We start from the raw sequence: 44,019 nt of genomic DNA on the forward strand, positions 1-44,019 counted from the left end.
GGGTATTAGCTGGTCAAGGATGGCGATCATACCTCAGAAGCCGCGCCACGCCTCGCTCATATGAGGGGATGGTTAAGTGTTATGAGCCTGTTCTTATCGGCCGAAATTGAACTCTTTGTATCCCGGTCAGCTATTTAAAGTTAGTGCCTAAATCAGTGGTTATCCATATGTGTATCGCGCCCTTATGGCGCCAGAAAACGATCCGGCCGATTGGTAAAGATTCCATCGACCCCCATCCTGGCGAGCGTTTCATAATCCTCAGGGTAATCAACGGTATAAACCAGCACCCTTAACCCGCGTCGATGGGCATCTTCAACCAGTGTCGGGTCAACGAAATCCACGTCGCAGTTGAGTGACCAGGCTCCCAGCTCGTCGGCAAACTGCGCCAGGTTGAGCGGCAGATTGGCGGTCAAGGCGCCGAGCCGGATATCGGGCCGCAAGGCGGCAAGTCGGGCCAGCTCAGGGTGATGGAAGGAGGAGACCACCCACTGGCCAGGAGTAAAGCAAAGCTCGGCCTCTGCCCGTCGGGTCAGGGTTGCCACCGCGTCGGCGGTATGAGCGCCCTTGAGCTCGATATGCAGCTCGCAGCGTCCGGCGATGATCTCCATCACCTGCCACAGGGTCGGGATCAGCTCTCCCTCACCGGCATCGAGCTGCTCCAGATAGGAGCGCGACTGCTCGGTTAATACTCCCTTACCGTTGGTGCAGCGCTCCAGCCGCCGGTCGTGAAAGACCCACAACTCGCCATCGGCCGCCTGTACGTCGATCTCGATGGCTGGCGCTCCCAGCTCCAGCGCTTTGGCCATCGCCTTGAGGGTGTTCTCCGGTGCCAGACCGCTGGCGCCACGGTGGGCAATAATCTGCATGTTCTGCTCCTTATACCTCGCGGGTCAGCCGCGGCTCAGGTGAATGTCGATCTGTTGATGGGGCAGGGTAAGTCCCTGCTGCTGCATCTTCTCCAGCACCAGCGAGTGAACCTCGTGGGTGATGGGCATCCGGTGATCCATGTTGTTGACGTAGAGGCGGATCTCGTAGATCAGCGCAGAGTCGGTAAATTCGATCAGGAACACCTCGGGCGTCGGCGTCTCCAGCACCAGGGTCGATGCCTGGATGGACTCTTCCAGAATACGCTGTACCAGTTTCGGATCCCGGGTCAGGCCGATGCGGATCCGCAGTTTGACCCGGGTGATGGCGTCGGAGAGCGACCAGTTGATGAACTGCTCGGTGATGAAGGCCTTGTTGGGCACGATGATCTCCTTGCGATCCCAATCCACGATAGTCGTCGCCCGGGTTTTTATCTTGGTGACGGTGCCGGTGAGATCGCGGATGGTGACGGTATCACCGAGCCGGATCGGCTTTTCAAACAGGATGATGAGGCCGGAGACAAAGTTGGCGAAGATCTCCTGCAGACCGAAACCCAGCCCCACCGAGAGGGCGGCGACCAGCCACTGGGTCTTCGACCAGTCGATGCCAAGCATGGAGAAACCGGTGAGGGCGCCGATCAGGATCACCAGATACTTGCTGGTGGTGGTGAGGGCAAAGCCGGTTCCGGGGGAGAGGCTCAGATGTTGCAGCAGGGTCAGCTCCATCAGCCCCGGCAGGTTGCGGGCAGTCACCACGGTCAGGATAAAGACGAAGGCGGTCAGCATCAGATCCTGCAAGGTGATGGCCGAGAGCTGCTCGATACCGCCAATCTTGTTGCTCACCTGCCACACCTCGATATTGCTGAGGAAGCTGAACGCTGAGTTGAGATCAGACCATTGCACCACCACCAGCATGGTGAAGCCCAGCATCAACAGGGTGCGCACCAGCCCCAGCGACTGGGCGCTGATGGTATCGAGATCCAGCTCGGTCTCTTCCACTACATCGGGGATCTCCGAACTCAGCTCCTCCTGATTGTCGTCACGACCACGCTGGGCCAGGATTTCGGCCCGTTTGCTCTTGGCGCGCTCGAAGGCGAGACGGCGGCGCTGGATCAGCATCCAGCGTCTGGCCAGATAGTAGACCAGCAGGCAGCCCAGCCCCATCAGCAGGCTCAGCTCCAGCTGGCGCAGCAGGATGCGCGAGGTATAGAAGTAGCCAAACAGGGCACCGATCACCGCCAGCAGTGGTGCCAGCATCAGGCTGTTCCAGATGAAGTGGTGCAGCAGGTGGGGCTTGGTCATGTCGCTCTGGCCCCAGGTGAGCGGCAGCCGCTCCCGGTTGAGGCGGGCAAAAAAGAGCAGCAGCCAGAGGGCGCCGATCATGAAGGCCATCCGGCCGAGGGAGTCGTAGAAGGCGTGCTCCTGATAGCTGTTGGCCATCCCCTGTAAGAAGAAGCTCGGGATCAGCACCAGCAGCAGGGTGCGGAACTGGTTCCAAACCTGCTGCACCCGCTCTCTCGGCCAGCGGAAGTGGTGAGTCAGGATCCCCCGCTCTAGTGTCAGATGGCGGGCCATCACCAGCGCCAGCAGCAGAAACCAGATCTCGCCAAGGCCACGCGCCACCGCCACCGCAAACGGGTATTGCCAGGCCCCTTCGAGCAGGCCGCGCACCATCAGCACCATGGCGGGCAAGGGGAGCGAGGCGAGCAGGGAGCGCAGCAGCAAGCGGCTGGTGAGGCTGAATTTGTCCTGGGTCACCTTGCCGATCCGCGGCGCACTATGGTCGCAATACTGGTTCAGGTGACGGACCAGTTTGAACCAGCTCCAGGCCAGCACCAGCAGACCAATGCCGGCCAGAGTGAGGCTCAGCGGGTTGTTCTCGGCGATGGCATAGGGCAGTTGCAGCCAGTTGTCCGGGTTGAAGGCCAGCGTCAGCGCGGCAGGAATGCCGAGCATCACCTGTGGGGTAAAGGGGCGCACATCCGGCATCCAGAACAGGTGGCTGGCACTGATCTCGCGGATCTCGTCGATCTTGCTGTTCTGGCGGCTGTAGAGCAGCTTGAGCCGGGTCTGCTCCTGGATCAGGGTGTCGGAGGCGTCGTTGAGCCGGGTCAGCAGCTGGCGCCGGGCCTTGAGCAGGTTGTCGAGCACCGACAATTGCGGGCGATCCAGCGTCACCTCCTCTTCTGCCAGCAGCTTGTCGCGCAACAGACGGGTATCCTTGAGCCCATCCTGCTCGCTCTCGTACTGGTACTTGGCCATGCGGGCGTTGACGATGGCGGACTCCAGCTTGTCGAGGGGGAACAGGGGGGGCAGATCGGAGAGTTTGCTGCGCAGGTTCTCGCCATAGGCATTACTGATCTGCAACCACTCCAGCTGTTCGCGCACCGAGTTGACCAGCTCATTCAGTTCAAACAGATTCTTGTCGACACTGCGCTGCTCGTCCTGCACCCGCTCAATCTGATCCTCCAGCGTGCCGAGCTGGATCGAGAGCGCCTGATTCTGCTGTTGCTGTTCCAGCAGCAGCGGCATGTCAGTGGTGAGCTGTTTGCGCAGCCGCTCGCTCTCCTCCAGCGCCTGCTCGGTCTTCTCCCGTCGCAGCTGGTTCTGCTGGGTCAGCAGGCTGGCTTGCCACTCATCCTCGTCGGCGATGGCCAGATTGAGCTCCTGCAGTTTCAGTTTGCCGAGATCGTTGCGCTGCTGGGCCGAGAGCTGCTCCAGCTCCAGCATCTGGATCCGGTCGGACAGACTCTGCTCCTTCATTCTGGTCAGCAGCAACTGGGCCTCCTGCTGGCGATCCGATTCGCTGCTGAAGCTCAGCCGCTCCAGCTGGCTGCGGGTCAGTTGCAGCTGTTTGCGCAGATCATCCACCCGCAGGTGATACTCTTGCCCGGTGCTTTCCAGCTGGTTGAGGCTGTCCATCACCCCCTGCCGCTCCTTGCGCAGGTTGAGCTGGCGGTTGCTGCTCAGGCCAATGGCCTGACGCAGCGCCTCCTCCTTGAGGCTCGTCAGCGGCGGGCGATCGGCGGGCTGATAGTTGTGCAGGCTCTCCTTGAGGCGCGCCGACTCCTTGGGGTAATCGATGAGGATCTGCTGATAGGCCTTGCTCTGCTCCCGGTAGCGCTCGGCCTCTCTGGCAAATTGCAGCGCCTGCTGGTAGCTCTCCCGCAGTTTCTGGTTTTCCGGGGTGTCGCTCTTGGGCACGCTCTGTAGCAATGCTTCGATTTGGTCAATGGCATCGTCGGCGCGCGCGGCTGGTGGCAACAAGATAAGGGAGAGCAGCAAGAGGGTGAGCAGGCGTTGCAACATGAGGCTCGTTTCCGTTCAGAAGAGGTGGCCCTAGCCTAAAACAGGGTAGGGAGGCCGGTAAAGCAGTCCATATTAATGATTCATAACACAAATAACAGGAAGTCATGCTGCCGTTTCGCTATGATCCCGGCCGCTCTCTCTCCACCGGGTTGAATATGTCAGCTGTTGATCTGGGCACAGCCCCGCTATCTCGCCTTTTCTGGCGTTACGTAACCCCGACCGTGGCCGCCATGCTGATCACCGGCATCTATGTCACCATCGATGGCATCTTCGTTGGCCATGTGCTGGGTCAGGATGGCATGGCCGGTCTGATGCTGGCCTACCCCATCTGCGCCGTGCTCTATGCGGTGGGGGCGCTGATCGGCATGGGGGCCTCATCGCTGGTCTCCTTCTATCTGGGCCAGGGCAACCCAGCCAAAGCTCGCCATATCGTCGGCAATGCGCTGGTGATGGTGTTGCTGACATCGCTGTTGCTCAGCGTTATCGGGATCCGCTATGGCGAGCCGATGCTGGCCTGGATGGGGGCTGAGGGGGAGATCTTCACCGCCGGGCTCGCCTACCTGCAGGCCTACGCCTGGCTCGGCGTCTTTGCGGTGCTGTCGATGGCGTTCAGCTCGCTGCTGCGCAACGATGGTCGCCCCGGCTTTGTCACCATCATCATGGTGGTCGGGGGGCTGCTCAATGTGCTGCTCGACTATCTGCTGATGGTGGTGTTCCCGTTCGGGCTGGCCGGGGTGGCGACGGCCACCATGCTCTCCCAGGCCGTGACGGGCATCGCCTGCCTGTGGCACTTCTTCACGCCGCGTAGCCAACTGCGGATAAGCTGGGACACCCTGCGCCCCGATCTGCGGTTGATGGGCGAGACAGTGCGCCTCGGGGTATCGAGTTTTTTGATGTACCTCTACCTCTCGGTGGTACTGGCGCTGCACAACAAGGCGCTGCTGGCGGTGGGCACGTCGCTGCATGTGGCCGCCTACGGGGTGATCAGCTACACCGAGGCCTTCTTCTATCTGGTGTTCGAGGGGATCGCCATGGGTATCCAGCCCATCGCCAGCTTCAACGCGGGTGCCGGTCACTGGCAGCGGGTGCTGCGGGTGCGCAACCTGGCGCTCGGGGTGACGCTGGGGATCGCCCTGTGCGCCATGATCCCGCTCTATCTGTGGCCGGAGGCGGCGGTTTATCTGTTTGCCGGTGACAATGCCACCCTGCTGCCGGTGGCAAGCCTCGGGATCTGGCTCTACTTCTGGGGGCTGCCGATGGAGGGCTTGCTGCTGGTGGGGGCTACCTATTTTCAGGCCATCAACCGGGCTCGCATCGCCTCCCTGCTCACCGGCGGCAAACTGGTGCTGATCGGCGGTTTCTTGTGGGGATTCTCGACCTTGTGGGGCGTGCCCGGGGTCTGGCTGGCATTGCCAACCTGCAGTTCCTTGCTGGTGCTGGTGATGTGGCGGGCGATGCGTCGGGAGTCTGGCGCCCATGCACAGGCATGATAGACAATCAGGTTCGACGTGCAGATAGCAGACAGGCAGCCATGGGCTGCCTGTCTTGTTAACGGACTTTTTGTTAACGGTCGGTGCCGACTCAGGGCTTGAAGGCCCCGATAAAGATGGCGGGATCGACCCGGGTATCGTTGAGGCTGACGTTCCAGTGCATATGGGGGCCGGTGGCGCGACCGGTCGAACCGACTCGCCCGACGATGCCGCCGCGCGGCAGGCTTTGACCCAGCTTCACATCGATCTTCGACATGTGGCAGAACATGCTGATGAGCCCCTGACCGTGGTCGACAAAGACGGTATTGCCGTTGAAGAAGTAGTCGCCAATCAGGATCACCTTGCCAGCGGCGGGGGACTTGATCGGGGTGCCGGCGCCGACGGCGAAGTCGAGGCCGGAGTGGGGGTTGCGCTCCTCGCCATTGAAGAAGCGACGCAGGCCAAACGGGCTGGAGAGGGGGCCGTTGACCGGCTTGTCGAACATCAGGTTGCTCGGCTGGTTGGGGCTGAAGGTCTGGTAGGCGCGGGTCTGCTCCGCCAGCTCGCGGTTGATGCGGGTCATATCCTCGGCGAGCGGATTGACCTGACGGCTGTTCTTGAGCTTGATGTGTTGCTCGCGGTAGTGCTTGGGGGTGACGGTGAAGCCGAGAGTGCGGCCATCTCCGGTAGTCAGTTGCTGGGCCCCAAGCGGGTTTTTGAGAGAGATGCCGACGATAGCTATCCACTGATTGTCTTCACGCACCACCAGCACAGGCTTGTCGTGATAGCGGGCCGTGGGTGCAGTGACAGACGCGCCAAGAGGGATCACCGCAACGCCACCCGGCACCGGATGGTTGAGCAGGCGACTGATAAACCCTTCGGCCAGGGCTGACTGGCTGGCCAGTAACAACAACAGACAACAAACGACTCTCATGACGATACCACGCGATGTTAAAACGCCCGGGATGGCAGGATGACACTCCATTACCCGGCACTGTGGCGCTCGGGGGAGGGGGCAGATTGTGCCTCGTTATGGTCGGGGCAGCCAGAGGTGGGACGTGGCTGACGCCCCTTTTGTGCATCGCTGCGTCAGGTTTTATGTCGTGATGGGGCCGCATCGCCATTGAGTCGCCCCCGCCCTGGCTCTAGAATCGGCTTCCGGCACTGATGCCACCGACACTCCGAGGAGACGATATGAACGGATTACCCCCTTTGCGCACCACACCTGCCCGGCACACGACAGGTCGTGGCTGGGTCTGGGTTCGCAGCGGGTTCGATATCTTCAACAAGGGGATGGGGATCAGCGTGGCCATGGTGCTGGTCTGGTTTATGGTGGGCATGCTGTTGGAGCAACTGCCGGCGGGTGGCCTTATCTCCCAACTGCTCTACATGGTGTGGGGGGCGGGTTGGGTGGCGGTCGCCGCTCGGGGTTATCGGGGCGAGCCGCTGCAGTTCACCGATCTTTTTGCCGGTTTTCGCCACAAGTTGACCCCGCTGATGCTCGGTGGTCTGCTGGTGTTGCTGCTGTTCAGCCTGATCGGCCTCGTCTGTCTCGGTCTGCTCTCCATGTGGGGACTGCTCCCGCTACTGACTCAGGATCCCGAGAGCATGGTGGTCTCTGCCAGCCAGTTGCAGCAACTGCTGCTGGTATTGCTGGTGGGGATGCTGCTCATCGTTCCCGTGCTGATGGGGGTCACCTTTGCACCGGCGCTCATCTATTTCCACGATATCGGCATCATCCAGGCGGTACGGCTGAGCTTCGCTGGCTGCTGGCGCAATATGTGGCCCTTCTTCTGGTGGGGGCTGCTCTCAGCCATGTTGCTGCTGTTTGGCGCGGCGCTGCTGCTGGTGGGTCTGCTGGTGGTGATCCCGGCGCTCAACTACTCCATCTATGTGGCTTATCGGGATATTTTCCTCGACGAGAGTGCGCAGCAGGAAGCGCCGCACTCAGAACCATTCGGTTTTGAAGCCTGATCAACGGATGAAGATAAAGAAGGGGCCCGCAGCGGCCCCTTCTTCATTTTCGGCTGTGAGGAGGACTCACCTCCTGCCAGACGGGATCGGCCGCCATGCGGGCCAGCAGAAAGTCGAGGAAGCTGCGCAGCAGCGGTGACATCTGTTTGCGGGTGGCATAGACCCCGTAGATCCCGAGTCGCTTCGGTTGCCAGTCGGTCAGCAGGGGCACCAGCTCTCCCCGCTCCAGATAGGGCTGGGCCGAGTAGAGCGGCTGCAGGCTGATCCCGGTGCCGCCGAGCGTCGCCTCCAGCAGCAGGTTGGAGATATTGGCGCTCAGGTTACCGCTGACCGGCACCGACTCGGGGCCATCCGGGCCATTGAACTCCCACAGGCTTTTGCCGAAGTAGGTGTAGGTGAGGCAGTTGTGCAGCGCCAGATCCTGCACCTTGTGCGGCATCGGATGACGGGCCAGATAGGCCGGGCTGGCACAGACCACCGAGTGGCAGGTGCCGAGACGACGAGCCACCAGATTGGGGTCGAGGTCGTTGGTGATGCGCACCGCCAGATCGATCCGCTCCTCCACCAGATTGACGGTTCTGTCGAGCAACAGGATGTCGATGGCCGTTCCCGGGTATTGCGCCAGATAGTCGTTGGCCGCCCCGACCAGCAGCGCTTCAGACAGGGAGTAGCTGCTGGTGATCCGCAGTTGCCCCTTGGGGGCGTCATCGCTCTTCACGGCAATCTGTTCCATCTCCTCGCCGAGCGCCAGCATGGTACGGGCCCGGTTCAGTGCCTCTTCTCCCGGCCCGGTCAGGCTCAGACGGCGGGTGGTGCGGTGCAGCAGGCGGGCGCCCATCCAGCTCTCCAGTTCGGCCAGATAGCGCGACACCATGGCGCGCGACATATCCAGTTTCTCCCCGGCGCCGCTCAGACTCCCCTGCTCGACAACGCTGACGAAGACCCGCAATGCGGTCAGTCGATCCATCTATGACTCTCAATATGTTCGATATATGCAACAGTGATGCGCTTTTTACGCTGTATTTGCAACTTAGTCGATCCAATACACTCTGTCCATCAAATGAACCCCCGAATACTTAATGAGGAATAGATGATGAACAACACCCTGATCCGTAACCTGACTCTGGCGACCACCCTGCTGAGTGGCGCTGCCCTGGCCGCCCCCCTGAGCGTGACCGTCTACAACCCTGGCGAGAAGGCGATCTTCCCGGTCTCCTCCTCACTGGTGACCGGTGACAAGGAGGCCATCCTGATCGATGCCCAGTTCGACGTGCAAAATGGTCAGGCGCTGGTGGACATGATCAAGAAGAGCGGCAAGAAGCTGACCACTGTCTATATCAGTGCCGGTGATCCCGACTTCTACTTCGGTCTGGAGCCGGTCATGGCTGCGTTCCCGGATGTCAAAGTGCTGGCCGACCAGCATGTGGTTGACCATATCAACCAGACCAAGGATGCCAAGCTGAGCTACTGGAGTCCGATCCTGGGCAAGGGCGCACCGAAGAGCCTGACCGTGCCGCAAGTGATGACTGCCAGCCACCTGACGCTGGATGGCGAGAAGATTGAAATCAAAGAGATGAACACCCCGAATGCCTACCTCTGGGCCCCTTCCATCAAGACGGCTTTTGGTGGTGTGCCGGTTTATCACGGGGTGCATGTCTGGATGGCGGATAGCCAGACCAAAGCGGCCCGCAGCAACTGGGTCAAGGCGCTGGACAACCTGCTGGCCCTGAAACCCGAGCGCGTGGTGCCGGGTCACTTCCTGGGGACTGCTCCCAAAGGCACTGCCGCTGTGACCTTTACCCGTGACTATGTACAGCGTTTCGAGCAGGCGCTGGCCAAGGCGAAAAACTCTGGCGAGCTGATCGAGGCTCTGAAGAAAGCCTATCCGGCACTGCCGGTTGACGATGGTCTGGCCATCGGCGCCAAGGTCAATACCGGCGAAATGAAGTGGTAAGCCACTGAGCCTGCTCTCCCTGTGTTTTTTTACCGGGCCCCAGCGCCCGGTTTTTTATCCAAGATTGAAGCGAGAATGACGATGAGCGAACAACAAACCACCCTCCATTATGTCTATGACCCGCTCTGTGGCTGGTGCTACGGTGCCGCCCCCCTGTTGCAGGCGGCAGCCACCCTTGACGGGCTCAAGATCGAGCTGCATGCAGGCGGCCTCTGGCTGGGCAGCCGCCGTCAGCCGATGGGCGAGGCATTGCGTGATTATGTGCGCCCCCATGATCAGCGGATCGAAGCGCTGACCGGCCAGCATTTTGGCGAGCGTTACTTCAATGAACTGCTGCTGCGGGAAGGGAGCCTACTGGACTCCGAGCAGCCGATCCGTGCGGTTTTGGCCGTCACGGCACTGGGTGGCGATGGTCTTGCGATGCTGCACCGGATCCAGCAGTCCCACTATCGGGACGGGATCTGGATTGGTGAGCCGGCGTTTCTCGCCACGCTGGCGGCAGAGCAGGGAATTGCTGCCGAGGCATTCCAGCAAGCCTATCTGCAGGCCCCTTTGTTGCCACATCTGGCAGCCAGCCAGGGCTGGATGCAGCGGCTCGGCGGTCAGGGGTATCCAACCCTCGGGTTGATGCACAACGGTCGGGTAGCGACTGTTCGCGTGGCCGATTTTCTGGGGGATCCGGATGGTCTGCGTGCGCATCTGCTGACGCTGCTGGATAATGCGGGTTGATTCATTTGGAGAAGCTTCAGGAAGCGAGTCTGGCGCCGATAGCCTGACCATCAGGGGAACGGTATGAAATCCTTCCGTTTTCCGGGTGCAGGCTATGCTCTATATGACCATTCCCGGCGGATTTGCGGGAGTGCAGACTTATTTCAAGGAAGCCCTCATATGTTCAAAAACATGTCTATTGGCCAGAAACTGAGCGCCGGATTTGCCATTCTGGCCTTGCTGGTTCTTGGCTTTGCCTGGTTCTCCATCAGTCAGTTAGCAAAGCTCCATAGTGATACCGAGACCATTACCGGCAATTTGCTGCCTTCTACTCGTCTGGCGAGTCAGATGCATGTCGCTGTGCTGGATGCGCGCCGTTCAGAGCTGGCCCAGGTAATTGGTGGCCTTAACAAGGATGATCAGGAGGTGAGTGAACGAGCTCTAACCTTCAACAAGGCCAAGCAGGAGTTTGAGCAGGCAGCCCAGAAATATGGTGCATTGGAATTTAGTACTGCCGAAGAGAAGCAGGTTTATGAGCAGGTGGTTGCGGCGGGGGCCAAGTATTTTGCAGTGCATGACCAGTTGTTAAGTGCCTTTGCTACTGGCGATCTGGATCGCGTCAAAAGTTTGCGCAAGAACGAGACTCGTGCTGCGTTGGAAGAGGTGGGGGCCAAGTCTTATCGCCTGCGGGAAATCAATAATGAGATTGCCGATGAGATGGTGAAAGACATTACAGCCATGTATAGCAATTCCAGAACCATGAGCATTATCGTCAGTCTGGTGACGCTGGGCTTTGTAGTAGTGATTGCCTGGTTGTTGACCGGTCAGATCCGCAACCCGGTGATGGTGTTGCTGGAGCAGACTCGCCGGGTCTCCTCCGGCGATCTCACCTCCCGCATCGATATGCAGCAGTTCAATAACGATGAGCTGGGGACCCTCGCCAAAGGGTTTGGCGAGATGCAGACCAATCTGCGCACCCTGGTGAGTGAAGTCTCGGGCTCTGTGGTGCAACTGAGTTCTGCCACTGAAGAGATGAGCTCGGTGGCACGTCAATCAGCCACCAACATGAGTGCCCAGCAACATGAGCTGAACCAGCTGGCGACGGCGATGAACGAGATGCAGGCTACGGTTCAGGAGGTCTCTCGCAATACCAGTGATGCCGCCAGTGCCGCCACTTCGGCCAGCGAAACGGCAGAGATTGGTGCCAAGACGGTGAATGATTCCATTCAGCGGATTGAACGGGTTGCCGGTGCCATCGAGAGCACCGCAGCGGTGATCCGCCAGTTGGGTGATGACAGCCGCAATATCGGTATGGTGCTGGAGGTGATCCGCGGCATTGCCGAGCAGACCAACCTGCTGGCGCTCAACGCCGCCATCGAAGCGGCCCGTGCCGGTGAGCAGGGACGGGGTTTTGCGGTGGTGGCCGATGAGGTGCGTACGCTGGCCAAGCGCACTCAGGACTCCACCTCCCAGATCAACACCATCATTGCCGAGTTGCAGCAGCGTGCCGAACAGGCGGGCAGTACCATGCAACAGAGTCAGGAGCTGATGAACACCACGGTGTCTACCGCGCGGGAAGCTGGCGAGTCCATCTCCCAGATCAGTGGCTCGGTCAGCAGTATCTCCCACATGAACATCCAGATTGCGACTGCCACCGAAGAGCAGGGGGCGGTGAGCGAGGAGCTCAACCGCAACGTGGTCAATATCAGCCATGCTTCCGAAGAGGTGGCTGCTGGTGCCACTCAGATGGCTCAGGCGTGCAACGAGCTGAACCATCTGGCTACCCAGCTGCAGGATATGGTGCGCCGCTTCAGGGTGTAATCCATCGGCGAGTCAAACAGCCCGATTGCCGCGAGGTGATCGGGCTTTCTATTTTTGCGCTGTAGCCAGAGAGGCTCACTGCGAGCGGATGACTTGTCCCGCCGGACGATATTGTGCATGCTGATGGCCCATTTTCCAGGCAGGACTCTTGCTGTATGAATCTTCGCGATCTCGAATATCTGGTGGCGCTGGATGAGGAAAAACATTTTCGCAAAGCCGCCGAACGCTGCTTTGTCAGTCAACCCACCCTGAGCGGTCAGCTGCGCAAGCTGGAGGATGAACTCGGGGTCATTCTGATCGAACGTACCTCGCGCAAGGTACTGTTTACCCCTGCTGGCGATGCCATGGCCCATCAGGCGCGTCGGGTACTCAAGGAGGTACGCGAGCTCAAGAGCATCGGTCAGCACTTCTCCGAGCCGATGTCCGGGGAAATCCATATCGGTTTTATTCCGACCGTGGGCCCCTATCTGTTACCCCGCATTATCCAGACCCTGCGTGAGCGTTTTCCCCAGCTGGAGTTCTACCTCTACGAGGAGCAGACCCAAAGTCTGCTCAAACGGCTGGAAGAGGGGGAGCTGGATTGCGTCATTCTGGCCGAGATGCCGGGGATGGAGGGGTTTGGTTCAATCCAGCTCTACCACGAGCCGATGTGGCTGGCGGTGCCTTGCCATCACCCCGAAGCACAGGCCAGGCAGGTGCCGCTTGGCAATCTCAAGGGCAAGAAGTTGCTGATGCTGGCCGATGGTCACTGCTTGCGGGATCAGGCGATGGGGTTCTGTTTTGCCGGCGGGATCGGTGAGGATCAGCGCTTCAAGGGCACCAGTCTGGAGACCCTGCGCAACATGGTAGCCGCCGGTAGCGGCATGACCCTGGTGCCAAAGCTGGCCGTACCTGCCGATCATGATGAGGGTGGGGTGAGCTATCGCCAGGTGGTCGACCCGGTGCCGGGACGCACCATCTCGCTGCTCTATCGCCACTACTCGGTGCGTCGCCCCTGTTTCAACGAGCTGGCCGCCTCGATAGCCACACTGATGACCAAGCAGTTGGCCCAATAAAAAAACCGGCAGCCCTGGCTGCCGGTTTTGCTTCTGCCGCGAAAGCGGCTTAGAAGATATCGTCGGTAGAGACAGGCCCTTCCACTGCGGGGTTGTCACCGCCGTAGACCTGGTTGCCATCCGAGCTCGGTGCTGCGTAGCGGGTCGGCTCGGTACCTTCCTTGAAGTATTCGTCGGTGCCGCCACCGGTCGCCAGCAGACCGGTTTCGCTGTCAATCTTCACCGTCATGATCCCTTCGGGAACCGGCATCTTGTTCTCGGGCAGTTTTTTCAGGGCGACTTTCATAAAGTCGATCCAGATAGGCTGCGCGGCACCACCGCCAAACTCGGCACGGCCAAGGCCACGCTGATGGTTGTCAAAACCGATCCAGGAGGTGGCGACGATATCCGGGGTGTAGCCGGAGAACCAGGCATCCCGCGATTCGTTGGTGGTACCGGTTTTACCGGAGATGTCGTGACGTTTCAGGTCGCGGGCTGCACGCCAGCCAGTACCGCGCCAGCCGTTTCCACCCCAGATTGCGGTGCTCAGGGTGTCGGTGATCAGGAACGCGCTCTGGGCACTGATAGTATGCGGGGCTATGGTCGGCGCGAGAGGGGTCTGCGTGCCATCTTGCGCTGCTCCATCAACAGTTGGCTCCGGCAGTGTGCTCTGCTCGGGTGCGGCCTGCTGTTCGCAGCTGGTGCAAGCGATGGCAGGATTGGCCTGATAGAGGGTGTTCTCCAGGCTGTCGGTCACTTTATCGATGAAGTAAGGGGTTACCAGGAAACCGCCGTTGGCCAGTACCGAGTAACCACGCACCACCTCGAGGGGGGTGAATTCGGCAGCACCGAGCGCCAGCGACTCATGGGGAGAGATGAAGTCGCGCGGGAAGCCAAAGCGGGTCAGACCGTCGATATAGGTATCCAGACCGATGGCGCGCATCAGTCGAACCGACATCACGTTCTTGGACTTGGCCAGACCCAGACGCAGCGGGGTTGGACCATCATAGACAGCCGGGGAGTTCTTGGGCTGCCACATGGGCCCTTTTGACGGATCCCACTGGTTGATAGGTGCATCGTTGATGAGCGATGCCAGGGTATAGCCATGCTCCAGCGCGGTGGCATAGAGGAAAGGCTTGATGTTGGAACCTATCTGGCGACGTGCCTGATCGACCCGGTTGAATTTGGACAGTTCGAAGCTGAAACCGCCGACCAGCGCTTCCAGCGCGCCATTTTTCGGGTTCATGGCAACCAGCGCGGCGTTCACATCCGGGATCTGGGCCAGCAGCAGCTCTTCGCCCTCTTCCCGCACCCAGATCTGGGCGCCCACTTTCAGCACATCACGCGCCGATTTCGGGGCGTAGCTCTGACGGTCGTCGGTAATAAATGAGCGAGCCCATTTGATACCGTTCCAGCCCAGTTCCGCTTCCTTGCCATTTTTCAGCACCAGTGTTGCGCTGCGGTCACCGAGCTTGGTCACGACCGCCGCCATCAGCGGATCATAAGTGGGCTGTTTGCCAAGGTGAGCGACGATCTGTTCGTAATCCCAGCTGGTTTCACCCGCTTTCCACAACTGCGCCGTCGGGCCGCGATAGCCGTGGCGCATGTCATAGGCAAAGACGCCATCCAGCAGCGCCTGTCTGGCCGCCCGCTGACGTTCGGCAGAGACGGTGGTGTAGACATGCAGGCCCATGGTGTAGGCATCTTCACCAAACTGCTCGACCATCTTCTGGCGAACCATTTCACCCAGATAGGGGGCGTGCAGGGTCACTTCGGCGCCGTGGTAACGGGCCTTGATCGGCATCCTGGAGGCTTCGTCAAACTGGGCCTGGGTGATCTTGCCGGTTTCCAGCATCCGGCCCAGCACGACGTTGCGGCGCGCAAAGGCACGCTCGGGGGAGCGGATGGGGTTGAGCATGGACGGGGCTTTCGGCAGACCGGCAATGATGGCGATCTCGTCCAGTCCCAGATCCTTGACCTCTTTACCAAAGTAAACCTGCGCTGCAGCACCGACCCCGAAGGAGCGATAACCGAGGGGGATCTTGTTGAGGTACAGTTCGAGGATCTCGTCTTTTGAGAGATTCTGCTCGATCCGCCAGGCCAGGAAGACCTCCTTGACCTTGCGGATGATGGTCTTCTCATTGCTCAGGAAGAAGTTACGGGCAACCTGCTGGGTGATGGTACTGGCCCCCTGACGGGCATGGCCGGAGACAGCCCACACCGATGCGGCGCGAATGATGCCAATCGGGTCAATGCCCGGGTGCTCATAGAAACGGGCATCTTCGGTCGCCAGAACGGCATCGATCATGGGTTGCGGAATTTCGTCCAGACGCAACGGAATGCGACGAATTTCGCCATATTGGGCGATCAATTCCCCATCCCGGCTGTAAACCCGCATCGGGGTTGCCAGCTTGACGTCACGCAATGCGGTGACATCGGGCAGTTGGGGTTTGATATAGAAGTAGATACCGATGAGGCTGGCAACACCCAGCACAGCACCCAGCATCATGACAATAAACAGGCGAACGAGCCATTTCAGCATGGAAGAACTACCAATCGTCTTAAAATTAGCCAACGGGCGCAGAGTATAGCCCTTTTGCCATCGGGAATTCGAGGTTTTCCTGTGGCGAGCCACCTGCCTCAAAAGGATGCGAGAGGTTAGCACTACGGGGAGCAATAACCAAGGAGGGTCACTTGTCATGAAGAAAGCGAGATGGGTCACTTTTCGGTATAAACTTTATGACATTGATAGTTAGAGCATTTAGGATGAGTAAAGCACTCCTCTGATTGGGTGTCCTACACTCAGTTCAGGAATAACACCAAATAACGCATGGATGTGTATATGTTTGGGCTATTTAATAAGGGTTCCCTCCTCCCTCTGGTGGGTATTGATTTCGGCAGCCAGACCATCAAGGCCGTTACCCTCAGTGGCCGTCCCGGCAAGCTGCATCTGGAGTCTGTTGCCGATATCCCTACCCCGAAAGGGACGCTGGTCGATTATCAATTACAGGATATCGAGCGCGTCAGCCAATCTCTCAAGACCCTCAAGCGCCTTATTCCAAGTCATAGTGACTATGCCGCTACCGCAGTGACCGGTTCCAACGTGATCACCAAGGTGATCCAGATTGATGCCCGCCTCAGCGACAAGGAGCTGGAGAATCAGGTACAGCTGGAGGCCGAGCAGATCATTCCCTTCCCCCTCGATGAAGTGAGCCTCGATTTTGAGGTGCTGGGCACCGGCAATAGCGAAGACCGTCAGGATGTTCTGCTGAGCGCCGCCCGTACCGAGAGCGTCAACGGTCGGGTAAGCGCCCTTGCCGAAGCAGGTATTGCCGTCAAGGTGGTGGATGTGGGCGCCCATGCGCTGGGGCGCGCTGTAGTGGCCTGTCTGCCCGAGCTGCAAGAGAGTGAACGGCCGATCGGGGTGATCGACATCGGTGCCAGCGCCATGACCTTTGCCGCGCTGGTCAAGGGGGAGGTGGTCTACTCCCGTTTGCAGAACTTCGGCGGCGATCAGTACAGTCAGGCGCTCTCCTCTTTTTACGGCATGACGCTGGATGAGGCGGAGCAGGCCAAAACCAAAGGTACCTTGCCTGTTGACCACGAGCTGGATGTGCTGATGCCTCACATCAACTCGCTGCTGCAGCAGGTGCGGCGCAATATTCAGCTCTTTTGCAGTTCGTCCGGTTATCGCGACATCGCAAAACTGGTGCTGACAGGAGGAGGCAGTCTGCTGCCGGGCTTGTTGGTACAGGTAAAAGAAGAGGTCAATTGCGAAGTGCTGCACCCGGATCTGTTTGCCTTGTTTGGCAAACCGAAAGGGGAGGGCGAGCTGGTACATGGCGCTAAATATATGACGGCATTCGGGTTGGCTCTGAGGAGTTTCACACCATGTCAAATATAAACCTTCTGCCTTGGCGTGAAGCTCGAGCCCAGCGCCAAAAGAAACAGTTCGGGGCCTTGCTGGGAATTTTTGTACTGGTCACGGTCGCGCTGGGATTTTTTGCCAACTGGCTGGTCGATCGCCAGATTACCGCCCAGCAGCAGCGCAACCAGCGACTGGTTCAGGAGATGACCATTCTGGATGCCCAACTTGGGGAGATCCGTCTGCTCAAGGAGCGTCGCAAGGAGCTGATCGATCGGATGCAGCTTATCGAACAATTACAGATGCGCCGTAATGTGCCCGTTCGCCTCTTCAACCAGCTGCCTTCACTGGTGCCCAACGGGGTGTACCTCAATACCCTCGCGATGCAGAACAATATTATTGATGTAAACGGCAAGACCGAAGCCTATGGCCGGGTGGCCAGCATGATGCGGCGGATTGATGGTTCCGGTTGGTTGGGCCAGTCAAAGATAAGCACTATTTTTGCAGCTGATGTTGCCCCTGTGTCATTGAGCCAGTTTTCCATGATGTTTCTGATTGCCAACAATGCTGCGGCTGCCGGGAATGTGGCCAAGGAGCAAAAATGAACCTTCAGCAACTCAACGAGCTGGATATCAATGACATAGCCAGCTGGCCAAAATGGGCAAAAGGGATCTTCATCCTTTTCTGCTGTGTGTTGACCGGTGGTGCCATCTATTACTACGTGATTGCCAATTCCCTGACCAATTTGACCCAGGAAGCGGCGAAGGAGACCGAGCTGAAAGCCCAGTTTGAAAGCAAGGCGATGTTGGCAGCCAACTTGGGGGCATACAAGGCGCAAATGGTCCAGCTTGAGCAACTGGTTGATACCCAGCTCAAGCAGTTGCCCAATACCCATGAAGTCGCCGGTCTGCTGGACGATATCAGCTTTATTGCAACCGACAACGGCCTGAAATTGAACCGGATAAACTGGGAACCCGAGCTCAAGCACGAGTTTTCGACCGAACTTCCGATGCGTATCGAAGTCGTGGGTACTTACCATGAAATTGGCAAGTTCACAGCTGATATGGCTGCCTTGCCCCGTATCGTCATCCTTGACTCCTTTACTTTGGGTCAGAGCAAGGATGCAGGAGATCTGATTTCGATGTCGATGCTGGCCAAGACCTACAAGTACAACGGTAAAACAGTGGAGTCGAAACAATGAGACGCATCTGCTGGTTGTTACCTGCCCTCTTGCTGGCGGCGTGTGGTGGCCAGGAGGACATGGATAGCTATGTCGCCGAGACCAAGGCAAGGCCTCCCGTACCTATCGAGCCCTTGCCCGAGCTGAAGCCTTTTGCCCCCATGCACTACCAGCAGCGGGAGTTGCGCAGCCCCTTTATGATTCCCCAGCCCGAGGCGGCGGTCGGAAGTACCAGCAGTGCCAAGGTTCAGCCGGATTGTGCTCAGACCTTGATGGAACGGGAGAAAGAGGTGCTGGAAAATTATTCGCTGGCAAGCCTGTCGATGCATGGCTCTTTGGGAAAGGCGGGGCAGTTATGGGCCCTGATCAGTACCCCGGATGGCAAATCGATGCGGGTTGGTCTCAACCAGTATATGGGGCTTGATCAGGGGCGGGTCATCAAGATCACCGACACTGCAGTGGACTTGCTGGAAACCATTCCGGACGGGAAGGGGTGCTGGGTAACAAGAGAAACCCAGTTGGCGATGGCCAATGTGCAAGAAAAACAATAATCAGGGACGAACAGCAATGAGAACAACAATCGAGCGTGTAACCAAAGTGGCTTTGCTGTTTTGCGCCAGCGCCGTCAGTCAGGCGTGGGCAGTGGCAACCCTGCAGGAGATCAAGGTTAATCCTCTGCTTGCTGATCAACTGCTGGTGGAGCTCAGTTTCAGTGAGCCGGTCACCGGCTTTACTGATCGTCTCTCTTATCAACCCAATCAACTGCTGTTGCATGTTCCCGGTGCGGTGGGGGCGCTCAAGGTCAACCCGCTGCCTATCCAGCGTCAGGGAGTGGATAATATCAAGGTGGAAGGCAAGGGCGCCGGTCTGGATATCAAGATCGCGCTCGATCAGCTGGCTCCCTATCAGGTACAGCAACAGGGTAACAAATTGCTGGTGTCATTGGGTGAGGGGGCGTCCTCAGGGCTCATCAATGGAGAGAGCGCCCTGATTGCACCTGCTACCTCGGCTACCCCGGTGTCAGCGCCCTCTGCGATGGTAGCCGCAACCTCCTCCTCTGCTCTGCTCAATCCTCAAGTCGTTGCCCGGTCGATGCCTGTTGCGCCCGTGACAGCGCCTGTAGCAGCACAACCAGCAAGCAAGCCGGTGCTCAACAACTATCAGAGCAGTGGTGGCGGCGCCTATTTCAATTCGGTTACCGGTGTGGATTTTCGTCGTGGCAAAGATGGTCAGGGGGAATTTCTGGTCACGCTGGATAACAGCTCGGCCGCCGTCGATGTGAGCAGTCGCGGCCAGACCGTTCTGGCCAAGTTCCATGGTACTCGGGTGCCGGATGGCTTGCTTAATCTGATCAATGTGCAGGATTTTGCAACGCCGGTCTCTCAGGTTGAAGTATCCCGGCAGGGGAGCGATACCCTGTTTGAGCTGTCGATCAATGGTCAGTTTGATTACCGTTACGATCAGGCCGACAAGCTCTTCATTATCGAGGTGAAAAAGCGGACTACTACCACTGCATCCAAGCAGTATCAGGGTAAACCCATCTCATTGAACTTCCAGGACATTCCTGTACGTACCGTGCTGCAGCTCATTGCTGACTTCAACAATCTCAACCTGGTGACCACAGATTCGGTGGCGGGCAATATTACGTTGCGTCTGGATGGGGTGCCATGGGAGCAGGCGCTCGACATCATTTTGAAGGTGCGGGGGCTGGACAAACGACTGGACAACAACATTCTGCTGGTGGCGCCGGCAGAGGAAATTGCAGCCCGCGAGAAACAGCAGCTGGAGAGCCGCAATCAGGTTGCTGATTTGGCACAGCTCTATACCGAATATCTGCAGATCAACTATGCCAAGGCGTCGGAAGTGGCTGCCCTGCTCTCTTCCGAAAGTACCAAGTTGCTGTCACCCCGTGGTGCGGTGAGCGTGGATGAGCGCACCAACGTGTTGGTGGTCAAGGATACCGCCGATGTCATCAGCAGCATCAAACGGATGCTCGATATTCTCGATATTCCGGTCAAGCAGGTGGTTATCGAGGCGCGGATGGTGACCATTGATGATGGCTTTGATGAAGCGCTCGGGGTGCGTTGGGGGGTGACCAAGAACGATGGCCACGGCAACAGCACATCCGGCTCCATCGAGGGGAATGATGGCTCTGGTAACGGAACAGGTACCAATACCAAGCCCACCGTAGATGACCGGATGAACGTCAACCTGCCGGTGACCAATGCGGCAGGCACCCTGGCCTTCCAGGTGGCTCGTCTGGCTGATGGCACCTTGCTGGATCTCGAGTTGTCGGCGCTGGAAAAAGAGAGCAAGGCCGAGATTATCGCCAGTCCGCGGGTGACCACGGCGAACCAGAAACCGGCACTGATCGAGCAGGGTACCGAGATCCCCTATGTGGAGTCCTCTTCCAGTGGGGCCACCTCGGTCACCTTCAAGAAGGCGGTGCTGAGCCTGAAAGTGACACCGCAGATCACGCCAGATAATCGGGTTATTCTCGATCTGACCGTGACCCAGGATACCAAGGGTGAAACGGTACCGACCGGTACTGGGGATGCAGTCTCCATCAACGCCCAGTCCATCACCACTCAGGTGCTGGTGAACAACGGCGAGACCCTGGTGCTCGGCGGTATCTATCAGCAGACCATCAAGAGCGATGTGACCAAGGTGCCGCTGCTTGGTGATATTCCCGGATTGGGGGCCTTGTTCCGCAAGACCACCAGCGAGAACAAAAAGCGGGAATTGCTGATTTTTGTGACGCCCAAGATTGTCACCGACGCCTTCTGAATGCTTTACATGTAAGGGTAAAACACATATAACCTTACGCCCCAATGAGGCTGGGGCGTAAGGGCTGCGGTTGCCAGTCCCGATATCTATTGAGATAATCCCCCTCCTGATCCATCGCAAGATAAGGTTCATAGGTACCCCGATCCAGTATTCATCGGGGTCGTACAGTTTGTAATTACTAACGAAAAGACATGGCTGAGAAACGCAATATTTTCCTGATAGGTCCCATGGGTGCGGGCAAGAGCACCATAGGTAGACATCTGGCAGAACAACTGCATATGGAGTTTTTCGACTCAGATCATGAGATTGAGCGCCGCAGTGGTGCTGATATCGGCTGGGTGTTCGATGTTGAAGGCGAAGAAGGTTTCCGGATTCGCGAAGAGAAGGTGATCGGCGAATTGTCAGAGCAGCAGGGTATCGTGCTGGCGACGGGTGGCGGTGCCATCAAGAGTCGCGAAACCCGCAACAAGTTGTCTGCTCGTGGCATCGTGGTCTACCTCGAAACCACTATTGAAAAGCAGCTGGCGCGCACACAGCGAGACAAACGCCGCCCTCTGCTACAGACCGAAGAACCGGCACGCGAAGTGCTGGAACGTCTGGCACAAGAGCGCAATGCCCTGTACGAAGAGGTTGCCGACTTTGTTGTGCATACCGATGACCAGAGCGCAAAAATCGTTGCCAATCAAATTGTAAAGCTGATCGGTATGTAATCTAGAGGACGTCCATGGAACGGTTGAAGGTCGAACTGGGTGAACGCAGCTATCCCATCGAGATAGCTGCCGGGTTGTTGCAGCGCCCCGAGGCGCTGGTATCGACCATCAAGGGCAAGCGGGTGATGATAGTGACCAACACGGTCGTTGCTCCGCTCTATCTTGAACGGGTAACGGCCCTGCTGTCGGGTTTTCAGGTTGAACACCTGATCCTGCCTGACGGCGAGGCATACAAGAACCTGGCGACCTTTGAGCAGATCATGTCTGCTCTGCTTGAAACCAACCATGGGCGCGATACGACACTGATCGCTCTGGGGGGCGGCGTGATCGGGGATCTGGTGGGCTTTGCGGCAGCAAGCTATCAACGTGGCATTCCTTTTATCCAGATCCCGACCACCCTGCTCTCCCAGGTTGACTCCTCTGTCGGCGGTAAAACCGCTGTCAACCACCCCCTCGGTAAGAACATGATTGGGGCTTTTTATCAGCCCAAGCAGGTTGTTATCGATACCGAATGTCTGAATACCTTGCCTGCCCGCGAATTTGCCGCAGGGATGGCCGAGGTGATCAAGTACGGCATCATTTGGGATGCTGATTTCTTCAGCTGGCTGGAGCAGAACATGGTGCGTCTGCAACAGCTGGAACCCGCCGCGTTGGCCTACGCCATCAAACGCTGCTGCGAGATCAAAGCCGACGTGGTCGGTCAGGATGAGACCGAGCACGGCGTCCGTGCGCTGCTCAATCTGGGCCACACCTTTGGTCATGCCATCGAGGCCGAGCAGGGTTATGGCAACTGGCTGCACGGTGAAGCGGTATCAGCTGGCACCATGCTGGCAGCCTGGACTGCGCAGGCCCGTGGCGAGATGAGCGAAGCGGACGTTGCGCGCGTGCGCGCCCTGCTGCTGGCCGCCAATTTGCCCATTCATGCTCCTGCCGAGATGGATTTTTCCGCCTTTATTCGCCATATGCGCCGTGACAAGAAGGTGCTGGAAGGCAAGCTGCGTCTGGTGTTGCCGGTTGGCATCGGCCATGCGCAGGTGGTGGGGGATGTGTCCGATGCTGAGTTGCTGGCGGTGATCGAGTCTGGTCGTGACAAATAAACTGCTAAAACTGCCTTCCCAGCGGCAGCTGGTTGACCGGCTGCTGCATCTGATTGAATTCAATCACCCTTTCGTTTTTCTCTCCGGTAAACCCGGTTGTGGTCGCGGTACCCTGTGCGAATCCCTGCTCGGCGTGTTGCCGGAAAAAGTGCGGGTGGTGAGCCTGATTGGTACGCCTGCCATGAAGATGGTGGATGTGCGCCAGCTGTTGCTGCCACAGGTGGTGGCGCGGCCGCTGTTCAACCCACAGGATGCGCTGGCGGAGAGCTTCTTTCGCATGCTGGAGGGGAGCAAGCCTGCCACCCTGCTGCTGATGATCGAGCGGGCGGACCAGTTACCAGCCGAGCTGTTGGGAGAGTTGTGGGCGATCATCCGTCATAACGATACCCTGGCGGCGCCCCATCAACTGGCCATTATCGTCTCGGGCAGTGACGTCTGGTGTCGTACGCAACGACCGCAGCTCAAAGGGCGCGCCATGCCAGCCCTGGAGCTGGAAGTGCCGCCACTGAGCCCGCCCGAGCAGCGCATCTTCTTGTATGAGAAAGCCAAAGAGCTCAAGATCCCGGCGACCCTCTTGCCCAAGCCGCAAGTGGAGGAGATCCTGAAAACGGCGAACGGACATCCGTCCACCATCATGCAGTTACTGGAGGATATCATGACCGACAGAAGGCCCAAGAAGCGTCAGGCGGAGTTGCCTGTCAAGAAGATTGCCACCGCTATCGCGCTGGTCGCTGGCGGCCTGCTGGCGATGAGCTACCTGCTGCCTGCGCTGTTTGACAATGAAAGCAAACCTGCGCTGCAGGATCCGGCGCAGAACACTGCATTGCCGATCCCGGTAGCGGGAGGCGCTCCCCTCACCGCAGGCGACTCGAATACCGATGCCGCTGCGCAAGGCACACAAGACAGCGATGCCGCCAGCAATCCCAACGGGGTGGTGAAGGATTGGCAGCCGGAAGCAAAAGTGTTGCCCAAATCGGTGGAGAGCGAAACAGTGACCACCGAATCCACCAATTACGAAGGGCGTCGGGTGGTGATCTCTGACGAGGTCGTGCAAAAGCTGATGACCGAACCCAAGGTGAGCGGCGCACTGCCTACTGACGTGGTGGACGAGCTGACCGGCAAGACCCCGAACGGCGCAACTACCAGTGGCGCCGTCGCAACTACAGCGCCAGCCAGCACCAGCAAGGCACAGAGCCCGGTGACAACCGCAACGCCTGCGGCTACCACCAACACCGCCAGCAGCGAGCCGGTTGCCGCGCCTGCACCCAAGGTAGCCCTGACACCGGTCGCCACCTTGAACAAGAAGCCGCGCAACCACTACAGCGTTCAGCTGATGGGGGCGAGCAACACCAAGGCGGTGGATCAGTTTGTCGCCGAACATGGTCTGGCGGGTAAGGTATGGGTCTATCAGACCAAGTTCCGTGGCAGCCCCTGGTACGTGGTGCTGCAAGGGGATTATGCCGGTCTGACCCAGGCCAAGAGTGCCATTCGCAAGCTCTCGCCCGCCTTGCTGAAAGGTCAGCCCTGGCCCAAGTCGTTTGCACAGGTACAAAAAGAACTGAAGCAATAGCCTTGATACCGAATAAGGGGGTAGAATCGTCCCCCTTTTTGGGTCTTGCCTTCTTACACACCGGATTTCCATGAAAAAAACACGCGCTTTTTTAAAATGGGCCGGGGGAAAATACTCCCTGGTTGAAGAGATTGCCGAGCGCCTGCCGGCCGGGCGTGTGTTGCTGGAGCCCTTCGTCGGGGCCGGGTCTGTGTTTCTCAACACCGACTACGACGCGTATGTGCTCAACGATATCAACCCGGATCTGATCTGCCTGTATAACCATCTCAAGCTGACGCCTGACCGATTCATCGCCGAGGCGCGCAAGATGTTTGTGGCTGAACACAACCACAAAGCCGCCTATTACCGGCTGCGTACCCAGTTCAATCAGACCGAGACCACCTTCGAGCGGGCACTGCTGTTCCTGTTTCTCAACCGCCACGGTTTCAACGGTCTGTGCCGTTATAACAAGAAGGGCGGTTTCAACGTGCCGTTCGGTTCCTACAAGAAGCCCTATTTCCCGGAAAAAGAGCTGTGGGCCTTTGCCGAAAAGGCGCAGAAGGCGACCTTTATCTGCGAGAGCTACGCCGATGCCATCAAGCGGGCCGAAGAGGATTGGGTCATCTACTGTGATCCTCCCTATGCGCCGCTTTCCACGACCGCCAGCTTTACCAGCTATGCCTCCGGTGGTTTTACCCTGGATGATCAGGCGATCCTGGCGCGACTGGCCCGTCACACCGCCGCTCACAAAGGGGTGCCGGTGTTGATCAGCAACCACGATATCGAGCTGACCCGTGAGCTCTATCGCGGTGCCCGTCTCGACGAGATTTTGGTCAAGCGCACCATCAGCCGCAACGGCGGCACCCGCAACAAGGTGGCCGAGTTGCTGGCGCTCTATCCGCCCGGCATCGAGCCGGAGCAGGGCTACTACCCCAGCGACAGCGAACTGCTGCCACTGGCGTAACAGACAATGCGGCGCCCAGGGGCGCCGTTTTTTATGGGCGAGCCCGCGCCTGTGCCGATGTCCCATAACCCGGGTGGCTGGGGGAGGGGAGGCGATTGCCCCATTTACCCCGCATTCGAGTCGTTTTCGCCCGCCTTTTACGTTAAAATTGCGCCGCTTTTTCTCCCTGGCTGCCAATGGATGATGCTGATGAAAGACTTTCTGATTGCCCCCTCGATCCTCTCTGCCGATTTTGCCCGTCTGGGTGACGATGTCGCCAAGGTGCTGGCTGCCGGTGCCGATGTGGTTCACTTCGACGTGATGGACAACCACTATGTCCCCAACCTGACCATCGGCCCCATGGTCTGTCAGGCGCTGCGTGACTACGGTATCGAGGCGCCCATCGACGTGCACCTGATGGTCAAGCCGGTGGATCGCATCATTCCCGATTTTGCCAAGGCCGGTGCGTCCCTCATCACCTTCCATCCGGAAGCGTCCGACCACGTTGACCGCTCTTTGGGCCTGATCAAGGAGATGGGCTGCCAGGCGGGTCTGGTGCTCAATCCGGCTACCTCGCTCTCCTGCCTCGAGTATGTGATGGACAAGCTGGACGTGATCCTGCTGATGTCGGTCAACCCGGGCTTCGGTGGCCAGAGCTTCATCCCCGGCACCCTCGACAAGCTGCGTCAGGTACGTCGTCTGATCAACGAGAGCGGCCGCGATATCCGCCTCGAGATCGATGGTGGGGTGAAGGTCGACAACATCCGCGAGATCGCCGACGCGGGCGCCGACATGTTTGTCGCCGGCTCTGCCATTTTCAGCCAGCCTGACTACAAGGCGGTGATCGACAAGATGCGTGCGGAGCTGGCTCATGTCACACGCTGAGCGCGCATTTGATTTGGTGCTGTTCGATCTGGACGGCACCCTGATCGACAGCGCCGCCCAGCTGGCGCTGGCGGTCAATCTGACGCTGACCGATCTGGGTCTGGCGCAGGCCGATGAAGCCGTGATCCGTACCTGGGTCGGCAACGGGGCCGACAAGCTGATCCAGCGGGCCCTTGCCTATCGCGAGGCCGACCCCGAGCTGTTTGCCAAGGCTCGACCGATCTTTTTCCAGCACTACAACGCCTGTTTGCTGCAGGGGCTGGCCATGTATGATGGGGTCGCCCAGAGTCTGCGTCGCCTGCAAACCCTGGGCTACAAACAGGCGATCGTCACCAACAAGCCGAGCGACTTCGTGGCACCGATCCTCGATGCCCTTGGCATCAGCGATTGTTTCGCGCTCTGGCTCGGTGGCAACTGCGTGCCGGTCAAGAAGCCGAGCCCGGAGCCGCTGCTGCACGCCTGCCAGGAGTTGGGGGTGAGCCCGGCTCGCACCCTGATGGTGGGCGACTCCGAAAATGACGTGCTGGCGGCCAAGGCGGCTGGCATGAAGGTGGTGGGGCTCACCTACGGTTACAACTATGGCCGCCCCATCGCCGACTCCCGGCCTGACTGGGTGTTCGAACATTTTTCCCAGCTCGATGCGCTGCTGAGCTAATCGCGCCGCGGGACTGGCTGAATAACAAGGATTAACACTCTCATGACCAAACCAATCGTATTGAGCGGGGCGCAACCCTCCGGCCAACTGACCATCGGCAACTACATGGGGGCCCTGCGTCAGTGGGTCAACATGCAGGATGAGTTCGACTGCCTCTACTGCATCGTCGACCTGCATGCCATCACCACCCGTCAGGATCCGGTTGCCCTGCGCAAGGCCTGCCTCGATGCGGCCGCCCTCTATCTGGCGGTCGGTATCGATCCCAAGAAGAGTACCGTCTTCATCCAGTCTCACGTGCCGCAGCACGCCGAGCTGGGCTGGATCCTCAACTGCTACACCCAGATGGGTGAGCTGTCGCGCATGACCCAGTTCAAGGACAAGTCCGCCCGTTTCGAGAACAACGTCAACGTTGGTCTGTTCGGTTATCCGGTGCTGATGGCCGCTGATATCCTGCTCTATCAGGCCAATCAGGTGCCGGTTGGTAACGACCAGAAGCAGCATCTGGAGCTGACCCGCGACATCTGCACCCGTTTCAACAACCTCTATGGTGAGGTGTTCACCCTGCCGGAGCCCTTCATTCCGACCGAAGGGGCGCGGGTAATGAGCCTGCAGGATCCGACCAAGAAGATGTCCAAATCGGATGACAACGAGGCCAACTTCATCGGCCTGCTGGAAGATCCCAAGCAGATCGTCAAGAAGATCAAGCGTGCGGTGACCGACTCCGACGAGCCGGCAGTGGTGCGGTTCGATCCGGAAAACAAACCGGGAGTCTCCAACCTGCTGACCCTGATGTCCGGCGTGACCGGTCGCTCCATCCCCGAGCTGGAGCAGCACTTCGAAGGCAAGATGTACGGGCACCTCAAGACCGAAACCGCCGAAGCCGTGGTTGCGCTGCTGGAACCGATCCAGGCGCGTTTCCACGAGTTGCGTCAGGATGAGGCCCATCTGATCGCGATTCTGGCCGAAGGGGCACAAAAGGCGCGTGAAAGAGCTGAAAAAACCCTGACCAGCGTATATGATGTAGTCGGCTTCGTTCCTCGAGCCTGACATACTGGGAAGGTGTAGTAGAAGAGAGCTGGGTATTTGCCTGGCTTTCTTTATTTTCTGACCGGCTATTTGTTTAATTTATTTATTTCAACGTGGGTAATATCCCCAAGAGAAAGCATGTCTGTTCAACCAACTATTTCTGCTGAAGAGCTGAGTGACAAAGGTCACTGGCTACGTAAATTTCGCAAGGCGAAAAACCTCAATACCCTGCAGTTGATGGTCTCCAATGCCATCGACAAGCACCATAAAACCCCTGCCGTTGCTGCAGCTATCTATCTGGCCGAGTGTCAGCGTGAACGGGAAATGGAACAGGGTCGTTATCTCGATCGTTAATTCTCCGCTGTTGGTTATCTCATGCTGTTGTTGATCGATAACTACGACTCTTTTACCTGGAACCTGGTGCAATATTTCGGCGCCCTGGGACAAGAGGTTGTGGTCAGGCGTAATGATGAACTGACGCTGGATACCATAGCGCAGCTATCTCCTCGTTATTTGGTTATATCCCCAGGACCTTGCACGCCCAATGAGGCGGGGATCTCCCTCGACGCCATTCGCCACTTCGCTGGCAAGTTGCCCATTCTCGGTGTCTGTCTCGGTCATCAGTCGCTGGCGCAAGCCTTCGGTGCCCGCGTTGTGCGTGCCCGTCAGGTGATGCACGGCAAAACCTCGCTGATCCGCCATCGGGATGAGGGGGTGTTCAAGGGGCTCAACAATCCGCTGCGGGTGACCCGTTACCACTCGCTGGTGGTGGAGCGCGACACGCTGCCCGAATGCTTCGAGATCACCGCCTGGAGCGAGCATGCCGATGGCGCGTTTGACGAGATCATGGGGCTGCGCCACAAGACGCTTCCTGTCGAAGGGGTTCAGTTCCATCCGGAGAGTATTTTGAGCGAGCAGGGCCATCAGTTGCTGGCCAATTTTCTGGCGCGTACATAAAAAGTTGTGATCGCCTTCTCAAGTTCGAGAGAAGGCAAAAAAAATTTCCCTGACACTTTATTCACCCCCTCTCCTGCCCAAATTATCTCTTGCCAAGCCCCCCTGAGTCGTTATGCAATGCGGTTGCCTAAAATCTCAAGGTCAATCGAACATTGTTCCTCATAGGCCGTATTGTTACAGACTTTTTACTTTATTTCTGTGATAATCCCGTCACGTTTACACGGATTTAACTTTTGGGCGGTGGATTATTCTGTCGCCGAATCGAAGGAGAGCTATATGTCAGAGTTGTTGGCAGTGACACGTGAAGTGTTTGATGAAGTGATGGTTCCCAACTATGCGCCCGCCAAGATCATCCCGGTGCGTGGTGAAGGGTCACGTGTCTGGGATCAGGAAGGGCGCGAGTATATCGACTTCGCCGGTGGCATCGCCGTTAACGGCCTGGGCCACTGTCATCCCAAGCTGGTCGAGGCGCTGAAAACCCAAGGCGAAAAGCTGTGGCACCTCTCCAACGTGATGACCAACGAGCCGGCCCTGCGCCTGGCCAGGAAACTGGTCGCCGCCACCTTCGCCGACAAGGTCTACTTCTGCAACTCCGGCGCCGAAGCGAACGAAGCGGCCCTCAAGCTGGCCCGCCGCTACGCCATCGAGAAGTTTGGCGAGCAGAAGACCCAGATCATCGCTTTCAATCAGGGCTTCCACGGTCGCACCTTCTTTACCGTCAGCGTCGGTGGCCAGGCCGCCTACTCCGATGGCTTCGGCCCCAAGCCCGGTGATATCACCCATGTACCCTACAACGATCTGGCGGCACTGGCTGCGGTGATCTCCGACAACACTTGCGCCGTGGTGATGGAGCCGCTGCAGGGCGAGGGCGGCATCATTCGTCCTACCGACGAGTTTGCCAAAGGGGTGCGCGAGCTGTGCGACAAACACAATGCCCTGCTGGTGTATGACGAAGTTCAGTCCGGGGTCGGCCGTACCGGTGATCTCTACGCCTATATGGGGCTCGGCGTCACGCCGGACATCCTCACCAGCGCCAAGGCACTGGGGGGCGGTTTCCCCATCGGCGCCATGCTGACCACCGACGAGATCGCTGCTTACCTGAAAGTGGGCACTCACGGCTCTACCTACGGCGGCAACCCGCTGGCCTGTGCGGTCGCCGAAGCGGTGATCGACGTGATCAACACCCCGGAAGTGCTGAGCGGCATCAAGCAGCGCGAACAGCTGTTCCGCGACGGACTCGAGGCGATCAACGCCAAATACCACTGCTTCAGCGAAGTGCGTGGCAAGGGTCTGCTGCTGGGGGCTGTGCTGAACGACGACTACAAGGGGCGCTCGCGCGACTTCCTGCTGGCCTCTATCGATCAGGGGTTGATGGCACTGGTGGCCGGTACCAACGTGGTTCGTTTTGCCCCTTCACTGGTGATCCCGGAAGCGGACATCAAGGAAGGGTTGGCTCGCTTCGAGAAGGCGGTTGCCCAGGTGGTTAACGCCTGATTCCAAATTGAGGTGGGGAGCTCTCCCGGCAGGAGCCGGGACCCCACCTGTCGTCAATGAAAGGGAGTTGTCATTTATGTTGGTTATCCGTCCCATCGAGCAAAAAGATTTTGCCGGGCTCAAGACCTGCGCCATCGAGTCCGGCACCGGCATGACCTCGTTGCCCGTCAACGATGAGCTGCTGCAGCGCAAGATTGACGCCTCTACCCAGACTTTTTCCGACAAGCCCGCTGGCAAAGGGGACTGCCTCTACTTCTTCGTGGCCGAGGATCTGGAGACCGGCGAGATGGTGGGCACCTGTGCCATCGATGCGGCCGTGGGCCTCTCCCAGCCGTTTTACAACTACCACATCGGCAAGGTGGTGCACTCCTCACCCAAGCTCGGTATCTACAACGTTGTTGAAACCCTGACCCTCTCCAACGACTACACCGGCAACTCCGAGCTCTGCACCCTGTTCTTGCGCGAATGTGCCCGTGAGGGGCTCAACGGCCGCTTGCTCTCCAAGCACCGCTTTTTGTTTATGGCCGAGCACCCCGAGCTGTTTGACGAGACCGTCTTTGCCGAGATGCGTGGCGTCTCCGATGCCGATGGTCACAGCCCCTTCTACGAGTGGCTGCAAACCCACTTCTTCTCGATGGATTTTCCCACCGTCGACTATCTGACCGGTATCGGCAAGAAGCGCTTTATCGCCGAGCTGATGCCCAAGTACCCCATTTACGTCAATTTGCTGAGCAAAGAGGCGCGGGCCGTTATCGGCCAGACCCACGAGAAGACCCGCCCCGCCATCAAGATGCTGCAGGACGAGGGCTTCGTGAACCGTGGCTACGTCGATATCTTCGATGCGGGCCCCACCGTCGAGTGTGACGTGAAGAATATCCGCAGCGTGCGCCGCAGCAAGAAGCTGCGGGTGCTGGTGGGCGAGCCCATCGGCGGCAAGACCCACCTGCTCTGCAACAGCCGTTTCGAATATTACCGTGCCTGCTACGGCAATATCCGGGTCGATCTCGACAAGCACGAAGCCATCATTCCGCCCAAGATGGCGGCGGCACTCAAGGTGCAGGATGGCGACATGGTGCGGGTAGTTGACCTCGACTGAGGCAAACAGGACAAGCAAACCGATTATCAGACAGGCAGCCGAGGCTGCCTGCCAGCGACAGGGAGTGAATGGATGAGCCAGTCAGTGCAATTTATCGACGGTCAGTGGCTTGCCGGTGAAGGCAAGCCGTTCGAGTCAACCGATCCGGCCAAGAACGAGGTGATCTGGCAGGGCGCTGCCGCCAGCGCGGCGCAAGTGGATGCCGCCGTCAAGGCCGCCCGCGCCGCCTTCTACCACTGGGCGGACATGAGCCTTGAGGATCGCCTAGCCATAGTGCGCCGTTATGCCGACCTGCTCGGCGAGCAGAAAGAGGCGCTGGCCCTGACCATCGCCCGCGAAACCGGCAAACCGCTGTGGGAGACCCGCACCGAAGTGGCGGCCATGCAGGGCAAGATTGCCATCTCCATCCGGGCGCACGACGAGCGCACCGGCACCGTTGAAAATGCCATGCCGGGCGCCAAGGCGTTTGTCCGTCACAAGCCCCACGGCGTTGTGGCGGTGTTCGGCCCCTACAACTTCCCGGGTCATCTGCCCAACGGCCATATCGTGCCTGCGCTGATTGCGGGTAACGCCGTGGTGTTCAAACCCTCCGAGCTGACCCCCATGGTGGCCGAAGCCATGGTCAAGGTGTGGCAGCAGGCCGGGCTGCCCAAGGGCGTGCTCAATCTGGTGCAAGGAGAGGTCGAGACCGGCAAGGCGCTGGCTGGCAATCCCGATATCGACGGCCTCTTCTTCACCGGCTCCTCCCGCACCGGTCACTTCCTCCATCAGCAGTTTGCCGGTCAGCCGGGCAAAATTCTGGCTCTCGAGATGGGCGGCAACAACCCGCTGATCGTGAAAGACGTGAGCGATATCGACGGCGCCGTCCATGCCATCATCCAGTCCGCCTTCATCACCTCCGGTCAGCGTTGTACCTGCTCTCGCCGTCTGTTTGTCGAGCGGGGCGAGCGGGGCGATGCGCTGGTCAAGCGACTGGTCGAGGTGGTCAGCCAGATCCGGGTCGGCCTCTATGACGCCGCCGAGCAGCCGTTCATGGGCTCGATGATAAGCGAGAAGGCCGCGCTCGGCATGGTCGAGGCACAAGCCAACCTGCAACAGCTGGGCGGCGAGAGCCTGCAGGTGCTTGAGCACCTGAAAGCGGGCACCGGCTTCGTCTCTCCGGGCATTATCGACGTGACGGCAGTCAGCGCGCTGCCTGATGAAGAGTACTTCGGCCCGCTGCTGCAGCTCATTCGTTACGACGATTTTGATGCCGCCATCGATCACGGTAACGCCACCCGTTATGGTCTCTCGGCCGGTCTGCTGGGTGATAACGAGGTGGACTGGCAGCACTTCTTCAAGCGGATCCGCGCCGGCATCGTCAACTGGAACAAGCCCATCACCGGAGCCTCCAGTGCCGCGCCGTTTGGTGGCGTGGGTGCGTCTGGCAACCACAGAGCGAGCGCCTACTACGCCGCTGATTACTGTGCGTATCCGGTTGCCTCTGTCGAAGACAGCAAAGCCGCCATGCCGGAGCAGCTGTCTCCTGGCTTGACGTTTTAAGAGCAAATGGGGATGCCAATGCAGCAGAGATGGCTCAACGCCGCCGACAACTGTGTCATATCCCCGGTTGCCTCCGTCGAAGACAGCAAGGCCGTCATGCCGGATCAGCTGTCGCCCGGCCTGCGCTTCTAATAACGACACGGGGCATCCAGCGGTGCCCCGATCTGTACCCGCAATCAAAGGAAAGAGAGATGCAAAAGGATATCGACACCCTGTTCAGCCATCTGTGGGACAACTACATCAAGGTGACCCCGAGCGCCCTCAAGGTGCACACCCTGCTGGGTGGCGGCGAGCCCATCGTCAACGATCACGTGGCGTTTCGTACCTACAACCTGCCCAAGCTGGGGCTGGAGAAGCTGGCCGCCCACTTCCTGGCGCTCGGTTACGAGCAGAAGGGCGAGTACGTCTTCAAGGCCAAGAAGCTCTACGCCAAGCACTTCGAGCATCAGGATCCGGATGCTCCCAAAGTCTTTATCAGCGAGCTGAAGGTCGAAGAGCTCTCGCCAGCGGCGCAGGCCATCATCCACAAGCTGGCGGATCAGGTGCCCGATCATCTGACCGATACTCCGGCATTTCTCTACACCGGTGCCCCCTGGCAGGTCTCTTATGCTGATTACCAGACCCTGCTGGCGGAGAGCGAGTATGCGGCCTGGATGGCGGCATGGGGCTATCGTGCCAACCACTTCACGGTCAATATCAACAAGTTGAAGGATTTCGACACTATCCATCAGGTCAATGCGGCGCTCAAGGCGGCGGGTTTCGTCCTCAACAGCGTGGGTGGCGAGGTGAAAGGGGACCCGCAGGTGATGCTGGAGCAATCCTCCACCATGGCAGACAAAGCCGAGGTGCCGTTCAGCGATGGGGTGCGTACCATCCCGAGCTGCTTCTACGAGTTTGCCCTGCGTTACCCGCAGCCAGATGGCGTGCTCTATCCGGGCTTTGTCGAGGCCTCGGCCGACAAGATTTTCGAATCGACGAATGCCATGTAACGGGAACCACCCTGTTTCAGTCGCAACGCCTCCTCGCCGGAGGCGTTTTGTTTGGCGCCGAGTGACGGTGGCGGGTGTTGCCTGAAACCTCGGCGAAGGGGATTTGTCCGGCACCCAACCGATAAAGATTTGTTGATAAAAATGTGAACGAGATCACCTGACGCGCCACAGATTGACGCAGGCGGTGGAGCAAAAAGGAGTAGAATGGCGCTTTATTTTTGCGGGGCCAATCGATGCCTAATTATCACTTTTTCAAGCAGGGTCAGGCGCTTACCTATCTAGATGCCAATGCACCCAGCTATAGCGATGAGCGTCGTCAACTGGTCGAACAGGGATTTGCCGCCATCGCCGCCCCCACCTTTGCAGATACCCCGGCCCAAGCCCTTGAGCTGCTGCGCACTCATCAGGCACTACAGGACGAGGCGCAGGCCAACGCCCTTTGCCTGACGGTGGCCGCTATTCCGGCGGCGATCGCCGCGCTGACCGAGCACTGAACCTCGCCAGCGCCATGCCCGCGTAGGTAAAAAGAGGGTGCCATGGTCATGGCACCCTCTTATCGGTTTGCCTGTTTGCCCTGAGCCGTTTACCGCTGGTGCAGGTCACCTTCAATGACCAGCACGGTATCCATTCCTGCCGCCTTGCCTGCCTCAAGCCCGATGCGGGTATCTTCAAACACCAGACAGTTCGCCGGATTGGCGCCGAGCAGTTCTGCCACCCGCAAAAAGGTGTCGGGGTGCGGTTTGTGGTTGGTGACATCATCGGCACTGACCACCACCGAGATATAGGCATCGAGCCCGGTGCTTTTCAGGATGGAGTCCGCCTGACTGCGCGGTGAGCCGGTGCCAATCCCCATCTTCACCTTGCCGTGATAGTGCCTGACCAGCTCCCACATCTTGGGAAAGACGCTGACCTTGTCGATATGTTCCATATAGAGGGCAATCTTGCGACGGGTAAAGGCCTCGACATCCACCGTCAGCCCCTGCTGCTCGGCCAGCATGGCGATGATCTTGCGGGTGGGAATGCCGCCGTATTGATAGAGCTGCTCCCGCTCGAAGGGGATGCCGAACTCGGCACAGGTGAGTTCCCAAGCATCCAGATGAAGGGGCATGGAATCTACCAGGGTGCCATCCATATCGAAAATCAGGGCATCGTAGTGATCAAACCGGTACTGCTCGTTCATGGGGACTCCTCGGACTGAATTCGGACTAAATAGTGCAGGCTAACAGAACCGGTCGGCAGTTTGTGGGATCTGCTTCATGGTTGGGCTGATTGTGGCCGCCGTTTTTTCTATCTCTTGCTGATTTGTGAGACAATAATCCGTTCATTGCCGGATACTTTGGCATATCAGATCAGCGAGTCCGCTTATGACCTCGAAAATATCCCCCAAAACCATTTTCTCCAGTGTGGCGCTGGTGATCGCGCTCGGTTCACTGGAAAAGAGCATCGTCACCACCCCGCTGCCCATAATTGGCGCCGAGCTGCACGCCGGTGCCGCCCTCACCTGGGTGGTGACCGCCTACCTGCTGGCGGCCACCGCCGTGCTGCCCCTCTACGGCAAACTGAGCGATCTGTTTGGTCGGGTGCGGATGCTCAATATCGGCATCGGCCTGTTTCTGGCGGGCTCGGTGGCCTGTGCGCTCTCCCAGGATCTGCCGACCCTGCTGGCGGCCCGCGTGTTGCAAGGACTGGGCGGCGGCGGCCTGATTGCCCTCGCGTTTACCGTGATTGCCGACACCATCCCGCCACGGGAGGTGGGCAAGTATCAGGGCTACATTTCGGCGGTCTATGCGGTCTCCAGCATCGCGGGCCCCTTGCTTGGCGGCTACTTTACCGAGCAGCTCAGCTGGCGCTGGATCTTCTGGATCAACCTGCCGCTCGGGGCGCTGGCGGTCTTCCTCATCAACCGCAACCTCAAACAGCTCAACGTCCGTCGCCACAGCCGCTTCGACTGGAAGGGGGCGGCGCTGCTCATCACAGTCACCACCCTGACCCTGTTGCTGCTCTCGCCGGAGACTGCCCTGCCCGCCGTCTGGCTGGCGGGGGCGCTGGCGGTTTCGCTGCTGTTGTTGATCCTGATTGAGCGACGGGCTCACGATCCCATCCTGCCCGCCCATCTGGCACGGTTGCCCGGTTATCTGGTGAGCGTGCTGTTGGTGATGCTCTCCCAGTTGCTGATGTTCGCGGTGCTGGTCTATCTGCCGCTGCAGATGCAGTGGCAGAAGGGGCTGAGCGCCAGCGAGAGCGGGGTGAGCATGGTGATCTTTATGATCTGCATCACCGCTGGGGCCTTTGTCGGCGGCAAGCTGATCGGCCGAACCGGTCACTACAAGAGCTTTGTGGTGGTGGGGTTTGCGCTGGCGGCGGTGGCGCTCTGGCAGATCCACTTCGATGCCTGGGTCAAGCTGGCCCTCGGGTTTGCCGGTATCGGTCTTGGTCTGGTGCTGCCAGCCCTCTCGGTGGTGGTGCAAAATGCCCTGCCACGGGAAGATCGCGGCATCGGCATGTCGCTGTTCAACTTCGGCCGTGAGCTGGGGGGCGCAGTCGGCGTGGCCATCTGCTCCATGCTGTTCAATGCCCAGCTGCCTGCTGGCAGTGCAGGTCAGCTCAGCGCCTTGAGCCCGCAGCTGCTGGCCCCCGGTTTCAGTGCCACCTATATCGGAATGGCGATCATCGCCACCTTTGCACTGCTGCTCACCCTGCTGGCGTTGAAGCGCCACGAGCTGGCTACTATCAGCGCCTGATCAGCCGTATAGCCATACCGCGCATTGGTAAGGGGCAAACCGCGGTTCAGGCTGAGTGGGGTAGTTATTTATCAGCAGGGTAGCGCCTTGTTCTACCTGTTCAACGTGCGGCATCGGTAAGGGATTGGTGGTGAGATTGGCGAGCAGCAGCAGGGTGTGCCGTGCTCCGCTTGCCGGATCCTGCCAGTGGCGGCGATAGCTGATGCGCTCGGGATCATCCCCATCCAGCAGCTCGAAATTGCCGTGGCGAATGACCGGGTGAGCCTTGCGCAGGGCGATGAGTTGGCGATAGCAGTGAAACGGCGAGTCGGGGCGGGCCAACTGCTCGGCAGCGTTTATCTCGACGTGGTTGGCGTTGAGGGCGATCCAGGGCGTGGTGATGCTGAAACCGGCGTGGGGGCCCGCGTCCCACTGCATCGGGGTGCGGGCGTTGTCGCGGCCGATGGCATCGAGCCGCCGACTCAGCTCGGCAGGATCCAGCCCTGACTGGCTGGCGCGGTAGTTGATGGCCTCCACGTCGCGCAGCTCGCCCAGCTGCCAGTGGCGGTTGGTCATGGCCAGCTCTTCCCCCTGATAGATAAAAGGGGTGCCCTGCATCATGTGCAGCACCATGGCCCACAGCTTGGCGCTGGTTTCACGCCACTCGGGCCTGTCGTCGCCAAAGCGGGAGATGGCGCGGGGCAGGTCGTGGTTGTTCAGAAACAGGCTGTTCCAGCCATGCCCGTGTAGCCCTTGCTGGTGGCGGGCCATGGCCCGTTTGAATGCGAGAGGATCGAAGCGGGAGGTCCACTTGTCACTGCCGAGCCCCAGATGCTCGAAGTTGAACACCATGCTGAACTCGCTGCCATCGTGGTTCGAATAGCGCTGCATATGGGCGAGATCGGCTCCCCAGGTTTCACCCACCGTGATGATCCCCTTGCCGCCAAAGCTTGCGGCATTGAGCTCGCGGATATAGTCGTGCAGGCGCGGGCCATTGCTCATGGCAAGCCGGTCCCACTCCTTGCTCACCATGTCGATCACATCGAAGCGAAACCCCTTGATCCCTTTGCCCAGCCAGAAGTTGATCACCGCCGCCATCTCGGCCCGCACAGCCGGGTTGTCCCAGTCCAGATCGGCCTGACTCGCATCGAAGTTGTGCAGGTAGTAGCGATCAAGCGCTGGCACATATTCCCAGCCGCTACCGCCAAAAATCGAGGTGATAGGGTGAGCGTCAACGAAGGCCTGGTCGCGAAACACGTAATAGTCCTGATAGTGAGGATCCCCCGCCAGCGCCTGCACAAACCACTCATGCTCGGTGGAGGTATGGTTGGCGACGATATCCATCATAAGGCCGATACCACGGGCGGCGGCCTCGCTGATCAGCTGTTCCATCTCGGCCAGAGTGCCAAAGGCGGGGTCGATGGCGCGGTAGTCCGCCACGTCGTAGCCGTTGTCCCGCTTGGGGGAGCGATAGATGGGGGTGAGCCACAGCATATCGACACCCAGCTGTGCCAGATAGTCGAGGCGCTGGCGGATGCCGTTGATATCGCCCATGCCGTCGCCATCGCTGTCCTGAAAACTCATGGGGTAGATCTGGTAGATGACGCAGCTATCGAGGTTGATGGCGGGCGTGTGGCGGGGTTGCGGGTTCATCAGCGTGGCCGGTTGGGGGAAGAGATTTTCTATCTTACGCAGATGAACGGGCACTCAACAGGGCAGGGGAAGCCTTGAAAAGGGTTCCATTATTGGCTGATTACCGAAAATGAGGGGAGGGTCACAAAGGCGCCATCCCGAGTCACGGACGTGGTCGGGATGGCGGTTTACTCATCTACACTGTGGCATGAGCCGTTATCGGGGGGCCCCGGCCTGCTCGACGTTTGGCTCTTGCTGGTGCTCAACCTTCTCTTGTTGGCGTTCCGCCTGCGCCTCCAGCTCCTTGCCGAGGAAGTAGTTCAGGAAGGTGCGGATCACCGCGATGATGGCGAGGCGGATCAGCTCCTCCTTGCTCGGCGCGACCGTGGTGGCCAGGATGTCGGCGGCGAGCTGGAACTCCAGCGCCAGAATGAGCCAACTGCCAAAGCAGAGGCGAATGCGCGGAAAGCCGGGCTGGTGATCCCGCACTCTTGCCGCCAGCCAGAGGGTCTTGCCAAGCCCTATCACCACACAGGCGATGGAGATGATCTCCAGCAGCAGCTGGAACAGCTCGACCCCGTGCATCATGCCCTCTCGCAGGCTCGCTATCTCAAACACTCGGGTCACCTCCCTGATTCAAAAGAGCACACTATTAACATATTGCTCGGCAAAGGCCAAATCCGGCTCAGGCAATCAGTTTGAATTCAATCACATAGAGCGGCGGCAGATCGGGGTAGATATCGCGGATCACCTGTTTGAGCTCGGGGAGGGTCATGTTCTCCTGACGGGCGTGCTCATCGCTCAGTTCATCAAAGGCGACCGCCTTGACCGAGAGTACCTCTATGGTGCCAAAGGGCTGGTGCTCCGGATTGGTGAACAGGGCCAGCCGTTGGCCGGGCTGCCAGTTGGCCTCGCTCTCGTCGCGGATGGTGATGGTCTTGCGGCCCGCCTGAATATCGGCGACGAAGCGGCTGAAGAAGGTGAATTCGGGATAGGAATGGGCTGACATGGTAACTCCTGACAGGGTGAATCGAAATTGGGTGAGTAGACATCAAAGGTCGAGATAGGTGCGCAGCCTGGCCAGATCGGCGATGGCGGGGCCCTCGGCCCCTTCGCAGACGATCCCCTGCTCGATCAGCTCCTTGAGGGCGCGGCGGTAGACCCGCTCGGTGGTGCCAAAGCGTGCCGCTTCGTGGGCCCGCTTGCGTGACCCCAGCATCGGGGTGCGCTGGCGCTCGCGCCACAGCTCATAGGCGATGTTGTAGGCGATGGGGTGGAGCAGGCGGCTGGTGGTGATCTCCAGGGTATCGAGATAGTCGCTGGCGAGTGCGGCGGCAAAAAACAGGGTCAGCTCGGGCTCGGCCAGCAGGCGCTGGGCCAGCTTGTGGGCGCAGATGACCCGTGCATCCAGCTCGGTCTCGGCCACCACGTTCCACTGCACCGGGGTGGCGCTGAAGAACTCCATCTCGCCGAAGATCTGGCTGTGGCAGGCTATTTCGCCGAGTTGGAAGCTGCGGCCCGAGTGCACCGTGCTGTTGAGGGAGACCCGGCCACGTTCGACCAGATAGAGCTGCTCGCTCTGCTCCCCCTGTCGCATGATCAATTCGCCCGGCAGGTAGCGGCGCAGAAACAGGGTGCAGGCGTCGAGCGCCGCGGCAAAGCGGGGTTCAAGCTGCTGGAGTTCGGCGTGAAAACGGCCGAGGGGGTAGGGCTGTTGCTGCATGACTTGCCTGTCGCACCGGATGACGAGGGCCATGAGGCTAGCAAGAGTGCGGGCCGGATACCAGCCCGCACGGTAGCGGATGTGCCGCAGTTAACGGTTTGCGGTTTATTGCGCCAACGCGTGGAGGGCGGCCGCGATGGCGTGCTGCTCACCGGCCATCATCGCCTGTTCGGCGCTGGCGTAGTCCGCCACCCCTTGCTGCACATCCTGTTCGAACAACACCACGTTGCAGAGCACGGCGGCGACCCGCACCTTGCGCAGGCGCCCCACGGTCAGCAGGGAGGCGGTCTCCATATCGGCGCCGAGCACGCCACGGGCATGCCAGTAGCGGCACACCTCCTGCTCGTCATCCCGATAGAAGCTGTCGTGGGAGCGTACCAGCCCGTGCCAGTAAGGCTGGCTGCCAGTGGCCACATGGTTGAGCAAGGCGGCCTGCAGCCAGATATCGGCGCAGGCGGGGTACTCGGCGGGCAGATAGGCCTGTGAGGCCCCCTCATTGCGTACCACCCCTTCCACCACGATGAGGTCGCCGAGCCCGATCTCGTGTTGCAGGGCACCAGCGGAGCCGACCCGGATCAGCGAGCGGGCGCCGGCTTGCACCAGCTCCTCCAGCGCGATGATGGCCGAGGCGCCGCCAATGCCGGTGCTGCAAACCGTGATGGGCAGCCCCTGATAGGATCCGTTGATGAGGCGAAACTCCCGGTTTTGCCCCAGCACCTCACACTCTTCAAGTTGGCTGGCGATGCGGTCAACCCTGGCCGGGTCGCCGCACAGCACCACCCGCTCGGCAATCTGGTCGGGGCGGCACTGGAGATGGGGTAATAGCGTCATGGCTTACAGACCTTGTGGTTGGCGCTTGGCGGCAATCACCCAGAGGCGGGTGCCGTTGGCGGCGATAAACAGCAGGATCAGGTACTCCAGCGACATGGCGTAGACGCCCTGCGCGGCATAGACACCGATGCTGATGATGTTGATGACGACCCAGAGGATCCAGTTTTCCACGTATTTGCGGGTCATCAGGATCTGGGCGACCACCGAGAGCACCGTCATGCTGGCATCCCAGAACGGGAAGGCATCGGGGGAGGGCTCGGGGGTGGCTAGGTTGGCACCAAACAGGTTGAGCAGGGAGACCGAGGTGCGCGCCAGGGTGGCGAAGACCGGGTCGATATAGCGGGTCAACAGGGCGATGGCCAGCACGCTCACGGCGGCGGTCACCATCAGTTTGGATTTGCTGAGCCAGCGGATCTGCAGGGTATCCCCCTGATCGTTGGCCGGGCGGGTCCAGGCGTACCAGCCATAGACGTTTGCGCAGAAGAAGAACAGCTGCAGCATCAACAGCCCGTAGAGCTGGATCTGGAAGAAGATGATGGCAAACAGGCTGACGTTGATCAGACCAAACAGGTAGTTGATGGTCTTCTCCTGACTGGCGAACCAGATGCAGGCCAGCCCGAACAGGGTGCCGATGGCTTCAATCCATGACATGGCATAGCCGCCACCCAGCGGGATGGTCACCAGGGTGTTATTGATGCTGAACAGCTCGAATATGCTCATTTTCTGATCCTTAGGCATGAGGGTAAGTATGCGAGGGCGCCATTCTAAGGGGTGAGGGGGAGGAGGGGCAGGACTTTTGTCCGCCCCGGGCTTGGCCCATATCAAAGAAATCGCCGCTGGTGCCCGGTTATTCCAGCACTGATGGGTTATGGTGCCCCCGCAGGCCGGACTTTATTGATATGTAGCAAGATGATAGCGCTGTGCCTGTGGTCTGATAGAGTCCACTCTCCGGGAGGAGAATCACGTGATAAAAGGAGGTTGCATTGAATTCCGAGCTTGTCTGGGTGCTCTGTCTGCTGGCTGGCGCCATCTATCTCTTCATGACCAACAAGGTTCGTATGGATGTGGTGGCCCTGGGTGTGGTCATCCTGTTTGTGCTGAGCGGCACCCTCACCCTGCCGGAGGCGCTGGCGGGCTTTAGCGATCCCAACGTCATTCTGATTGCCGCCCTATTTGTGGTGGGGGAGGGGTTGGTGCGCACCGGCATCGCCTATCAGGTGGGGGATGCGCTGGTGAAGGTGGCGGGCAGCAGCGAGACCAAGCTGCTGGTGCTGCTGATGGTGGCGGTGGCGAGTCTGGGAGCGGTGATGAGCAGCACCGGGGTGGTGGCCATCTTTATCCCGGTGGTGCTGAGCGTCGCGAACCGGATGGGCATCCCCGCCGGTCGTCTGATGATGCCCCTCGGTTTTGCCGGACTTATCAGCGGCATGATGACGCTGGTGGCCACGCCCCCCAACATGGTGGTCAACAGCGAGCTGATGCGCCACGGCATACACGGCTTCGGCTTCTTCGGTTTCACCCCCATGGGGGTGCTGATCCTGGGGATGGGCATTCTCTACATGCTGCTGGTGCGCGGCTCTTTGGTGGGCGAGGGGGAAGAGGGCAAGGGCAAGCCGACCGGGCGCCGCACCCTGCGCGATCTGATCCGTGACTACCGGCTGGCCGGTCGGGCCCGCCGTCTGGCGCTGCGGCCGGACTCCCCGCTGATTGGCCATACCCTGGATGAGCTGCAACTGCGCGCCCGCTATGGTGCCCACGTCATCGGGGTGGAGCGCTGGCGCAAGTTTCGCCGGGTGATGGTGCCGGTGTCGGGGATCAGTGAATTTCAGGCGAAGGATGTGCTGCTGATCGACATGTCCGATCCCGAGGTGGATGTGCGGGCGTTTTGCAGCGAGGCGCGGCTCGAACCCATGATCCTGCGCGGGGAGTACTTCTCCGATCAGGCGCGGGAGGTGGGGATGGCCGAGGTGTCGCTGATCCCCGAGTCCAAGCTGCTGGGCAAAAGCGTGCGTGAGGTGACCTTCCGCTCCAGCTATGGCCTGAGCGTGGTGGGGCTGCGTCGAGACGGCGAGGCACTGGCAGGCAAGCTGGTGGACGAGCCGCTGCAGATGGGGGATACCCTGCTGGTGGTGGGCAACTGGAGCCATATCCGGCTGCTACAGACCCACAGCCGAGACTTTTTGCTGATGGGCTTGCCTGCCGAGGTGGACGAGATGGCTCCCGCCCGCAGTCAGGCCATTCATGCCCTCTTCTGTCTTGGAGTGATGATCCTGCTGATGGTGACCGATCCGGTGCCCAACGTGATTGCCGCGTTGATCGCCTGTCTGCTGATGGGCAAGTTTCGCTGCATCGACATGGAGAGTGCCTACAAGTCGATCCACTGGCCGACCCTGATCCTGATTGTCGGCATGCTCCCCTTCGCGCTGGCGCTGCAAAAAACCGGCGGGGTGGATCTGATCGTCGGCGGCTTGATGAATGCGGTGGGGGAGATGGGGCCGCGCGTGATGCTGGCCAGCCTGTTTGCGCTCTGTGCGGTGATCGGGCTCTTTATCTCCAATACCGCCACCGCAGTGCTGATGGCGCCCATTGCATTGGGCACGGCACAGCAGATGGGGGTATCGCCCTATCCGTTCGCCATGACCATCGCCATTGCCGCCTCGGCCGCCTTTATGACGCCGGTTTCGTCACCGGTGAATACCCTGGTATTGGGGCCGGGCAACTACAAGTTTGCCGATTTTATCCGCATCGGGGTGCCGTTCACCCTGCTGGTGATGGTGGTGAGCGTGGTGGCTATTCCCTGGTTCTTCCCGTTCTGATAACCGGGATGATGAATGTGTGTACCAGCGGCCTGCGGGCCGCTTTTTTGTGGCCGAGAGAGAAGAGTGGCAAGGCGTGCTCGGAATCAGTGAAGGGGGGCGAGAACGTGAATTAACGTGGAGATGGATTCATAGAGGAGTAAGAGAAAAACTGGGGAGATACAAATTTCAGATACAAAAAAACCAGCGTGAGCTGGTCTGTTTGGTACTGCTATTAATGGTGCGGAAGGAGAGACTCGAACTCTCACGCCTAGGGCGCCAGAACCTAAATCTGGTGCGTCTACCAATTTCGCCACTTCCGCAATATTAATGGTGGCTATGACGGGATTCGAACCTGTGACCCCCGCATTATGAGTGCGATGCTCTAACCAACTGAGCTACATAGCCGAT

39 protein-coding genes and 2 tRNA genes are annotated in these 44,019 nt (G+C 59.4%); 27 read left to right on the forward strand and 14 right to left on the reverse strand.

Annotated elements, in window-relative coordinates; all coding sequences use genetic code 11:
• Positions 1-182: 182 nt before the first annotated feature.
• A complete protein-coding gene (locus PG888_RS13220) occupies positions 183-866 on the reverse strand; it encodes a glycerophosphodiester phosphodiesterase (RefSeq protein ID WP_182938039.1) in 684 nt (227 codons plus the stop codon).
• 24 nt (positions 867-890) lie between these two features.
• On the reverse strand, positions 891-4,172 hold the full coding sequence (mscM, locus tag PG888_RS13225; RefSeq protein ID WP_182938038.1) for a miniconductance mechanosensitive channel MscM: 3,282 nt from the start codon (positions 4,170-4,172) through the stop codon (positions 891-893).
• A 155-nt stretch (positions 4,173-4,327) separates the two neighbouring features.
• On the opposite strand from mscM, the gene PG888_RS13230 reads away from it, so the two are divergent.
• On the forward strand, positions 4,328-5,662 hold the full coding sequence (locus PG888_RS13230; RefSeq protein ID WP_182939780.1) for an MATE family efflux transporter: 1,335 nt from the start codon (positions 4,328-4,330) through the stop codon (positions 5,660-5,662).
• 91 nt (positions 5,663-5,753) lie between these two features.
• Here PG888_RS13230 and PG888_RS13235 read toward each other — a convergent pair whose 3' ends face one another.
• Entirely contained in the window at positions 5,754-6,575 is an 822-nt protein-coding gene (locus PG888_RS13235) for a peptidoglycan DD-metalloendopeptidase family protein (protein WP_182938037.1), read from the reverse strand.
• Between the two features lie 260 nt (positions 6,576-6,835).
• Here PG888_RS13235 and PG888_RS13240 point away from each other — a divergent pair, with 260 nt between their 5' ends.
• Positions 6,836-7,615, forward strand: a complete 780-nt coding sequence (locus PG888_RS13240; RefSeq protein ID WP_182938036.1) for a BPSS1780 family membrane protein — start codon at positions 6,836-6,838, stop codon at positions 7,613-7,615.
• A gap of 43 nt (positions 7,616-7,658) precedes the next feature.
• Here the strand turns inward: PG888_RS13240 and PG888_RS13245 are convergent, their stop codons facing one another.
• Positions 7,659-8,582 carry a LysR family transcriptional regulator gene (locus PG888_RS13245; protein ID WP_182938035.1) on the reverse strand — a complete coding sequence of 308 codons (924 nt, stop codon included), beginning with the start codon at positions 8,580-8,582 and terminating at the stop codon, positions 7,659-7,661.
• 126 nt (positions 8,583-8,708) lie between these two features.
• Between PG888_RS13245 and PG888_RS13250 the strand changes: the two genes are divergently transcribed.
• The 4 genes from PG888_RS13250 to oxyR all read left to right on the forward strand — a co-directional run bounded on the left by PG888_RS13250 (position 8,709) and on the right by oxyR (position 13,153).
• Positions 8,709-9,569, forward strand: a complete 861-nt coding sequence (locus PG888_RS13250) for a Vmh family MBL fold metallo-hydrolase (RefSeq protein WP_075114203.1) — start codon at positions 8,709-8,711, stop codon at positions 9,567-9,569.
• A 75-nt stretch (positions 9,570-9,644) separates the two neighbouring features.
• The gene (locus PG888_RS13255; RefSeq protein WP_182938034.1) at positions 9,645-10,298 is read left to right on the forward strand and encodes a DsbA family protein; all 654 of its coding nucleotides are present in this window, start codon (positions 9,645-9,647) and stop codon (positions 10,296-10,298) included.
• A 159-nt stretch (positions 10,299-10,457) separates the two neighbouring features.
• Positions 10,458-12,098 carry a methyl-accepting chemotaxis protein gene (locus PG888_RS13260; protein WP_182938033.1) on the forward strand — a complete coding sequence of 547 codons (1,641 nt, stop codon included), beginning with the start codon at positions 10,458-10,460 and terminating at the stop codon, positions 12,096-12,098.
• Between the two features lie 155 nt (positions 12,099-12,253).
• Positions 12,254-13,153 carry a DNA-binding transcriptional regulator OxyR gene (gene oxyR, locus PG888_RS13265; RefSeq protein WP_182938032.1) on the forward strand — a complete coding sequence of 300 codons (900 nt, stop codon included), beginning with the start codon at positions 12,254-12,256 and terminating at the stop codon, positions 13,151-13,153.
• A 49-nt stretch (positions 13,154-13,202) separates the two neighbouring features.
• Here oxyR and PG888_RS13270 read toward each other — a convergent pair whose 3' ends face one another.
• Complete coding sequence (locus PG888_RS13270) at positions 13,203-15,674, reverse strand: penicillin-binding protein 1A (RefSeq protein ID WP_075114178.1); 2,472 nt, start codon at positions 15,672-15,674, stop codon at positions 13,203-13,205.
• A 300-nt stretch (positions 15,675-15,974) separates the two neighbouring features.
• On the opposite strand from PG888_RS13270, the gene tapM reads away from it, so the two are divergent.
• From tapM to PG888_RS13365, 19 genes are all read left to right on the forward strand, one after another.
• The gene (gene tapM, locus PG888_RS13275; RefSeq protein ID WP_163129364.1) at positions 15,975-17,036 is read left to right on the forward strand and encodes a PilM family type IVa pilus assembly protein TapM; all 1,062 of its coding nucleotides are present in this window, start codon (positions 15,975-15,977) and stop codon (positions 17,034-17,036) included.
• The gene (gene tapN / locus PG888_RS13280; RefSeq protein WP_163129365.1) at positions 17,024-17,602 is read left to right on the forward strand and encodes a PilN family type IV pilus biogenesis protein TapN; all 579 of its coding nucleotides are present in this window, start codon (positions 17,024-17,026) and stop codon (positions 17,600-17,602) included. Before tapM ends, tapN begins: the two co-directional genes overlap by 13 nt.
• Positions 17,599-18,198 (forward strand): PilO family type IV pilus biogenesis protein TapO, encoded by a 600-nt coding sequence (tapO, locus tag PG888_RS13285; protein ID WP_182932780.1) that lies wholly within the window; start codon positions 17,599-17,601, stop codon positions 18,196-18,198. Before tapN ends, tapO begins: the two co-directional genes overlap by 4 nt.
• Positions 18,195-18,728, forward strand: a complete 534-nt coding sequence (locus tag PG888_RS13290; RefSeq protein ID WP_139406148.1) for a pilus assembly protein PilP — start codon at positions 18,195-18,197, stop codon at positions 18,726-18,728. Before tapO ends, PG888_RS13290 begins: the two co-directional genes overlap by 4 nt.
• Before the next feature lie 16 nt (positions 18,729-18,744).
• A complete protein-coding gene (gene pilQ, locus PG888_RS13295) occupies positions 18,745-20,964 on the forward strand; it encodes a type IV pilus secretin PilQ family protein (RefSeq protein ID WP_182938030.1) in 2,220 nt (739 codons plus the stop codon).
• A gap of 191 nt (positions 20,965-21,155) precedes the next feature.
• Positions 21,156-21,674, forward strand: a complete 519-nt coding sequence (aroK, locus tag PG888_RS13300; RefSeq protein WP_005335014.1) for a shikimate kinase AroK — start codon at positions 21,156-21,158, stop codon at positions 21,672-21,674.
• 14 nt (positions 21,675-21,688) lie between these two features.
• Positions 21,689-22,771 (forward strand): 3-dehydroquinate synthase, encoded by a 1,083-nt coding sequence (gene aroB / locus PG888_RS13305; RefSeq protein WP_182938029.1) that lies wholly within the window; start codon positions 21,689-21,691, stop codon positions 22,769-22,771.
• Complete coding sequence (locus PG888_RS13310) at positions 22,761-24,341, forward strand: SPOR domain-containing protein (protein WP_182938028.1); 1,581 nt, start codon at positions 22,761-22,763, stop codon at positions 24,339-24,341. Before aroB ends, PG888_RS13310 begins: the two co-directional genes overlap by 11 nt.
• Before the next feature lie 70 nt (positions 24,342-24,411).
• Positions 24,412-25,284: a Dam family site-specific DNA-(adenine-N6)-methyltransferase gene (locus PG888_RS13315; RefSeq protein WP_042658620.1), complete on the forward strand. Its 873-nt coding sequence runs from the start codon at positions 24,412-24,414 to the stop codon at positions 25,282-25,284.
• 189 nt (positions 25,285-25,473) lie between these two features.
• Positions 25,474-26,148, forward strand: coding sequence for a ribulose-phosphate 3-epimerase (rpe, locus tag PG888_RS13320; protein WP_042063883.1), 675 nt, complete (start codon positions 25,474-25,476; stop codon positions 26,146-26,148).
• Positions 26,135-26,803: a phosphoglycolate phosphatase gene (locus PG888_RS13325; protein ID WP_042658622.1), complete on the forward strand. Its 669-nt coding sequence runs from the start codon at positions 26,135-26,137 to the stop codon at positions 26,801-26,803. The genes rpe and PG888_RS13325 overlap by 14 nt, the downstream gene beginning before the upstream one ends.
• A gap of 42 nt (positions 26,804-26,845) precedes the next feature.
• A complete protein-coding gene (gene trpS, locus PG888_RS13330) occupies positions 26,846-27,850 on the forward strand; it encodes a tryptophan--tRNA ligase (RefSeq protein WP_042063880.1) in 1,005 nt (334 codons plus the stop codon).
• Positions 27,851-27,967: 117 nt separating this feature from the next.
• Positions 27,968-28,183 carry a hypothetical protein gene (locus PG888_RS13335; protein ID WP_033137571.1) on the forward strand — a complete coding sequence of 72 codons (216 nt, stop codon included), beginning with the start codon at positions 27,968-27,970 and terminating at the stop codon, positions 28,181-28,183.
• Positions 28,184-28,204: 21 nt separating this feature from the next.
• Positions 28,205-28,786: an aminodeoxychorismate synthase component II gene (locus PG888_RS13340; protein WP_042063878.1), complete on the forward strand. Its 582-nt coding sequence runs from the start codon at positions 28,205-28,207 to the stop codon at positions 28,784-28,786.
• A 276-nt stretch (positions 28,787-29,062) separates the two neighbouring features.
• On the forward strand, positions 29,063-30,280 hold the full coding sequence (locus PG888_RS13345) for an aspartate aminotransferase family protein (RefSeq protein ID WP_042063877.1): 1,218 nt from the start codon (positions 29,063-29,065) through the stop codon (positions 30,278-30,280).
• 76 nt (positions 30,281-30,356) lie between these two features.
• Positions 30,357-31,376: an arginine N-succinyltransferase gene (astA, locus tag PG888_RS13350; protein WP_182938027.1), complete on the forward strand. Its 1,020-nt coding sequence runs from the start codon at positions 30,357-30,359 to the stop codon at positions 31,374-31,376.
• A gap of 72 nt (positions 31,377-31,448) precedes the next feature.
• A complete protein-coding gene (astD, locus tag PG888_RS13355) occupies positions 31,449-32,918 on the forward strand; it encodes a succinylglutamate-semialdehyde dehydrogenase (protein ID WP_182938026.1) in 1,470 nt (489 codons plus the stop codon).
• Positions 32,919-33,109: 191 nt separating this feature from the next.
• Positions 33,110-33,907 (forward strand): DUF1338 domain-containing protein, encoded by a 798-nt coding sequence (locus PG888_RS13360; RefSeq protein WP_005347890.1) that lies wholly within the window; start codon positions 33,110-33,112, stop codon positions 33,905-33,907.
• 233 nt (positions 33,908-34,140) lie between these two features.
• Positions 34,141-34,401, forward strand: a complete 261-nt coding sequence (locus tag PG888_RS13365) for a hypothetical protein (protein WP_270693539.1) — start codon at positions 34,141-34,143, stop codon at positions 34,399-34,401.
• Positions 34,402-34,490: 89 nt separating this feature from the next.
• Here PG888_RS13365 and PG888_RS13370 read toward each other — a convergent pair whose 3' ends face one another.
• Entirely contained in the window at positions 34,491-35,087 is a 597-nt protein-coding gene (locus PG888_RS13370; RefSeq protein WP_075114187.1) for an HAD family hydrolase, read from the reverse strand.
• A gap of 184 nt (positions 35,088-35,271) precedes the next feature.
• Between PG888_RS13370 and PG888_RS13375 the strand changes: the two genes are divergently transcribed.
• The gene (locus PG888_RS13375; protein ID WP_182938024.1) at positions 35,272-36,648 is read left to right on the forward strand and encodes an MDR family MFS transporter; all 1,377 of its coding nucleotides are present in this window, start codon (positions 35,272-35,274) and stop codon (positions 36,646-36,648) included.
• Here the strand turns inward: PG888_RS13375 and PG888_RS13380 are convergent, their stop codons facing one another.
• The 6 genes from PG888_RS13380 to pnuC form a co-directional block, all read right to left on the reverse strand.
• Positions 36,649-38,280, reverse strand: coding sequence for an alpha-glucosidase (locus PG888_RS13380; RefSeq protein WP_182938023.1), 1,632 nt, complete (start codon positions 38,278-38,280; stop codon positions 36,649-36,651).
• A 195-nt stretch (positions 38,281-38,475) separates the two neighbouring features.
• A complete protein-coding gene (locus PG888_RS13385; RefSeq protein WP_182938022.1) occupies positions 38,476-38,877 on the reverse strand; it encodes a DUF1622 domain-containing protein in 402 nt (133 codons plus the stop codon).
• Positions 38,878-38,944: 67 nt separating this feature from the next.
• The gene (gene yqfB, locus PG888_RS13390; RefSeq protein ID WP_182938021.1) at positions 38,945-39,268 is read right to left on the reverse strand and encodes a N(4)-acetylcytidine aminohydrolase; all 324 of its coding nucleotides are present in this window, start codon (positions 39,266-39,268) and stop codon (positions 38,945-38,947) included.
• A 42-nt stretch (positions 39,269-39,310) separates the two neighbouring features.
• Positions 39,311-39,982: a Crp/Fnr family transcriptional regulator gene (locus tag PG888_RS13395; RefSeq protein ID WP_042656942.1), complete on the reverse strand. Its 672-nt coding sequence runs from the start codon at positions 39,980-39,982 to the stop codon at positions 39,311-39,313.
• Between the two features lie 105 nt (positions 39,983-40,087).
• Positions 40,088-40,813 (reverse strand): nucleoside phosphorylase, encoded by a 726-nt coding sequence (locus tag PG888_RS13400; protein WP_182938020.1) that lies wholly within the window; start codon positions 40,811-40,813, stop codon positions 40,088-40,090.
• Between the two features lie 3 nt (positions 40,814-40,816).
• Complete coding sequence (pnuC, locus tag PG888_RS13405) at positions 40,817-41,533, reverse strand: nicotinamide riboside transporter PnuC (protein WP_042656944.1); 717 nt, start codon at positions 41,531-41,533, stop codon at positions 40,817-40,819.
• Positions 41,534-41,796: 263 nt separating this feature from the next.
• On the opposite strand from pnuC, the gene PG888_RS13410 reads away from it, so the two are divergent.
• Positions 41,797-43,629: an SLC13 family permease gene (locus tag PG888_RS13410; protein WP_182938019.1), complete on the forward strand. Its 1,833-nt coding sequence runs from the start codon at positions 41,797-41,799 to the stop codon at positions 43,627-43,629.
• Between the two features lie 218 nt (positions 43,630-43,847).
• Here the strand turns inward: PG888_RS13410 and PG888_RS13415 are convergent.
• Positions 43,848-43,931: transfer RNA gene (locus PG888_RS13415), tRNA-Leu, on the reverse strand.
• An 8-nt stretch (positions 43,932-43,939) separates the two neighbouring features.
• Positions 43,940-44,016, reverse strand: a tRNA-Met gene (locus PG888_RS13420).
• Positions 44,017-44,019 lie beyond the last annotated feature (3 nt).

The organism is Aeromonas sp. QDB23 (genome assembly GCF_027707745.1).
Taxonomy (GTDB): Bacteria; Pseudomonadota; Gammaproteobacteria; order Enterobacterales; family Aeromonadaceae; genus Aeromonas; species Aeromonas allosaccharophila.

Coding starts and splice junctions, on each gene's coding strand:
- yqfB (WP_182938021.1), bottom strand. CDS start 39,268: ATGTCAGCCCATTCCTATCCCGAATTCACCTTCTTCAGCCGCTTCGTC.
- PG888_RS13370 (WP_075114187.1), bottom strand. CDS start 35,087: ATGAACGAGCAGTACCGGTTTGATCACTACGATGCCCTGATTTTCGAT.
- PG888_RS13340 (WP_042063878.1), top strand. CDS start 28,205: ATGCTGTTGTTGATCGATAACTACGACTCTTTTACCTGGAACCTGGTG.
- rpe (WP_042063883.1), top strand. CDS start 25,474: ATGAAAGACTTTCTGATTGCCCCCTCGATCCTCTCTGCCGATTTTGCC.
- pilQ (WP_182938030.1), top strand. CDS start 18,745: ATGAGAACAACAATCGAGCGTGTAACCAAAGTGGCTTTGCTGTTTTGC.
- PG888_RS13245 (WP_182938035.1), bottom strand. CDS start 8,582: ATGGATCGACTGACCGCATTGCGGGTCTTCGTCAGCGTTGTCGAGCAG.
- PG888_RS13365 (WP_270693539.1), top strand. CDS start 34,141: ATGCCTAATTATCACTTTTTCAAGCAGGGTCAGGCGCTTACCTATCTA.
- PG888_RS13315 (WP_042658620.1), top strand. CDS start 24,412: ATGAAAAAAACACGCGCTTTTTTAAAATGGGCCGGGGGAAAATACTCC.
- oxyR (WP_182938032.1), top strand. CDS start 12,254: ATGAATCTTCGCGATCTCGAATATCTGGTGGCGCTGGATGAGGAAAAA.
- PG888_RS13325 (WP_042658622.1), top strand. CDS start 26,135: ATGTCACACGCTGAGCGCGCATTTGATTTGGTGCTGTTCGATCTGGAC.
- PG888_RS13395 (WP_042656942.1), bottom strand. CDS start 39,982: ATGCAGCAACAGCCCTACCCCCTCGGCCGTTTTCACGCCGAACTCCAG.
- PG888_RS13250 (WP_075114203.1), top strand. CDS start 8,709: ATGAACAACACCCTGATCCGTAACCTGACTCTGGCGACCACCCTGCTG.
- tapO (WP_182932780.1), top strand. CDS start 17,599: ATGAACCTTCAGCAACTCAACGAGCTGGATATCAATGACATAGCCAGC.
- tapM (WP_163129364.1), top strand. CDS start 15,975: ATGTTTGGGCTATTTAATAAGGGTTCCCTCCTCCCTCTGGTGGGTATT.
- astA (WP_182938027.1), top strand. CDS start 30,357: ATGTTGGTTATCCGTCCCATCGAGCAAAAAGATTTTGCCGGGCTCAAG.
- mscM (WP_182938038.1), bottom strand. CDS start 4,172: ATGTTGCAACGCCTGCTCACCCTCTTGCTGCTCTCCCTTATCTTGTTG.
- astD (WP_182938026.1), top strand. CDS start 31,449: ATGAGCCAGTCAGTGCAATTTATCGACGGTCAGTGGCTTGCCGGTGAA.
- tapN (WP_163129365.1), top strand. CDS start 17,024: ATGTCAAATATAAACCTTCTGCCTTGGCGTGAAGCTCGAGCCCAGCGC.
- pnuC (WP_042656944.1), bottom strand. CDS start 41,533: ATGAGCATATTCGAGCTGTTCAGCATCAATAACACCCTGGTGACCATC.
- aroB (WP_182938029.1), top strand. CDS start 21,689: ATGGAACGGTTGAAGGTCGAACTGGGTGAACGCAGCTATCCCATCGAG.
- PG888_RS13345 (WP_042063877.1), top strand. CDS start 29,063: ATGTCAGAGTTGTTGGCAGTGACACGTGAAGTGTTTGATGAAGTGATG.
- aroK (WP_005335014.1), top strand. CDS start 21,156: ATGGCTGAGAAACGCAATATTTTCCTGATAGGTCCCATGGGTGCGGGC.
- trpS (WP_042063880.1), top strand. CDS start 26,846: ATGACCAAACCAATCGTATTGAGCGGGGCGCAACCCTCCGGCCAACTG.
- PG888_RS13400 (WP_182938020.1), bottom strand. CDS start 40,813: ATGACGCTATTACCCCATCTCCAGTGCCGCCCCGACCAGATTGCCGAG.
- PG888_RS13255 (WP_182938034.1), top strand. CDS start 9,645: ATGACGATGAGCGAACAACAAACCACCCTCCATTATGTCTATGACCCG.
- PG888_RS13375 (WP_182938024.1), top strand. CDS start 35,272: ATGACCTCGAAAATATCCCCCAAAACCATTTTCTCCAGTGTGGCGCTG.
- PG888_RS13230 (WP_182939780.1), top strand. CDS start 4,328: ATGTCAGCTGTTGATCTGGGCACAGCCCCGCTATCTCGCCTTTTCTGG.
- PG888_RS13360 (WP_005347890.1), top strand. CDS start 33,110: ATGCAAAAGGATATCGACACCCTGTTCAGCCATCTGTGGGACAACTAC.
- PG888_RS13270 (WP_075114178.1), bottom strand. CDS start 15,674: ATGCTGAAATGGCTCGTTCGCCTGTTTATTGTCATGATGCTGGGTGCT.
- PG888_RS13240 (WP_182938036.1), top strand. CDS start 6,836: ATGAACGGATTACCCCCTTTGCGCACCACACCTGCCCGGCACACGACA.
- PG888_RS13220 (WP_182938039.1), bottom strand. CDS start 866: ATGCAGATTATTGCCCACCGTGGCGCCAGCGGTCTGGCACCGGAGAAC.
- PG888_RS13235 (WP_182938037.1), bottom strand. CDS start 6,575: ATGAGAGTCGTTTGTTGTCTGTTGTTGTTACTGGCCAGCCAGTCAGCC.
- PG888_RS13260 (WP_182938033.1), top strand. CDS start 10,458: ATGTTCAAAAACATGTCTATTGGCCAGAAACTGAGCGCCGGATTTGCC.
- PG888_RS13335 (WP_033137571.1), top strand. CDS start 27,968: ATGTCTGTTCAACCAACTATTTCTGCTGAAGAGCTGAGTGACAAAGGT.
- PG888_RS13290 (WP_139406148.1), top strand. CDS start 18,195: ATGAGACGCATCTGCTGGTTGTTACCTGCCCTCTTGCTGGCGGCGTGT.
- PG888_RS13380 (WP_182938023.1), bottom strand. CDS start 38,280: ATGAACCCGCAACCCCGCCACACGCCCGCCATCAACCTCGATAGCTGC.